This window comes from Acinetobacter sp. YH1901134, from assembly GCF_013416965.1.
Lineage (GTDB): Bacteria > Pseudomonadota > Gammaproteobacteria > Pseudomonadales > Moraxellaceae > Acinetobacter > Acinetobacter amyesii.
This window is the reverse complement of the sequence record NZ_VPEW01000003.1, coordinates 1-57671: the sequence shown is the minus strand read 5'-3', so window position 1 is coordinate 57671 and position 57671 is coordinate 1. Positions and strand designations below refer to the sequence as shown.

Annotated in this window: 50 protein-coding genes, 2 tRNA genes and 2 pseudogenes; 25 read left to right on the top strand and 29 right to left on the bottom strand. The window is 38.8% G+C overall.

Annotation, left to right across the window (positions count from 1 at the left end):
* The first annotated feature begins 27 nt into the window (after positions 1–27).
* The 3 genes from FTV50_RS01860 to FTV50_RS01850 are packed head-to-tail and all read left to right on the top strand — an operon-like array spanning position 28 to position 3376.
* Complete coding sequence (locus FTV50_RS01860; RefSeq protein WP_373683668.1) at positions 28–1131, top strand: HlyD family secretion protein; 1104 nt, start codon at positions 28–30, stop codon at positions 1129–1131.
* Positions 1131–2261: an ABC transporter permease gene (locus FTV50_RS01855; RefSeq protein ID WP_180023314.1), complete on the top strand. Its 1131-nt coding sequence runs from the start codon at positions 1131–1133 to the stop codon at positions 2259–2261. The genes FTV50_RS01860 and FTV50_RS01855 overlap by 1 nt, the downstream gene beginning before the upstream one ends.
* Positions 2258–3376, top strand: a complete 1119-nt coding sequence (locus FTV50_RS01850; protein WP_180023313.1) for an ABC transporter permease — start codon at positions 2258–2260, stop codon at positions 3374–3376. The genes FTV50_RS01855 and FTV50_RS01850 overlap by 4 nt, the downstream gene beginning before the upstream one ends.
* A gap of 118 nt (positions 3377–3494) precedes the next feature.
* Here the strand turns inward: FTV50_RS01850 and FTV50_RS01845 are convergent, their stop codons facing one another.
* Entirely contained in the window at positions 3495–4043 is a 549-nt protein-coding gene (locus FTV50_RS01845) for a hypothetical protein (RefSeq protein ID WP_180023312.1), read from the bottom strand.
* Positions 4044–4502: 459 nt separating this feature from the next.
* Between FTV50_RS01845 and gltP the strand changes: the two genes are divergently transcribed.
* The gene (gltP, locus tag FTV50_RS01840; RefSeq protein ID WP_180023311.1) at positions 4503–5798 is read left to right on the top strand and encodes a glutamate/aspartate:proton symporter GltP; all 1296 of its coding nucleotides are present in this window, start codon (positions 4503–4505) and stop codon (positions 5796–5798) included.
* A gap of 67 nt (positions 5799–5865) precedes the next feature.
* Here the strand turns inward: gltP and FTV50_RS01835 are convergent, their stop codons facing one another.
* The 7 genes from FTV50_RS01835 to FTV50_RS01805 form a co-directional block, all read right to left on the bottom strand.
* Positions 5866–6309 (bottom strand): DUF3887 domain-containing protein, encoded by a 444-nt coding sequence (locus FTV50_RS01835; RefSeq protein WP_180023310.1) that lies wholly within the window; start codon positions 6307–6309, stop codon positions 5866–5868.
* Between the two features lie 196 nt (positions 6310–6505).
* A complete protein-coding gene (locus FTV50_RS01830; RefSeq protein ID WP_180023309.1) occupies positions 6506–6976 on the bottom strand; it encodes a hypothetical protein in 471 nt (156 codons plus the stop codon).
* Positions 6977–7067: 91 nt separating this feature from the next.
* Positions 7068–10052 carry a DNA gyrase subunit A gene (gene gyrA, locus FTV50_RS01825; protein WP_180023308.1) on the bottom strand — a complete coding sequence of 995 codons (2985 nt, stop codon included), beginning with the start codon at positions 10050–10052 and terminating at the stop codon, positions 7068–7070.
* Positions 10053–10342: 290 nt separating this feature from the next.
* On the bottom strand, positions 10343–10840 hold the full coding sequence (locus FTV50_RS01820) for a hypothetical protein (RefSeq protein ID WP_257223839.1): 498 nt from the start codon (positions 10838–10840) through the stop codon (positions 10343–10345).
* Between the two features lie 588 nt (positions 10841–11428).
* On the bottom strand, positions 11429–12361 hold the full coding sequence (locus tag FTV50_RS01815) for an FAD-binding protein (RefSeq protein ID WP_111883923.1): 933 nt from the start codon (positions 12359–12361) through the stop codon (positions 11429–11431).
* An 18-nt stretch (positions 12362–12379) separates the two neighbouring features.
* Complete coding sequence (locus FTV50_RS01810; protein ID WP_078192067.1) at positions 12380–13132, bottom strand: electron transfer flavoprotein subunit beta/FixA family protein; 753 nt, start codon at positions 13130–13132, stop codon at positions 12380–12382.
* Between the two features lie 526 nt (positions 13133–13658).
* Positions 13659–14264 carry a LysE family translocator gene (locus FTV50_RS01805; protein ID WP_180023307.1) on the bottom strand — a complete coding sequence of 202 codons (606 nt, stop codon included), beginning with the start codon at positions 14262–14264 and terminating at the stop codon, positions 13659–13661.
* Between the two features lie 113 nt (positions 14265–14377).
* On the opposite strand from FTV50_RS01805, the gene FTV50_RS01800 reads away from it, so the two are divergent.
* Positions 14378–14872 (top strand): Lrp/AsnC family transcriptional regulator, encoded by a 495-nt coding sequence (locus FTV50_RS01800; RefSeq protein ID WP_078190405.1) that lies wholly within the window; start codon positions 14378–14380, stop codon positions 14870–14872.
* Between the two features lie 466 nt (positions 14873–15338).
* On the opposite strand, the gene FTV50_RS01795 is transcribed toward FTV50_RS01800, so the two are convergent.
* The 8 genes from FTV50_RS01795 to FTV50_RS01760 all read right to left on the bottom strand — a co-directional run bounded on the left by FTV50_RS01795 (position 15339) and on the right by FTV50_RS01760 (position 21707).
* A complete protein-coding gene (locus FTV50_RS01795) occupies positions 15339–15710 on the bottom strand; it encodes a hypothetical protein (protein WP_218949190.1) in 372 nt (123 codons plus the stop codon).
* A 279-nt stretch (positions 15711–15989) separates the two neighbouring features.
* Positions 15990–16913 carry a tyrosine recombinase XerC gene (locus tag FTV50_RS01790; RefSeq protein ID WP_180023306.1) on the bottom strand — a complete coding sequence of 308 codons (924 nt, stop codon included), beginning with the start codon at positions 16911–16913 and terminating at the stop codon, positions 15990–15992.
* 71 nt (positions 16914–16984) lie between these two features.
* Complete coding sequence (locus tag FTV50_RS01785; RefSeq protein WP_180023305.1) at positions 16985–17320, bottom strand: enhanced serine sensitivity protein SseB C-terminal domain-containing protein; 336 nt, start codon at positions 17318–17320, stop codon at positions 16985–16987.
* A complete protein-coding gene (locus FTV50_RS01780; RefSeq protein ID WP_180023304.1) occupies positions 17313–17537 on the bottom strand; it encodes a hypothetical protein in 225 nt (74 codons plus the stop codon). Before FTV50_RS01780 ends, FTV50_RS01785 begins: the two co-directional genes overlap by 8 nt.
* 84 nt (positions 17538–17621) lie before the next feature.
* Positions 17622–18467: a diaminopimelate epimerase gene (gene dapF, locus FTV50_RS01775; protein ID WP_111883917.1), complete on the bottom strand. Its 846-nt coding sequence runs from the start codon at positions 18465–18467 to the stop codon at positions 17622–17624.
* A 13-nt stretch (positions 18468–18480) separates the two neighbouring features.
* Complete coding sequence (gene lysA / locus FTV50_RS01770) at positions 18481–19725, bottom strand: diaminopimelate decarboxylase (protein ID WP_180023303.1); 1245 nt, start codon at positions 19723–19725, stop codon at positions 18481–18483.
* A gap of 24 nt (positions 19726–19749) precedes the next feature.
* Positions 19750–19959, bottom strand: coding sequence for a lipoprotein (locus FTV50_RS01765; protein ID WP_373423566.1), 210 nt, complete (start codon positions 19957–19959; stop codon positions 19750–19752).
* 344 nt (positions 19960–20303) lie between these two features.
* Complete coding sequence (locus FTV50_RS01760) at positions 20304–21707, bottom strand: amino acid permease (RefSeq protein ID WP_078192075.1); 1404 nt, start codon at positions 21705–21707, stop codon at positions 20304–20306.
* A gap of 332 nt (positions 21708–22039) precedes the next feature.
* Here FTV50_RS01760 and FTV50_RS01755 point away from each other — a divergent pair, with 332 nt between their 5' ends.
* On the top strand, positions 22040–23401 hold the full coding sequence (locus FTV50_RS01755; protein WP_180023301.1) for a sodium:alanine symporter family protein: 1362 nt from the start codon (positions 22040–22042) through the stop codon (positions 23399–23401).
* 240 nt (positions 23402–23641) lie between these two features.
* Here FTV50_RS01755 and FTV50_RS01750 read toward each other — a convergent pair.
* Positions 23642–23998: pseudogene (locus FTV50_RS01750) on the bottom strand (hypothetical protein); the annotation flags it as partial.
* Between the two features lie 185 nt (positions 23999–24183).
* On the opposite strand from FTV50_RS01750, the gene radA reads away from it, so the two are divergent.
* The 6 genes from radA to FTV50_RS01720 all read left to right on the top strand — a co-directional run bounded on the left by radA (position 24184) and on the right by FTV50_RS01720 (position 29958).
* Positions 24184–25572, top strand: a complete 1389-nt coding sequence (gene radA, locus FTV50_RS01745; protein WP_180003350.1) for a DNA repair protein RadA — start codon at positions 24184–24186, stop codon at positions 25570–25572.
* 123 nt (positions 25573–25695) lie between these two features.
* Positions 25696–26697, top strand: a complete 1002-nt coding sequence (locus FTV50_RS01740) for a Tim44 domain-containing protein (protein ID WP_078192078.1) — start codon at positions 25696–25698, stop codon at positions 26695–26697.
* 210 nt (positions 26698–26907) lie between these two features.
* The gene (locus FTV50_RS01735; RefSeq protein WP_180023300.1) at positions 26908–27255 is read left to right on the top strand and encodes a hypothetical protein; all 348 of its coding nucleotides are present in this window, start codon (positions 26908–26910) and stop codon (positions 27253–27255) included.
* Position 27256: 1 nt separating this feature from the next.
* Positions 27257–29008 (top strand): PepSY domain-containing protein, encoded by a 1752-nt coding sequence (locus FTV50_RS01730; protein WP_180023299.1) that lies wholly within the window; start codon positions 27257–27259, stop codon positions 29006–29008.
* The gene (locus tag FTV50_RS01725) at positions 29005–29343 is read left to right on the top strand and encodes a DUF3325 domain-containing protein (RefSeq protein ID WP_180023298.1); all 339 of its coding nucleotides are present in this window, start codon (positions 29005–29007) and stop codon (positions 29341–29343) included. Before FTV50_RS01730 ends, FTV50_RS01725 begins: the two co-directional genes overlap by 4 nt.
* 102 nt (positions 29344–29445) lie before the next feature.
* A complete protein-coding gene (locus FTV50_RS01720; protein WP_180023297.1) occupies positions 29446–29958 on the top strand; it encodes a tetratricopeptide repeat protein in 513 nt (170 codons plus the stop codon).
* A 64-nt stretch (positions 29959–30022) separates the two neighbouring features.
* On the opposite strand, the gene FTV50_RS01715 is transcribed toward FTV50_RS01720, so the two are convergent.
* From FTV50_RS01715 to FTV50_RS01705, 3 genes are all read right to left on the bottom strand, one after another.
* Positions 30023–30547 (bottom strand): cysteine peptidase family C39 domain-containing protein, encoded by a 525-nt coding sequence (locus FTV50_RS01715; protein ID WP_180023296.1) that lies wholly within the window; start codon positions 30545–30547, stop codon positions 30023–30025.
* A gap of 160 nt (positions 30548–30707) precedes the next feature.
* Positions 30708–31319, bottom strand: a complete 612-nt coding sequence (locus FTV50_RS01710) for a hypothetical protein (RefSeq protein ID WP_180023295.1) — start codon at positions 31317–31319, stop codon at positions 30708–30710.
* A 172-nt stretch (positions 31320–31491) separates the two neighbouring features.
* Positions 31492–32433 (bottom strand): DUF4424 family protein, encoded by a 942-nt coding sequence (locus tag FTV50_RS01705; protein ID WP_180023294.1) that lies wholly within the window; start codon positions 32431–32433, stop codon positions 31492–31494.
* 270 nt (positions 32434–32703) lie between these two features.
* Between FTV50_RS01705 and ahcY the strand changes: the two genes are divergently transcribed.
* The 7 genes from ahcY to FTV50_RS01670 all read left to right on the top strand — a co-directional run bounded on the left by ahcY (position 32704) and on the right by FTV50_RS01670 (position 43291).
* Positions 32704–34086 (top strand): adenosylhomocysteinase, encoded by a 1383-nt coding sequence (gene ahcY, locus FTV50_RS01700; RefSeq protein WP_180023293.1) that lies wholly within the window; start codon positions 32704–32706, stop codon positions 34084–34086.
* A 184-nt stretch (positions 34087–34270) separates the two neighbouring features.
* Positions 34271–35107, top strand: coding sequence for a methylenetetrahydrofolate reductase [NAD(P)H] (gene metF / locus FTV50_RS01695; RefSeq protein WP_168378282.1), 837 nt, complete (start codon positions 34271–34273; stop codon positions 35105–35107).
* A 32-nt stretch (positions 35108–35139) separates the two neighbouring features.
* Positions 35140–35853 carry a 16S rRNA (uracil(1498)-N(3))-methyltransferase gene (locus FTV50_RS01690; RefSeq protein ID WP_180023292.1) on the top strand — a complete coding sequence of 238 codons (714 nt, stop codon included), beginning with the start codon at positions 35140–35142 and terminating at the stop codon, positions 35851–35853.
* A gap of 183 nt (positions 35854–36036) precedes the next feature.
* Positions 36037–38913: an EAL domain-containing protein gene (locus tag FTV50_RS01685; protein ID WP_180023291.1), complete on the top strand. Its 2877-nt coding sequence runs from the start codon at positions 36037–36039 to the stop codon at positions 38911–38913.
* A 140-nt stretch (positions 38914–39053) separates the two neighbouring features.
* Positions 39054–41333, top strand: coding sequence for an NADP-dependent malic enzyme (locus FTV50_RS01680; RefSeq protein WP_078192090.1), 2280 nt, complete (start codon positions 39054–39056; stop codon positions 41331–41333).
* Between the two features lie 81 nt (positions 41334–41414).
* Positions 41415–42656: a multifunctional CCA addition/repair protein gene (locus FTV50_RS01675; RefSeq protein ID WP_180023290.1), complete on the top strand. Its 1242-nt coding sequence runs from the start codon at positions 41415–41417 to the stop codon at positions 42654–42656.
* A 161-nt stretch (positions 42657–42817) separates the two neighbouring features.
* Complete coding sequence (locus FTV50_RS01670) at positions 42818–43291, top strand: hypothetical protein (protein ID WP_180023289.1); 474 nt, start codon at positions 42818–42820, stop codon at positions 43289–43291.
* Between the two features lie 135 nt (positions 43292–43426).
* On the opposite strand, the gene epmA is transcribed toward FTV50_RS01670, so the two are convergent.
* The 7 genes and pseudogenes from epmA to FTV50_RS01635 form a co-directional block, all read right to left on the bottom strand.
* Positions 43427–44395 carry an EF-P lysine aminoacylase EpmA gene (gene epmA, locus FTV50_RS01665; RefSeq protein WP_373683667.1) on the bottom strand — a complete coding sequence of 323 codons (969 nt, stop codon included), beginning with the start codon at positions 44393–44395 and terminating at the stop codon, positions 43427–43429.
* Between the two features lie 5 nt (positions 44396–44400).
* Positions 44401–45468 (bottom strand): 4-phosphoerythronate dehydrogenase, encoded by a 1068-nt coding sequence (locus tag FTV50_RS01660; RefSeq protein ID WP_180023287.1) that lies wholly within the window; start codon positions 45466–45468, stop codon positions 44401–44403.
* A 115-nt stretch (positions 45469–45583) separates the two neighbouring features.
* Entirely contained in the window at positions 45584–46336 is a 753-nt protein-coding gene (locus FTV50_RS01655) for a class II aldolase/adducin family protein (protein WP_180023286.1), read from the bottom strand.
* A 165-nt stretch (positions 46337–46501) separates the two neighbouring features.
* Positions 46502–46591: transfer RNA gene (locus tag FTV50_RS01650), tRNA-Ser, on the bottom strand.
* A 228-nt stretch (positions 46592–46819) separates the two neighbouring features.
* Positions 46820–46909, bottom strand: a tRNA-Ser gene (locus tag FTV50_RS01645).
* An 86-nt stretch (positions 46910–46995) separates the two neighbouring features.
* Positions 46996–47349, bottom strand: a pseudogene (locus tag FTV50_RS01640) (GreA/GreB family elongation factor); the annotation flags it as partial.
* 489 nt (positions 47350–47838) lie between these two features.
* On the bottom strand, positions 47839–48165 hold the full coding sequence (locus tag FTV50_RS01635) for a helix-turn-helix domain-containing protein (protein WP_180023285.1): 327 nt from the start codon (positions 48163–48165) through the stop codon (positions 47839–47841).
* A 239-nt stretch (positions 48166–48404) separates the two neighbouring features.
* Here FTV50_RS01635 and FTV50_RS01630 point away from each other — a divergent pair, with 239 nt between their 5' ends.
* The 6 genes from FTV50_RS01630 (at position 48405) to greB (ending at position 55249) form a co-directional block, all read left to right on the top strand.
* Positions 48405–49277 carry a hypothetical protein gene (locus FTV50_RS01630; RefSeq protein WP_180023284.1) on the top strand — a complete coding sequence of 291 codons (873 nt, stop codon included), beginning with the start codon at positions 48405–48407 and terminating at the stop codon, positions 49275–49277.
* Positions 49278–49416: 139 nt separating this feature from the next.
* Complete coding sequence (locus FTV50_RS01625; protein ID WP_180023283.1) at positions 49417–49899, top strand: hypothetical protein; 483 nt, start codon at positions 49417–49419, stop codon at positions 49897–49899.
* A gap of 203 nt (positions 49900–50102) precedes the next feature.
* Positions 50103–51413, top strand: a complete 1311-nt coding sequence (gene gmtY / locus FTV50_RS01620; RefSeq protein WP_180023282.1) for a gamma-mobile-trio recombinase GmtY — start codon at positions 50103–50105, stop codon at positions 51411–51413.
* Positions 51410–54178 carry a VPA1269 family protein gene (locus FTV50_RS01615; protein ID WP_180023281.1) on the top strand — a complete coding sequence of 923 codons (2769 nt, stop codon included), beginning with the start codon at positions 51410–51412 and terminating at the stop codon, positions 54176–54178. The genes gmtY and FTV50_RS01615 overlap by 4 nt, the downstream gene beginning before the upstream one ends.
* Entirely contained in the window at positions 54168–54779 is a 612-nt protein-coding gene (gene gmtX, locus FTV50_RS01610) for a gamma-mobile-trio protein GmtX (protein ID WP_180023280.1), read from the top strand. Before FTV50_RS01615 ends, gmtX begins: the two co-directional genes overlap by 11 nt.
* Positions 54776–55249 carry a transcription elongation factor GreB gene (greB, locus tag FTV50_RS01605; protein ID WP_180023279.1) on the top strand — a complete coding sequence of 158 codons (474 nt, stop codon included), beginning with the start codon at positions 54776–54778 and terminating at the stop codon, positions 55247–55249. The genes gmtX and greB overlap by 4 nt, the downstream gene beginning before the upstream one ends.
* 58 nt (positions 55250–55307) lie before the next feature.
* Here greB and FTV50_RS01600 read toward each other — a convergent pair whose 3' ends face one another.
* On the bottom strand, positions 55308–57005 hold the full coding sequence (locus tag FTV50_RS01600) for a UvrD-helicase domain-containing protein (protein ID WP_180023278.1): 1698 nt from the start codon (positions 57003–57005) through the stop codon (positions 55308–55310).
* Positions 56996–57671: hypothetical protein (locus FTV50_RS16580; RefSeq protein ID WP_218950698.1), on the bottom strand; the 676-nt coding region annotated here is incomplete at its 5' end. The genes FTV50_RS01600 and FTV50_RS16580, both read right to left, overlap by 10 nt.

Genomic DNA, 57671 nt, shown 5'->3' with positions numbered 1-57671 from the left:
AATGATACGGTTGTACCAAAGCCTGTTATGGAAAACAGTAGTACGCAAGACGAAATCGCGATGGATAAAAAGCCGACAGAATCTGTTAATTCAACGTCTCTAGAGCAAGACCACTCTTTCTCCTCATCAAAAGACCAACATAAGAAATCTATACTGATAAAAATTGCCGTTGGCATTATATTGATACTACTTTTGGCATTGATTGCATTTGGCTTATGGAAAAGTTATCAGCCCAAGCAGGTTGAATTACAAGGTCGAGTTGAGGCTGAAACCATCCACATTAGTACCAAAGTACCCAGTCGTATCGAAGAAATATATGTGCATGACGGTGAAAAAGTACAAACAGGTCAAGCACTGGTTCGTTTAACCAGCCCCGAAGTCGATGCAAAGAAACAACAGGCTTTAGCTGCACTCCAATCTGCGCAAGCACTGCAATCCACAGCTGAACGCGGCTCTCAACAAGAAAATATTGATAGTTTGTATGCCAATTGGCAAAGTCTAAAAGCACAGCAACAATTGGCGCAAACCACCTACCAACGTGGTCAAAACCTCTATAAAGAAGGTGTGATTTCACGACAACGCCGTGATGAAATGCAAGCTGCCGCAGTGTCTGCTGCACAAATGACAGAAGCGTCTTATCAACAATATGCGCGTGCAAAACGTGGCAGTACACCGCAACAACAAAGCTCGGCAGATGCCCAAGTCAAGATTGCGCAAGCCGCGTTGGCTGAAGCCAATGCACTTGAGGCTGAAACCAAATTGTTTGCACCCTCCAATGGCACCATTTCAAAAACCTATGGCAAAGTTTCAGAATTAGTTGCGATGGGTGTGCCCGTAGTGAGTCTGATTCAAGATGATAGCTTGTGGATTAGCTTAAATGTCCGTGAAGACCAGTATGCTCAAGTGTATCAACTCAAGACCATGCAAGGATTTATACCTTCGCTAAACAAATCTGCCGAGTTTAAAATTGATCACATAGAAGCCGAAGGTGAATTTGCAACGATTAAAACCACGCGACAAACGGGCGGCTATGACATTCGTAGTTTTAAAGTCCAACTGAAACCCGCTCAGCCGATTGCTGACTTAAAAGTGGGTATGAGCGTTTTGTTTAAAATTGAAGAGCGTAAATAATGTTTAGGGGCATTCTGCGTGAGTTTCGCTATTTGATGCAGCATAAATGGGACTTGTGCATGGTCACACTTGCCCCTGCCCTTGTGATTTTGCTCTTTACCAATATGTTTGCTCAAGGCAAACCAGATCATTTACCTATCGCGATCATAGACCAAGACCAAAGCAGTTTAAGTCGCAACATTACCCATTTTGCGCAGCTCAACCATACATTAAAAGTAGCCACCATTACACCCAGTATGGACGATGCTGAAAAGCTTTTAAATCAGACTAAAATTTGGGGCTATATTCATATTCCTGCTGGCGCAGAGCAACGACTGGTTCAAGCAAAAGATGCAGAAATCAGCATTGCCTATAACCAAAGCTATTTTAGTGTTGGCAATAGTATTTCATCAGCCATGTTACTGAGTACACTGCAAGCCATGGCCGATTTTAGTGGTCATCAGTATTTAGAAAATACCATTCCCTACCTCGATGCACCGACACCCAATGTCAAAATTTCACCCTTATATAATCCGGGTTTAAATTATGAGTTCTATTTAGAGCCCTACATGATTCCTGCGATTCTACATTTACTACTGTGTTGCTGTGTCGCATTTTCGGTTGGTCAAGAAATCAAATATGGCACTGTAAATCAATGGGTGAAACCGACTTCTATCTTTAAAGCTTTAATTGCTAAAAATCTCAGTTATGTTTTCATTTTTACCGCTTGGACATGGGCGTGGATGTTTTGGCTAATCGTGTTACGAGGATGGTTTGTTCAGGGGTCATTACTGCTCATTTTGCTCGGGCAATTGTTTTTTTATACAGCCTATGCCTTTATCAGCTCTACCGTAGTTTTAGCAACGCGTGATCTCACCAAGTCTTTTGGTTTTATTGCGGTATATGGTGGCTCATCACTGAGTTTTGCAGGGGTAACATTGCCGCTGAATAACGCACCGATGTTTACAAAGTTTTGGGCCAATATTATTCCCTATACGCCTTATGCCAAATTACAAACAGAACAATGGGTCATTGGTAGCCCAATCTCCATTTCAATCACACCGCTTGTCACCCTGATCATTTACTGTCTGTTCTATTTTGTTCTTGCCAGCTTCTTTCTACGTAAAGTACTAAAGGAGCAAGTCATATGAATGTAATCGTGTCATTTCTATCAAATTTGCTCAGACACTATATTCAAACCTTTAAAGATATTGTGAAGCACAGTTCGATTTTTACCACTTTAGTGCTTTCTGTTTTTCTTTACAGTTTTTTTTATCCTATTGCCTATCAAGCGGAACACGCAGAATCGCTCCCCATTATTGTGGTGGATGAGGAACAAAGCATACTCACCAATACGATTATTGGTGCCGTAGCCAATAGCCCCAATGTAGAAATTCGAGCTGTGACTGGTAATTTTGCTGAGGCTGAAAATATGCTCAGTAGTCAGCAAGCTGACGGGATTTTACTGTTGCCGAGTAATCTTTCAAATAGCATTCGCCGTGGTGAAACCGGTGGAATTGGTTTATATCTCAGTGCTGCAAACTTTCTAAAGACACAAAAAATTGGCTTAGGTTTAGCCAGTTCTATGGAAAATGCCCTCGTCGAATATGCAGAAAAATTCCAGAACATATCAGATTTTAGCCCGGCTTTGTCTATCCATAAGATTCCATTATTTAATCCACTTTCAGGCTATGGCAGCTATATTTTCCCAGCGGTTGCTCCCTTAATTATTCATCAGACGATTTTATTGGGTCTATCCATGCTGATTGCGACCTATCGACAAAACACCACTTGGCGTCCGAGCTATTCACAATTAGCTGGCATCTTCTTGTGTATTTTGACTATCGGGACTTTAGGGTGCTTCTATTTATTTGGTTTTACTTTTTGGCTGAATGATTATCCACGAGGTGGAAATTTTGGTGGCATGTTCATTGCTGTACCCATCTTCCTCAGTTGTATTATTGCAATGACCCTCTATCTCGCCACTTTTCTTGACCTGCCAGAACGTGCAGGACATGTCATCGTTTTTAGTTCTATTCCGCTATTTCTACTTTCGGGAACGGCATGGCCACATGCAGCTATGCCTGAATGGATGCAAATACTCGCTCAAGCATTACCTTCGACCCAAGGCATTCAAATGTTCCTTCAACTCAATCAGATGGGTGTGCCAACAGCAATCGTCATTCCTAAACTGCTTTACCTCACAAGTATTGGACTGATTTTTTTATGTCTTGCTGTCTGGCGTTTAAAGCTTTCCAAACGATAATGCTGTTTGCGCTGTTAAACATGTCTAGATCAAGCGAAATGCGTTCAAACCTATTCATCATGGACTCGAACGCTTTGCTTCTAATCATGTCTCAAATTTAAATTCTTGCTGTCATCTATTAGCTGTATGCATTTGGCGTGACAGTCGATGCTTCATCCACTTGAATATCAAAATCATCTACATCTGAGGTGATCTCAGTAACCAAATCATCTGACTCTTTTTCTGCAGCGTTTTCAAGCCAGAATCCTTTCACTTTATCGTCCCCATCATGACCTGCAAAGACCACACTCATATATAGTTTTTTTTGCGGATAATCATATTTATACACAATTGTTGTGGTCTTACCTTCTCCCAGCCGAGTATTTGCCATTCGCTGAATCACTTCCGCTTCAGCGCTAGGTTGACCTACAGGAATCAACTTTTTCATACGTGAAAACAGCTCTGGATCTGCTAGCATCGCATCACGAACATTTTCTTCAACCAATGCCAAAAAGCTATCTTGATGGGGTTGGTGTAGTGCTGCGAATAATTTTTCTGACTTGATACGCTGTGAGCTTGTCTCACTTGGTAGGCTTGATTCGAATTTTGCAATCAAGAAATCGCCGATTTTTTCACAAGCCGTTATAGGTAAGATTAAAGCAATGATGACGACTAATTTTTTCAACACCGTACAAGCCCTCTGGTTATTATTAAAATATATAAAGTTAAAATTTAGTTCGGATAATCTGTGTGATTTATAGAATTTTCACTGATTTATCTGCCTCACAAGTATAAAGCAAACTTCTATATAAAAATGAAAAATACAGGCTCACATTTAGTTTTTCGATCTTTCTAGGTAAATCAGAGATTTCGTGAAGCGTTTATTAATAACTCAATTTTATTCGTTTTATAAATTAAAATTAATAATCGAATCGCTTATACAACTAAAAATGATAATTTATCGATCAAACAGTTTGGTTTTGATCAAAATCGTTGGCTGTATTCTCATATAAACTGCAAAATATTGTCGTATTTATCTCCCAAATTATTCAGAACTTTTTGTCATGGCGGATTCAGTCTGTCTGCAACATTTGTTCGTGGATGACTGTGGGCTTTTTTCTCCCAAATCTGACAAAAGAGCTGATGTATGAAAAAGATTAAGGTGAGCCTTGCCTGGCAAATCGTGATTGCTCTCATTCTAGGTATACTTGTTGGTGCTTTCCTACACTATTCTCCTGAATATCGTGATGCTTTAGTTAATAACTTTTTGACGCCTTTGGGCTCAATTTTTATTAACCTTATTAAGATGATCGTTATTCCGCTTGTTGTGTCGATGCTTATTTTAGGTATTGCCAATACAAGTCACGGTAGCAACTTAGGTAAACTTGGTTTCAAAACAATTATTTATTTTGAAATCATTACCACCGTTGCTATTTTAGTCGGTTTAGTTGCAGCCAACGTATTCCAACCTGGTGCCGGCATTGATATGTCTGCATTGACGCAAGTCGATATTTCAAAGTATCAAGAAACAACACATGAAGTCAGTGAACATTCTCATGGTTTGATTCAAACAATACTTTCACTTATTCCATCTAACTTTTTTGCAGCTTTGACGAGTGGTCAAATGCTCCCAATCATCTTTTTCTCTGTGATGTTTGGTGTAGGTTTAGGTGCACTTGATCAGGAAGTAAAACAACCTTTAATTAAAGTGTTGACCGCTGTTTCTGAAACGATGTTTAAAGTTACGCACATGATCATGATGTTTGCACCTATTGGTGTATTCGGCTTGATTGCTGCAACTGTTGCGAATTTCGGCTTCAGCTCTCTTGTGCCACTGCTTAAACTCGCAGTTTTAGTTTATGGTGCAATTTTCTTCTTTATTTTCATTGTATTAGGTGCAGTTGCTAAATTCTGTGGCTTCAGTGTTTGGGCCATTATCAAGATCTTAAAAGATGAATTGATTCTCGCGTATTCAACTGCAAGTTCTGAAACTGTCCTACCCCGTATTATGGAAAAAATGGAAGCTTACGGTGCTCCGAAACCGATTACCAGTTTCGTGATTCCAATTGGCTATTCATTTAACCTCGATGGTTCGACCCTATATCAAAGTATTGCGGCTATCTTTATTGCTCAGCTTTACGGGATTGATCTGACAATCACCCAACAAGTGATTCTGGTCCTGACCTTGATGATTACCTCTAAAGGGATTGCAGGTGTACCTGGCGTTTCTTTCGTGGTCTTACTGGCGACTCTCGGCAGTGTCGGTATTCCACTTGAAGGTCTGGCATTCATTGCGGGTATTGACCGTATTTTAGATATGGCACGTACTGTACTGAATGTGATTGGTAACGCGCTTGCGGTACTGGTGATCAGTAAATGGGAAGGCCAATTTGATACTGAAAAACAAAAAAATTATGCCTCTAATCTAAAAGATGCCGCTTAATTTTATGCCATAAAAAAGGACGCTTCGGCGTCCTTTTTTACAGCTTTGTTTTATTTTTTACCAAACTTTATTTATTTTTTTCACCAAATACTGAAATATTAAAATCTCGAATTTTGTTACTTCCTGCAGGTTTATCAAAACTTACATCATACTGTACAAGGTTTTTATTGGTATAACCGTACTCATAAGTGACCGTATATAAAGACGGCTTTTCAGTCGATTTTTCAATGTGCTTAGCCACAATATTTTTGCGTGAGTAATCTTGTTTCGGAATACCTCGTGCAAATTTACGCAGCTCTTTTTCATTCTGTTCAAACTTCGCTTTGAGTTCTGGTTCAAAGTAAGTGTACAGCTTTTCAAAATTGCCTTCACGTAATTGATCATAGGCAGCTTGGGCAACTTCAGTCTGTTCAGTACTTGGGTCTGGTATTGCATTTAATGCTTTTTGGCCAATTTGGTCACAACCTGACAACGCTATGACACAACCTAGTAACAAAAAATTTGCCTTCATAACCACACTTATTCCTAATTTAAGCTTTTGAGTATATATAAAACTTCAAAGTTGATATTAAAATTAAGATATCTCTTTAACTTTTCTCTTTCCAACTTGTTGACAGTACATTAAATTAAACTCTGTTCACTTACGCAAGGTAAATGAGCTTCACTTTTAATGTATTTAATAAAGTACCACTGAAAATTCTAAGGGTTTATTTAAGTACCAACTTTAGATGACTACCGATAATTTTAGCCAAAGGATCATCTTGTTTAAATAATACGGTGTAAAATACAGTTTGCTGCTCGTATTCATACTTAAGGCTTACTTCAATTAGTTCACCATGCACACTATTTTTAATACTTTTATATTCCAACATTTTATAATCTAAAACTTTTTCAAAATATGGAATATATGAAGATATTTCTGGTAATAATGTTGGATCTTCTAACAAAGCTTGATAAAACTTCTCATCTGTTATTTTCTGGATTTGATCTAAATCTTTATCACGTATAGCAACATACAATTGCTCAATGTGTTTAAGTTGCAAAGGTGTCAGCTTATAAGGAATAGATGATTCTTTTTTTATACCTTCATTAAACTCTACAGACGTCGGCTCACTACATCCCATTAATGCAAAACAAATGACTATTCCTTTGGTTCTAATTAATTTTTTGAAATACATTTAAGTCACTATTCTTGTTTATATAAATTTTTGTTAATACTATTCATCTATCAAAAAGGACGCCGTAGCGCCCTCTTTTTTAAATCTTCAATTAGTCTTCTTCAGGCTCATTGAAATCTGATTCATTGTCATTTTGATCAATAATCGTTGAGTCATCTACAAGTTGCTCAGTTTCGATTGCTTCCACTTCTTCAAAAGTTTCGTCTTCTTCAACTGCTTCGATCGCCACAACACCGACTAAGATTTCGCTTTCACCTAAACGGATCAAACGAACACCTTGAGCATTACGACCTGTTTGTGCCACTTCAGACGCACGTGTACGAACCAACGTACCGCCATCTGAAATTAACATTAGCTCTTTAGACGCATCAATCGCTACCGCACCAACAAGTTCACCGTTACGTTCAGATGTTTTAATTGCAATAACACCTTTACCGCCACGTTTCTTGGTTGGGAAGTCATCTACTGGTGTACGTTTACCATAACCATTGGCTGAAGCACAAAGTACTTCACCAGTTTCCGGAACAACCACCAATGACACTATACGGCTAATGAGAGCTGAATCAGAGGTATCGTCATCATCAGACTCTACATCCGCATCCTCAGCGTCTTCAGCTTGAGCTGCCGCACCAATGGTCACGCGCATACCACGGACACCTTTGGCAGAACGGCCCATTGAACGCACGTCAGTTTCTGCAAAACGAATGGCTTTACCTTCGTTTGAGAACAACATGATTTGTTGTTCGCCATCAGTAATAGCAACACCAATTAAGGTGTCATCACCATTGAGTTCAATCGCACGTAGACCGTTAGAACGAACATTCGAGAATTGTTCTAACTCAACACGTTTAATCGTACCGTATTCTGTTGCCATAAATACGTAGAAGTTTTTACGAACGGCTTCTGCTTGCTGTGCAAAGTCATTGATGATTTCATCATCAAGATCAGTCGTAGATAACTCTAGACCCAATTGTTTCAATTGAACACGTAATGCATCAGACAAGTCATCTGCACCGTCTTCAGTCTCAGCAAGTGCAGCTTCTAAACCAGCAAAATGACTATTAATCACTTCATTAGTTTGTAACTGTGCACTATTGGCTTTTACAAATGCTTTAAAGTCAGCCAAACGTTCTTTAAATTTCTTCGGCGCATCGACCACTGGTAAAATAGCGGTGATGGTCTCGTTTTCATCTAATGGCAATAAGTTCACCATTGGACGACCTTTCGCACCACGAGATGCTTGAGGTACTTCATATACTTTCAGACGATAAACTTTACCTACATTGGTAAAGCAAAGCACTGTTGCGTGGTTTGAAGTCACGATCAAATGTTGGATGTAATCGTCTTCTTTCATTGAAGTTGCAGACTTACCACGTCCGCCACGACGCTGTGCAGCATAGTCTGACAATGGTTGAGTTTTTGCATAGCCTGATTTAGAAACAGTTAGTACCATTTGCTCTTCAGGGATTAAATCTTCACGAGAGAAGTCGATACGTGATTCCACGATATCGGTACGACGTGCATCGCCATATTGTTGAAGGATTAAAGCCAATTCTTCTTTAATCACGTTCATCAACAAGTTGAAATCGTTCAAAATTGCAGTGTATTCAGCAATTTGACCTAGAATTTCTGTATATTCAGCTTGTAACTTGTCTTGTTCTAGACCAGTTAAGCGATGTAAACGAAGTTCTAAGATCGCACCTACTTGGGTTGGAGACAGACGATAAATATCACCTGTTAAACCAAATGGACGTGCTGGATCTTCGCCTTCAATTTCATCTGGTCGGACAGATACCGCACCCGCTTTTTCAAGCAATGCAACAACACCACCGCCTGCCCACTCGCCCGCTTGTAAACGTTCGCGTGCTTCGCTTGGGTTTGCAGACGTTTTGATGGTTTCAATGATCGCATCGATGTTTGCAAGTGCAACCGTCAAACCTTCTAAGATATGTCCACGTTCACGTGCTTTACGCAATTCGAACATGGTACGGCGTGTAACCACTTCCTGACGGTGACGGATAAACGCTGCAATAATATCTTTCAAGTTCATTAACTTAGGCTGACCATTATCGAGGCAGACCATGTTAATGCTGAATGAATTTTCTAATTGGGTATTTTGGAATAGGTTATTTACAATCACTTCGGCGTTTTCACCACGCTTCAAGTCAATTGCAATACGCATCCCTTCTTTATCTGATTCATCACGAAGTTCAGAAATACCTTCAAGTTTTTTCTCTTTAACCAACTCAGCAATACGTTCAATGGTTTTTGCTTTGTTAACTTGATAAGGAATTTCAGTGAAGACAATCGTGCTACGGCCCGATTTTTGGTCTTCTTCAATGTGATATTTACCACGGATATGCAAACGGCCTTTACCAGTACGGTACGCATCGACAATGCCAGATTTACCGTAAATGATACCGCCTGTAGGGAAGTCTGGACCAGAAATGTGTTCCATTAACCCTTCAATGCTGATGTGCGGATCGTTGGCATAAGCAAGACATGCATTAATGACTTCTGTCATATTATGCGGAGCCATGTTCGTTGCCATACCTACAGCAATACCAGCTACACCGTTAATCAACAAGTTAGGCACACGTGTTGGCATGACTTGTGGAATACGTTCAGAACCGTCGTAGTTGTCTTCCCACTCTACGGTATCTTTCTCAAGATCCGCTAAAAGTTCGTGGGTCAATTTACGCATACGAACTTCGGTATAACGCATTGCTGCTGCACTGTCACCATCGACAGAACCGAAGTTACCCTGACCATCAACCAATTGATAGCGTAAGCTGAAATCTTGAGCCATACGAACAATAGTTTCGTATACAGCTAAGTCACCATGTGGGTGATATTTACCGATGACGTCACCGACTACACGGGCAGACTTTTTGTAAGCTTTGTTGTAGTCATTGCCCAATTCGTGCATTGCAAAAAGCACACGACGGTGAACAGGTTTGAGACCATCTCGGACATCTGGCAACGCACGTGACACAATCACGCTCATTGCATAATCGAGATATGAGCTCTTCAGTTCATCCTCAATGGCAATCGGTCTAATTTCCGATACGCTCATGCATACTCCTTGTTATACAAGCAGAATTCTGCCCGCATTTATATATCGTAAATCTGTAAAAATTAGTTCAAAAAACACTGAACCAATATCAAAAATCAAGTCGGACAGTATAGCATAAAAACCCTGATTTTTGTGCCAATCATCTTGCACTAGAACCATGATTTTTTGTATTTATTTTAAGCATTTTGATTTTATTTGCTGTGAAAAAAACCTCTACGAATAGAGGTTGTTTAATGTTCAAAAAATTTCTTTTCGAAGCTTCAAATTTAGACGCATAAATCAGATAAAAATCACTCTTTATGATATTGCATAATCTCTAGTTCTTGAGGTACATGATCCTGCTGCATCCATGAGTATGCTGTTAAATACAAACCTAAAATAAGCGGAAATTCATAGACTTCTTCGATGAAATCTTTATAAGCCAAATCGTACAAAAATAAAAAACTAAGACTACGACTATGCTCAACTGCATCAGAAATAAGTAAGCCCAATATCACCAAGCCGAATGGCCAAATTGGTAAAGCCAAGGTTTTTAGCTTACGTACAATTTCTTGGCGTAAATACGGCGAAAACAGCATAAAGACCACAGGAGCAATCATGAATACCGAAATTAAACGAAAATACGGTTTAGGCACATCAGGAAAATAGTCACGCCCCCAACTAATACTACGACCAAATAGCAACAACCACCATGCAACAGCCCACAACCAAAATTGTTTCTTTCCATCTTGCATTTCAAGTGGTCGAATATAGAAAAAAGTATAAATCGCAAAAAACAGCAATAACAATGCTTGGACCTATTCAACTGCTGTAACAGTCATTCCATCAAATAAAGGAAAAGAGATACTTTGTAAAACAGGAAAAAGTAAACAGCAGATCATCAGCACCAATACACTGATTGGTAACTGAAAATCAAATTTCAAAGGGAGACTCCGCCTAAAGGGCAAGTTCAATAAAAAAGCAATGTTAACACAAAATATACAATCCTTTAAGCTTGCTTTAAGTTTAAGATTCAAACTTGAAGGATAAATTTTTATTATTTTATTTTAAATCTTTGTATTTTTTTATAATTTATTAATCTCCATCCTATTACCAAGCGATTGCGCCTGCTTACTTACCATTTAAGTTTTAACATACAAATACCTTACGCTAAAGTAGTGTCTAATACCAATAATAAGAAACACCATATGAATTTTGAACTACTAAACTAAGAATCCACTACCCTCATAAGCATGAAACATCTAAGTGCAATTTATATATGTACATTTACGTATAATTAATCGATTAAACATTGCCAAGAAGACCTACTAATTCTTCAAACAATAAAAACGCCCCTAAACCATAAGCTTAGGAGCGTTTTGAACTGCGTTCAGAAATTAGATTTTAGATACTAATTCTGGAACAACAGTATTCAAATCACCCACTAACCAGTAGTCAGCTACTGAGTTAATTGGCGCTTCTTCATCTTTGTTGATCGCAACGATCACTTTAGATTCTTTCATACCTGCCAAGTGCTGAATCGCACCAGAGATACCTACAGCGATGTACAAGTCAGGAGCAACGATTTTACCTGTTTGACCCACTTGCATATCGTTTGGTACGAAACCAGCATCAACTGCTGCACGAGATGCGCCTTGCGCAGCACCAAGCTTGTCCGCTAATGGATCAAGAACAGTGTGATAGTTTTCACCTGAACCAACACCACGACCGCCTGAAACAACAATACGCGCAGCTGTTAATTCTGGACGTTCAGATTTCACGATTTCTTCAGAAACGAACTTAGAAATACCAGCATCACCAGTAGATGCAACAGCTTCAACTGCAGCAGAGCCGCCTTCGCTTGCAACAGCATCAAATGCAGTACCACGAACAGTCGCAACTACAACAGACTCGCCAGACTCTACAGTTGCAATCGCGTTGCCTGCATAGATTGGACGTTTGAAAGTTTTAGGACCTTCAACAGCAATGATGTCAGTGATCATGCTTACGTCAAGTAGCGCAGCAGCACGTGGAAGTACGTTTTTGCCCGTTGTCGTAGAAGCAGCAAGGATGTGAGTGTAACCCGCACCGATAGAAGCAACTAATTTAGCAACGTTTTCAGCCAATTGATTAGCATAAGCAGCGTCGTCAGCAAGTAATACTTTGCTTACACCCGCAACTTTAGCTGCTTGGTCTGCAACTGCTTGAGCGCCTGAACCAGCTACTAATACAGTGATATCACCACCGATTTTTTGCGCTGCAGCAACAACGTTAAGAGTTGCACCATTTAGTGCTTTGTTGTCGTGCTCAGCGATAACTAAAATACTCATGATTTTTATCCTTCTGTATTAGATCACTTTCGCTTCGTTTTTCAATTTATCTACAAGCTCGTCTACAGACTTCACTTGTACGCCCGCTTTACGTTCTGCAGGAGCTTCAACTTTAACAGTTTTAAGCTTAGTTGCAGGTGAAACGCCATAATCAGCAGGTGACTTAGTATCAAGCGGCTTTTTACGCGCTTTCATAATGTTTGGAAGAGCAGCATAACGTGGCTCATTCAAACGTAAGTCAGTTGTAATAATTGCTGGAAGTGCAAGTTCAACAGTTTGTAAACCACCATCGATTTCACGAGTCACTTGTACTTTATCGCCTTCAACTTTCACTTCAGAAGCGAAAGTACCTTGGCCAGCACCTAAAAGCGCGCCAAGCATCTGACCAACTTGGTTAGAGTCATCATCAATTGCTTGTTTACCAAGAAGGATCAATTGAGGTTGTTCAGCGTCTACAACACCTTTTAGGATTTTTGCAACTTCAAGTGCACCTAACTGGCTGTCGTCAGCTTCAACAAGGATACCGCGGTCTGCACCAAGCGCCATAGAAGAACGGATTTGTTCTTGAGCTTCTTTAGGACCAATAGAAACAACAACGATTTCTGAAACAGTTCCTTTTTCTTTTAAACGAACCGCTTCTTCCACTGCGATTTCACAGAATGGGTTAATTGACATTTTAACGTTCGTTAAGTCAACACCACTGTTGTCCGGCTTAACGCGAACTTTAACGTTGGCATCAACCACACGTTTTACAGCAACAAGAGCCTTCATGTAATCCTCGGCTGTTTTAGCAAATGTAAATGTTGAGAAAAGTTATATTAACTCTTCACTTTAAATTTTTTAGGTGCCCTATCTTGCAATGTGTACGGCATTTCGGTCAAGTCACAATTATCGAAAGACCTGTAAAAAAGCGTAATTTCCTTGAACTTATCGTTCACATTTTTTAAAGAATGGTTTAGTTATCCAAAAAAACGCATTATTCAGTTATTTTTTAAGCATTGATTTTTATTATTTTTTTACTTGATTTAGCTCATCAAAAGATCTGATTTAATATCAATTTTCGATCAATCTTTCTGAAATAGAGCTTTTCCTCTACACATTCGGCAACATATCTAAACTTGTCATTTAAGATAGAAGTATAATGAATTTAGCGCTGATTTCACTTTTCCGAAGCTAATTGGCGTGTTTTTCTCCCTTTCTTATTCTTAATCTCTGTCGATATTCAGCACATATAAAAAAACCTCCGCTTTCACGAAGGTTTTAGTTAAGGCATTTATCTCAATTTACATTTGCTGTTTTAATTGGCAATTAACCACGTCGCAGCAAGAGCCAATAAACCACCTGATGTACCATCGATCCACTTTTGTTTGCGCTCATCAATTTGAGTTTTTTGTGTAATACGTGCAAAGACCACACTTAAACTACAATACACCACAAAAATCAGCCCAATAAAAATGAAGGACAAAATCAAACCTTGACTCACGGTATTCGCTGATTTATCGATAAATTGCGGCAAAATTGCAAAATATATCAACATTCCTTTCGGGTTCAGTAAAGCCGTAAAAAAGCCTTTTTTAATCGGGTTGGACGCTGACTTTTTCTCAATACTTAATTTTTTACTGCTAAATACTGAACGCAGCAAATGCGTTGCCAAATATAAAAGATAAGCAATCCCCAACCAGCGGATTGTTTCAAACAGTAGTGGAAATGACACGATAATCGCAGCAATACCCAATGCCACCAAAATCGAGTGAACCAAATAACCTGAGCACACCCCCACTGTTGCCATCATGCCTGCTTTTGCATCCTTACCCATCACTTGTGACAGGATAAAAAGCATATCGGGTCCTGGTGTGAAAATAAGGGGAATTACCGTTAAGGCAAACAAAGCAAATACAGACATTTTAATTTTCCCTTTCTATGTCCTGAAAGTGAAATTAGTATGTTTGAATCGCTTTAAAATAGGATATCAAATATTCTATAATAGATATTATTTTTAGAATTATATTCTATTTTATGAAGACATCTTCTAAGTCAATTCTAGTTAAACTAGATCGTATTGATAAAAATATCATTCGCGCACTTCAAAATAATGGCCGCATGCAAAATAATGACTTAGCCAAGGAAATTGGACTCTCGCCTTCTTCTTGTTTACGTCGGGTCAAATTACTCGAAGAAGCAGGTGTGATTCAGAATTACACCACCGTGGTCGATCCACAAAAGATTGGCTTTCAATTGATTTTATTCTCTCGTATTTGGTTGACTGGGCAAGATGCTGAAACCATCGATACTTTTATCGAAGCGATGAAAGAACTTCCTCAAGTCATGGAGTGCTACATTATTTTGGGTGAGTGCGATGCAATGCTCAAAGTTGTAGTTCCTGACCTAGAAAGTTACCGTAAATTTCAGTCTACTCACTTAACCAAGAAAAATGGCATCACTAGTGTAAAGACTGATTTACCTAGCCAAATCATCAAACAAAGCTTCCAGTTACCGTTAGAAGATTTATAACCACACAATTAATCTGCCAAGGAACAACTCAAGCATCTGAAACGACGAGGCTGATACTACAAGCTTGGCAATGTAGTGACAGATTACCTTCACAGCCTCGAATGCAAATACCTAGCAATGCGGTATTTACTTATATTTTAAGCAAAGAAAAATAATAATTTGGGGCACATTTGCAGCAATTAAATGGGAAATATCTAGGAGGTCTTTGAGCTCAATTGCTCAAGTAGGAAAACCATTGATTGGATTGACAGGCTCTCGCTATCAAAATTAAACGAATTGAATTACTAAGCAGCAAAACGGATTGGCATTTAGAAATTTTTGTTTAAACAACTAAGCTATGCAAAGAAGATTAACACTCTAACGCTCTGCTCACAAGCATCTCAACATGTCATGGAGCGAGTGATATAAGGGCTAAACATCCAAAACCAATGAAGATAGCCCTTGAGTTGTTTATTTGACCAATGGTTTAGGCTGGCTGATTTTCCAAAAAGTCACGATGGATGTGGCTTAGGTCAATAAGTTCATATTGTGCCAAATCAAAAATACGCCAAATGGTGAGGGCATCTTCTTTACTGTCAAATTTAGCAGTTGCTTTATTGGTAAGCTGCCATTGTTTATCCGAAATCCAAATAAAGTATTGGCCCGTCGCCGCATTAAACGCCTGAACTTTTCCATCGGCATTAATCCCTTGTAGCTGCGCACCTTCAGGCAATACAGCTTCTACTTCAGGCAAACTGATTTCAACAAAGTGTTTGATCTGGCGTAAGCCGTATCCTGCAAAAATTTCTTTTTGCTGACCATTTAACTGGTCATATTTTTCTTGAATATCTGAAATCATGGTATGGCCTATATATTTTTAACGGTACAGCAATTTAGTAAATGGCGAATTTCACTTCAGCATTTACGTCAATTCAATAATGGACAATTTTTATACCCGATAATTTGAATTTTTATAATGCGACAATAGTTCAAAATGTCGGTCAATTTTACCAATATTTTTTCACATCCTTATTTAATTTTCATGAAGTAGACCACTTTAGGATACAAAATGTGAAATCTAGCCTGTGTATTTAAGCAAAATTTAGACCACTGAGTACCAAAGTCGTTTTTGCAATTGTTACGAATCTTTATGCTGTGCCCTTGGATGGGCCTGATCATACACTTGTGCCAATCGATCAAAATCCACATGAGTATAAATTTGTGTAGTGGTTAAATTACTATGCCCCAACATTTCTTGTACAGCACGCAAGTCACCGCTATTGGACAACATATGGCTAGCGAAGCAATGTCGTAATAAATGCGGATGTAAATCGACATTTACACCTGCACGTCGAGCTTGAAATTTAACTCGATTTTCTATTTGTCTTACCCCCAGTGGATTACCTTTTTGAGTGATAAAAACTTGGGCTTCTGGGACAAAATCACCATGCCATGCAGGATATAATTGCAACCAATGCATCACAGCCTCTTTGGCTTTAGAACCAAAAGGTACAATGCGCGTTTTATTCCCTTTACCCGTAATACGTAACAGTTGGCGATTAAAATCAATATCTCGAATGGTTAAGCCCTGCACTTCAGCCAAACGTAAACCACTTGAATATAGCAGCTCCAAAATCGCTTTATCACGTATCCAAAGCTGCCGTTGAGTTTCACTTTCTGGCTCAGGCTGTTCCATGATTTGTTTAATGGTTTCAATATCGACCAATCCAGGTAAAGGACGTGATTGGCGTTTGAGCTGAAAATCATCTGCAGGATTAAAATTGAGATAATTTCCTTGTTCTGCCCATTTCATAAATTGGCGAATCGAAGATAACATGCGCTGCAAACTACTTGGACTGAGCTGAAACTGTTCCACTTTATGAGCAACAAATTCACGCAGATCTGACTTTTCAACATCATGCAGTGGCAAGTTGCGTATTGTACAAAATTGGAGAAAATCACTGACATCACGCTCATACGCTTGCAAGGTATGTTTAGACTGATTTTGAATTTCACGTTCCTTCAACCACATAGCCAGTAGTTGACTCTGATCCATCGTCATCTGTCTTCTCCCATTTCAACATGTGCTTTAGCGTTTCAGTACATTCTCTAAAGCGATCTTACATATCTGTTTTATGAAAAGAGTCTAGCAAAGAACCCCTTAGGCTTACCATCAACACGTTGGTAAAAAGCTTGCGTTTCATTAAGCAAATACCCTTCTACACCATCCACACTGTGCGGATTGACATGGATTAAATCCACTGGGCATTGCTCTTTTAAAATATCCTGTGTGATACGACCAATTTTACTGTGCAAATCTTGAATTTGTTGTTCAGATAATCCTGCTTCTAAATCTAGTCCGATCAGCAAAGTTGGTGAATCATCTCGAGCTTGATTCAGCATTTGCGCCAAATAAGCTGCTTTTACCACACGCTCTGTGCCGAAAAAAATGCTTAATTGATCAATCATAAGTTTCATCTTCCCATGATTTCAATTGAACACTGTCGCCTTCATCCAAAATCAAATCTTCGGCAATGCGTGAATCCGCTCCTGTTGTTCCCACACAATACACATTGGCTGCTAATAACTGAGCTAAAAATTCGGGTCGATACGCGGGTTCATGTAAGGCTTTATGAAAAAGTTGTTCTAAGATTTCTTCTTTTATTTCTTCGTTTATTTGTTCCATGTTGATTCCAATCCCATTGAATTATAATTTTTATTCACTTTTTATTTTATGAAAAAAAGCCCCGAATGAATCAGGGCTTGGAGTTTAACCTTGGAAGTAACTTAAATCTAAGCGTCCTTCGTAAACTGTTGCGGTTGGTCCAGTCATCCAGACCACACCACCTTCTTGCCACTCAATTTGCAGCTTACCACCTGCCAACTCTATTTCGACCGAATTGGCTAATAAGCCACGACGCATACCTGATACTGCCGCTGCACAAGCACCTGTACCACAGGCCATCGTTTCACCGACACCACGTTCAAATACACGTAAGCGTGCATGTTTCTCATCCACAATTTGCATAAAACCAGCATTTACACGCTGTGGGAAACGCTCATGCGATTCGACTTGTGGACCAATTTTAGCAACGTCTGCGGTAATGACATCAGGAACGATCGTCACTGCATGCGGATTACCCATACTCACTACATCAATGGTGAGCTGTTCATTATTCGCCAATGCTATGTCGTATAAGTTTTCAGGCTCTTCCGCAATAAATGGTATTTCATGCGGCAAAAAGCGTGGATAACCCATATTAACGCGCACCCAACCATTCGCACCTAATTCAGGCTCTACGATACCTGACTTGGTTTGTACTTTGATTTTGGTTTTGCTGGTCAACTTACGTTCATGCACAAAGCGCGCAAAACAACGTACGCCATTACCGCATTGTTCAACTTCCGAACCATCTGCATTAAAAATACGGTATTTAAAATCGACGTTGGGTAAATCAGGCGGTTCTACAATCAAAAGCTGATCAAAACCAATACCAAAATGACGGTCGGCCAAACGCTGAATCGTCACTGTATCTAAATAAGCCCGTTGGCTAATTAGATCGACCACCATAAAATCATTGCCAAGGCCATGCATTTTGGTAAATTCTAATAACATCTCGAATTTCTCCTTAAGGCAATAAACGTTCACGTTCCCATAATGATTCGATGGTTTCACGCTCACGAATCAAATGAGACTGATCACCGTCAACCATCACTTCAGCAGCACGTCCGCGGCTGTTGTAGTTTGAACTCATGACAAAACCATAAGCACCCGCACCCAATACTGCAAGCACGTCATTTTCTTGAATCGCCAACTGACGTTGCTTACCGAGGAAATCACCGGTTTCGCAAATCGCACCAACAACATCCCAGTCTTTCTTTTCTGTATCAGTACGAGGCGTTACTTCCTGAATATCCATCCATGCTTCATATAAAGCAGGACGGATTAAGTCGTTCATAGCAGCATCAATAATGGCAAAATTACGATGATTGGTCGGTTTGAGTAAATCAACTTTAGTTAACAACACACCTGCATTTGCAGAAATACTACGACCCGGTTCCATATACACCTTAAGGCCTAATTTTTCTAAAGCCGGACGCATTGCCTGAGCATATTCTTCAACGGTAGGCGGAACTTCGTCTTTGTACGTTACGCCTAAACCACCACCAATATCAATGTGTTTTAGATGAATACCCATCTCTTTCAGTTGATTGATCATCACAATGACACGATCAAGTGCATCAACAAAAGGCTGAGTTTCAGTCAACTGTGAGCCGATATGACAATCAATCCCGACAATCTCAAGATTTGGCAATGACGCCGCATACGCATAGGTGTCAAAAACGCTGTCTGAAGGAATACCGAATTTATTTTCTTTTAAACCCGTAGAGATATAAGGATGGGTTTTGGCATCCACATCTGGATTTACACGCAATGAAATCGGTGCTTTCTTACCCATTGCCGCAGCAACTTTTTGGATTCGATCTAACTCTGCATGAGATTCAACGTTAAAGCATGCAATACCCACGTCCAACGCTTTTTGAATATCAGCTTCAGTTTTACCCAAACCTGAGAATACAATTTTAGAAGCTTCACCACCGGCTTTTAACACACGTGCGAGTTCACCACCCGTCACGATATCAAAACCAGCGCCCTGCTTTGCAAGTACGTTTAACACCGCAAGATTAGAGTTTGACTTTACCGCAAAACAAATTTGATGGTCGATAAAGCTAAATGCACGATCCATATCTGAATAATGCTTTTCAAAAGTAGCTTTTGAATAAACATAAAGCGGTGTGCCATATTGCTGTGCAAGCTGTTGTAAAGAACATTGCTCTGCATGCAATACCCCATTCGTACGGGTGAAACTCATGAAAGTATCCTTTCTATAAAAGCATTAAGGTGTAGGGTTAGAATTTGAAGATTCCGATTCAGTTGGAACAGAATCCGCTTGTTTTTCCTGCTTTTGCTGTGCAGGCGTATCTGGATAAATCAGATATTTTGCGCGCTTATCTGCATTTGCATCTGAAGGTAAATGCAATGCACCAGACTGACCACAAGCGGTCAGCAGCACAGCACTTGCTAATACAATAATTTTATAATTCATAAAACGATACATAAACGTACCTAATGAAAAGATTTTTCCGAGTATAACGTGATCAACCCGCGGATAAAAGAAAAGCCCTGTAATTCCAAGTGAGCTTTTTGCCATTCTGCACTAAATTTAAGCAAAATTTGATGGTGCTGTTTTCAATCCTTATTTGTCTTTATTTCTAGCTCGATCAGGCTATTGATTTCACTGAAATAGCTTATCAATTTGAATGCTGTTTAATACAAATCGAAACGCTAATAAACAGTCTGTTTTAACTTAAAATAAGTCCATATCCAAATAAAAAAGCTGCCCCCTCAGGAGCAACTTTTTATGTTTTTAGATCAGATCAAAAATGTAAATTAATGGTGCTTTTTCTTATAAAAACCAAAATAACCAATAATCAAAATGATGAACCAAATTGGGCTCACCATGAGCGCTTTCATGGTATCTGCTTCTAGCGACAAGACATAAATCATGCCGATGAAGAAGATAATCACAAGCCAGCAAGTATATAAGCCACCTGGTAATTTAAAGGTTGATTTCGCATGCAGCTCAGGACGAGTTTTATAGTAAACGATATAACTCCAGATAATCATGAGCCATACGCAGATAAATAAAATCGTCGAAAGTGTGGTTGCTAAAGTGAAGGCTTCAACCGTGTTCGGTACGAAATACTGTAATGCAGCACCCAACAGTAAACAAACTGCCGAGAAATATAACGCATTTGCAGGAACTGCACGTGAGTTTAAACGACCGAACGCTTTTGGACCTTGCTCTTCACGAGATAAACCAAACAACATACGTGAAGTCGAGAACACACCACTATTCATCGATGACATAACTGATGACAACACAACCAAGTTCATAATAATCGCAGCAGCAGCAATACCAGCTTGGCTAAACAAGTTCACGAATGGTGAAATGCTTGGGTCAATGGCATTCCATGGCGTAACGGACATCACAATCACAAGTGCAAGCACATAGAAAATAATGATACGAATCGGAATCGAGTTCACAGCTTTAGGCAAGTTGTGTTCTGGATCTTTGGTTTCTGCTGCCGTAGTACCAACGAGTTCTACGCCGACAAAGGCAAAAATGGCGATTTGGAAACCTGCCAAGAAGCCAGTTACTCCTGTTGGGAATAGACCACCATGTGACCATAAATGTGTGAATGATGCGATTTCACCTGTCGATGAGGTAAAACCGGTAAAGATCATCCAAAGACCGACACCAATAAGCACCACGATTGCAATAATCTTAATCAGTGCAAACCAGAACTCTAATTCACCAAAAAGTTTAACCGTAACAAGGTTTAAACCCATGATAAAAACAATGGCGGCAACACTGATCATCACCCCTTCTTCGGGCGAGAACGGGTTACCTCCATTAAAGAATTGCAGGTAATAAATGATGGCCGATAAATCAGCAATCCCTATAGTGATCCAGCACAGCCAATAGGTCCAACCCACAAAATAACCTGCCCACGGGCCGATTAAGTCGGTTGCAAAATCGATAAAAGATTTATATTCAAGATTTGATAGTAATAACTCGCCTAATGCACGCATGACGAGGAAAACCATAAAACCAATAATCATATAGATAATAAGGATGGACGGACCAGCTAAACTGATGGTCTTTCCTGACCCCATAAATAAACCTGTACCAATCGCACCACCAATCGCAATCAATTGCAGGTGTCGGTTGGACAAGCTTCGTTTCAAATCGCCGCTATCAGCGTGCGATCCATGAATTTCATTTGACATTATTTAATTCAACTTCGCGTTCCAATTGCGACAAATTAACGTAAAAATTTCAGAAAATACAAAATTATTTCTCATCATCTATATTTTCGGATTAAGTGACAAAGTTAATTTATTTTTCTTATATATAAAAATCTTAGCGCCAGTTCACATTTTAAAGCGACCAATAAAACAACAATTTACTTGTAATAACTTAAATTTTATGCAAAAAATATTTTACCAACGATAAAAATTTATGCCAAAAATCATGGAAGTTTCTAACAATGGCATATCAATTGCTACAGATATCAAAAATGTAGCATTCACTCACTCAGGGCCGATAAGAAGAAGATACTATGCAAGAAATTCAAAATATCATGGAAACACTCAGTGGATGGGTCTGGGGCCCGTACATGTTGGTCCTCATTGTCGGAACAGGTGTATTCCTCACCTTCCGACTACTTTTCTGGCAATTTCGCATGTTGCCTTTCGCATTCAAACAAGTCTTTGGCCAGCATCCTAAAGCCAATCAACATGATGGCGATATTTCTCATTTCGCCTCACTTATGACCGCACTTTCTGCCACCATTGGTACAGGTAATATTGCCGGTGTAGCCACCGCTTGTGTGCTCGGTGGTCCGGGCGCAGTGTTTTGGATGTGGATAACCGCGCTCTTTGGTATGGCAACCAAATATGGTGAAGGTGTACTCGCTGTGAAGTTTCGTCATAAAAATGAAAATGGCGAAATGAACGGTGGTCCAATGTATTACATCGAACGTGGACTTGGACCTAAGTGGAAATGGTTGGCAGTGGTATTTGCCCTATTTGGTACTTTGGCATCCTTTGGTATTGGTAGCTCAGTACAGTCCAACACTGTCGCGCTTGCTGTGGAAAACAGCTTAGGGATCAGCACACTCACCACTGCAATCGTCATCACCATATTCTCTGCCCTCGTTATTTTAGGCGGCATCAAATCCATTTCAAAAGCCTCTTCATTTATTGTTCCAATTATGGCGGTAGGTTATGTATTGGGTGGCTTAATCATTATTTTCAACAACCTTGAATTGGTGATTCCTGCACTAAAAATGATCTTTAGCTATGCATTTACGGGCGAAGCTGCTGCGGGTGGTGCGATTGGTGCCGCGATTCGTTATGGTGTGGCACGTGGTGTATTCTCTAATGAAGCAGGTATGGGCTCAGCACCCATTGCCGCTGCGGCTGCAAAAACTGACCATCCAGCACGTCAAGGTCTTGTCTCTATGACAGGTACGTTCTTAGACACCATCATTGTTTGCTCAATTACAGGTATCGTACTGGTGATGGGCTTCATCATGGCGGGACAAAGCTTTGGTGATCAAACGGGTGCCGTACTGACGATTAGTGTTTTTGACAAACTACTGCCAGGCTTCGGTGGTTGGGTCGTGACTTTCGGTATTATTTTCTTCGCTTATTCAACCATTCTGGGTTGGAGCTATTATGGTGAAAAATGCTGTACTTACCTGTTAGGTGAAAAATCAGTAATGATTTATCGCTTAATTTACATCGCATCAGTATTTGTCGGCTGTGTCGTAACACTTGATCTCGTTTGGCTATTTGCCGATACCTTTAACGGTTTAATGGCTGCACCAAACTGTATTGCACTGTTATTGCTCTCAGGCATCATTGTAAAAGAATCGAAAGATTTTATTGAACGTCGTAAATCAGGTGAATTGTACTAATCCCCTGCTAAACAAAAAGCCACGTGAATTCACGTGGCTTTTTTATTCGGACTGAAAATCGATATTTACTTATTGAATTGTGCCAATTTGACCATCATCAAATTTGTCGTTTTTCGTCTTGCTTTCATTGGCTGCTTCATCTTTTGGATCTGATTCAGCATCTTCAATAAAGCCTTCACCAAATTGGTCACCAAACTCATTTTCAGCATATTCAGAATCTACAGCACTGGCTTCCATCAGATCAGCTTCGATTTCTAGGGCAATTTCCAAAGATAAAGAAAAGAACAATACCCCCTGAATTTTCATGTTCCCTTGTTCATCTTCAAGGTATTCACTGAGGGTTTTATATGCAGGGCTGCTTTCATCAAAAGGCACGTCGAGGTATAAGTCACCCGTGTAGCTATCAATTAAAGACTCACCTTCTAGCCCCATACAAGGGAAATAGTCTATATTTTGCAGGTCAAACCAGTGCATAACATCATTACGCACCGTATTTTTTTCAGGATGTTGATGATCATATTCTTCAAAATGCACAAATAACACATCACGATTTTTTTCACGTGCGATGGCATCGATATGTCGTAATAGTTCAGTCATGTGGTGACCCATTTCAAAAAATATAATGCGCTATTATAAAGTGCTTACTATGTAAAAGTGCAGCTATTGAAAATAAAACGACATCAATTGACCTTCATCAGTCATTTCATGCGATAAAAACTTGGTTTTTCGATGTATTCACCGCTATGCTGTGACTCAATTTGAGTTTGTGCACAGTAAATATTATGGCGAAAGCAAAAAGTGTCTATCGATGTGAACAATGTGGTGCTGATCATCCCAAATGGGCCGGTCAATGTACCGAATGTGGTGAATGGAATTCATTAGTCGAAGTCAATATTGCACCCGCCGTTACACACCGTGCACAGCCTAAAATGGGCGGTGGCTATGCAGGTCAAGCTGCTGCTGTGACCACCTTAAATCAAGTTTCAGTTTCGCATGAAACTCGAATGGCAACAGGCATTGGTGAATTTGACCGTGTGCTCGGCGGTGGACTGGTCACAGGTTCAGTAGTGCTGATTGGTGGTGACCCCGGCATTGGTAAATCCACTATTTTGCTACAAACTGCAACCTATATGGCGGCGAGTAAAAGTTCTGCCTTATATGTCACTGGTGAAGAATCATTGTCTCAAGTGGCTCTACGTGCCCAGCGCCTAGACTTGCCGACCGATCAACTCAAAGTCATGGCCGAAACCTGTGTCGAGCGTATTTGTGAAGTTTTGGCACATGAACGCCCTGCCGTTGCCATTTTAGATTCGATCCAAACCCTATACACCGAGACACTCCAGTCTGCGCCGGGCGGTGTTTCCCAAATTCGTGAATCGGCTGCACTCCTGACTCGCTTTGCCAAAAATAGTGGCACTGCGCTGTTTATTGTCGGTCACGTAACGAAAGAAGGTTCTTTGGCAGGCCCTCGCGTGCTTGAGCACATGGTCGATTGTGTTTTGTATTTTGAAGGTCAGTCTGACTCGCGCTTCCGTATGATTCGGGCGGTGAAAAACCGTTTTGGTGCTGTCAACGAGCTTGGTGTATTTGGCATGACTGATAAAGGTCTGCGCGAGGTATCAAACCCTTCCGCCATTTTCCTGAGTCGTTATGATGAAGCCATTCCGGGTTCCATTGTCATGATTAGCCGTGAAGGTACACGTCCACTTTTGGTTGAAGTTCAGGCTTTGGTAGATGATGCGCACGGACAACCTCGACGCGTGGCCTTAGGTTTAGAACAAAACCGTTTAAACATGCTTTTAGCCGTTATGCACCGTCATGGTGGCGTACAAACTGCAGGACAAGATGTCTATGTCAATGTCGTGGGTGGTTTAAAAATCACAGAAACCGGTTCTGACCTTGCGGTACTTTTAGCCTGCGCCTCTAGCTTAAGAGCTAAAGCCCTACCACAGCATTTGGCAGTATTTGGTGAAGTCGGCCTTTCAGGCGAAATCCGCCCTGTACCCAATGGACAGGAACGACTCAAAGAAGCCATTAAGCATGGGTTTAAAACCATTATTTTGCCGCGTGGTAATGCACCGCAAAAACCCATTTCAGGTGTAGAAATTATTTCTGTCGCACGTTTACATGAAGCGTTGAGTCAGGCAATTACGCTGACCGATGAGTCTTAGTTACGTGGAATCGTTTATTTTGAATGAATTTTCAATTTTTTACCGATGTTCTATTGAAATTCAGTACAAATGGCGGCATAACTAGATGGCTATTTTAACTTTATATAGATATAGGAAAATTTGATGGAAGTTCGACAGCGTGGTTTGATGACTGCTCTTTTAACAGCAGCCCTTTTGGTAGCGCCGATTGCAGAAGCGAAACGTGCCGGTGGTGGTAAAAGCCATGGTATGAGCCGTCAAGCTGCTCCAACTCAGTCTTATCAGCAACCTCGTCAATCTGCTCCTGTTCAACAGCCTGCAACTGCTGGCGCTCCAGCAAAATCTGGCTCGAATGTGGGCGGAATGGTTGCTGCTGGTGTGGCTGGTGCTGCAATTGGTGCTGTCGCTGCAAATGCGATGGCCGATGACAATAACGGTCAAGCAGCTTCTGAAGCGCAAGCTCAACAACAGGAAGAGAAAGGTGGTATTCCAGGCTGGATCTGGATTTTACTTGCCGCTGCTGTTGCCTTCTTCATTTTCCGTAAGATGGGCGCAAAAAAAAAACTAGCCGCTAACAATCCTTATGCGCCAAACAGCGGTGCAAACAATGCACCGTTTGGCCAACAAAATGCTGCACCTCGTGCAGGTAATGACAATACGAATATTTTTGGTAATTCTGTAGGCGGTAATTCAGCAGCTTCAAATGCTCCATTTGGTGCAGCTGCAGCAACGAACGCGCCTTTTGGTGCTGCCTATACCAACAGCGGCAATCAATTGCCGGATGGTACAGAGCCAGCAACATTCTTACGTGTTGCACGTCAGCGTTTTAATCACATTCAATCGATGAATACTGCAAGCAACATTTCTGAAATTCAGCGTTACTTAACGCCTGATCTTTACCAGTCGATGTATAACGACATTATGGCGAATAAAGATGAAGACGTTGCTGAGTTTTCTAACCTAAATGCTATGGTTGTCGATTCTGCTAACGAAAATGGTCAATACGTTGTAAGTGTGCGTTTTACAGGTACTGTAAGTGAAGACTTAAATAGCCTGCCACAGCCATTTGCTGAAGTATGGCATTTTGTTAAGCCTGCGGGTTCTGATCAAGACTGGTTAGTTGCAGGCATTCAACAAGAGCAATAATGTAGACAATCAAGCATTCATGCATTCATGCATTCTAAAATAGCGACTTCAGTCGCTATTTTTTTGCCTTCAATTCCCCTCTTTTTAAATCCATTTCTACTCAGCATGCTGAAAAATCAATAATTTTGTGAATACATTATTCTAATTATTAATAATAATTGTTACCATTTAGATTAACTTTAATACAATTTCCAAGCGCTTAAGTATTTTATGAATAGCTCACCACCTGAGGCACTCGTGACACCCCTCACATCTGCGCTGCCTAAAACGCGTAAAGACATCCCCTCTCTATTGACCTATCGATTGATGATTTTCTATCGATTTACCCTCGCTTTAGTGGGCGGATATGTTGTCGCAATGCTATCTGCCATCGTAATCGCAGATGTGTTTAGCGAAGACCGCGGAAGTGCAGCCATGAGTGCAACTTTAATTGCATTTATCCTGTGGAGCTGTGCATTTATTTGGGTCTTTATGGTGAATAAAACCCTCAAAGCAACTTTAGGCATTGTGATCCCTGCGGTGTGTTTGTATGCCATTTACATGATGATGGGAAGCTAAAATGCGTGTTGATGCAAAAGTAGAGGGACCGCGCCAGTCCATGTCATGGCTACATACATGGGCTAGCCTTATCTTAGGTTGGTTGCTGTATGCTATTTTCCTGACCGGAACCCTGAGCTTCTTTAAAAATGAAATCAATGTTTGGATGACACCTGAGCTGCATCAATCTGTTCCAGCCAGTTCACAAGTCCAACAAACTGAAGTCGCACTGAATTATTTACAGCAAAATCATCCGAATGCAGGTGCTTGGAATATTTTGCTGCCGAATACGCGTCAAAATGCCACATTAATTACCGTTCGTGAACAAGGTGAAGACCCTCGCGCACGCCGTGGTGGTAAACAAATCTACATTGATAGTGCTACAGGTGAAGTGCTTGAGCCGCGCGATACGCGTGGTGGTAATTTTCTCTATCGTTTCCATTTCGAACTATATGGCATGCCACGTATGTGGACACGATGGTTTGTCGGGATAGCGACACTGTTTATGTTAGTTGCCATCATTAGTGGTGTAATTACTCATAAAAAAATCTTTAAAGATTTCTTTACCTTCCGTTCAGGTAAAGGACAACGTTCTTGGCTCGATGCACATAATGCAACCGCAGTATTTGCGCTCCCCTTCCACATCATGATCACCTTTAGTGGCCTATTGCTGCTGTTATTTACGATCATGCCTTGGGGGATTGAGCGTATTTATGAAAACCGGGGACAATTTTTACAAGAACAAAATCGTGCTTTGGTTCAAGAAAATAAACCTGAAGGACGTGAATCTGCTCAAGGACGCGAAGAACGTGGCGAACGCCCACAGCAAGCCCGTGCCAATTCTGCACAAAACCCAGGTGAAAATCGCGCTGAGGGCCGTGGTGAAGGTCGAGGAGATCGTCGCTCTAAACGTGAAGAGCAACCTGTTGTTGCTGCGCCGTTGACCAACTTAGCACCAATCGTGACTGCGGTTCAGGCTGAATGGAAAACTAATCCTATTAGTACCGTTAGCATCATTGCACCGAATACAGACCAAGCTAAAATTGAGCTACGCGCCTTACATGGTGAAAGTGTTGCATATCGAAATGTCTATGCAAGTAAACAATTTGATGGCGTAACAGGCAAAGACTTAACTGACGAAAGTGCCAAGTTAAAGCACCCTTCTGTACCGATGGGTATTTACAATGTAGTCACCACGCTACATGAAGCACGTGGTGTAGACTTAGCTCTACGTTGGCTGCTGTTTATTTCAGGGATTGTAGGCACCTTGATGGTCGCTACAGGTCTCATTCTGTGGTGTGTAAAACGTGCGCCGCAACAGCAAAAACAAGGTTTTAAATCATTTGGCTACCGCACGGTTGAAGTGACCAATATTGCAGCGATTATTGGTTTACCCATTGCCTGTGCAGCATTTTTCTATGCCAACCGTTTTATTCCCGCACAGCTTGAAAACCGTTCGGAATTAGAAATTCGTAGTTTCTTTATTGTTTGGCTACTGACGCTCGTTTATGCGATTTTCCGTACGCACCGTCAAGCGTGGCTAGAACTTTTAGCTTTTGCCACAGCAATTTTTGCCTTACTGCCGATTGTAAATTTCATGACTGGAGGTCAACCGCTTTGGAATACCATGGCAAATGGCCAATGGATGATTGCATCCTTTGATCTTGCAATGTGGCTTTTGGCTATCTTGTTTGCCTACTCATTTTACAAAGTGAAAAAACATAAAGGGCTGCCTGTTAAAAAAGCACGTGGCACAAAGGAGGTAGAAGCATGATGTTCTTTCTCCTGATTTGGGCACTGAGTAGCTTAGGTTTTTTTGCCTTGGCATGCAGCATGTCTAAACATCAAAAGCAGTTTTACAGCAAAGAGTTAAGTGTGGGCCAAACACGATTAGCCACGCTAGTCGGCTGGGCGCTATTGATCATCGCCTTACTACTTTGCCTCTCACTTGGCACGCCGAGCAATAACATCAGTTATTGGTTTGGCGCGCTGACCATTGCGGCTTTATTTGTCGGGCTATGTATTAGTTATATCGCTGAATACTTTTGGAAAATTATTGGTGCATTGGTTGTCGTATTTGTATTGTCAGCAGTGTTATTGAAATTTTAATTCTTTAGACAACGATCTCTAAACATTGAAAGCCAATCTTCGGATTGGCTTTTTTCATGCCAACCGATTAGGCTATGCCTATTCTGCTCTTTTGGATTACACATGTCTGAACTTTCGATCTCTCCTGCTTTATATAACCGCGCCATGGCAGGCAATAAAGATGCTCAATTTGAACTGGCTGAAATTTATATGCAAAGTGAAAATGATGAGCATGTTGAACTTGCTGAAGAATGGGCACTCAAAGCAGCTCAGTTAGGTCATGTAGAAGCGATGTATTGGCTGGGTGAAGGCTATGCAGTCTATGCCAAAGATATGCTCGAAGAAGATCCTGAAGAATCTAAAACCTATTTTGAGCATGCGCACCGCTGGTTAGAACAAGCGTCAAAACATGACCATCCTGCTGCAATTTTAGAATTGGCCACTTTTTACCGTCGCGGCGATGTGGTGGAAAAAGATGTCGCTAAATCCATTGAACTGGTTGAACAATCTGCAAAATTAGGTGAAGTTCAAGCCATGCGTGATTTGGCTTTTATTTATGCTAATGGATTAGGCATCGACGCTGATGAAGAAAAAGCAGATTTTTGGAATGAAAAAGCCAATGTGGCTGAGCAATAATCCAATTATTTTCTAAAAAATAAAGCCCATCTCATGATGGGCTTTTTGCTTTTAACAAAATGGCTCAGCTCGCCACATAGTTATTTACATCTACAGTAATCACTTGTCGGCAAATGCCTTCTGCTCCACGCTGCTGTTCAAATACATCTGCTGGCATGGCATCAAAGCTGTCAAAGAAACTAATTTCAGTTTCATCAATGTCATACACCAAAGAATGGTTCCCCACGCCCTCTAGAGTATCGTAATACACAATCACAAACTGATTTTGTTCAAAAGCCTGCTGAATTTGTGCATAGCCAATTGCAGGCAATATAGGTAGTTCCAATTGGTCTGCTTCTGCATAACTGCGTTTTTCACTGTCCTGTAGCTCAGGATCATGCTCTGTGTAAAACTTTACTTGGAAGCCAAACTTTTTTAACCCAACGGCTAAACCAATGGTTGTTGTGCCATGCTCTGCCTCATAGCCGCAGACTTCGACCAACTGTTGAACATCCGCATCAATGCCTAAATGCTGCAACAGCATCCATACTGCAAAAATGCCGCCATTGGCTTCAAGATTGGCTAATTCTTCAGGCATTTCCATAGACATAATAAGAACTCACAACTTAAATCTGCAGTGATAATAAACAAATCAGCGCGATTTGTACGGCAATTTTTATAAACATAGTTATGCCGCATCAAAAAAAATTTATCCCTAGTGCAGAAGTTTTTTAGGACGAAGATGTTTACTCCATATCAGGTTTAGCTTTTTACACCTTTGCCTTAGGCTTAGTCTTACTTTTTTTAGCGGTCTTAGATTCTTTCGAATCAGAAAAGGCATCCCACAGCAAAATGACAACGATAAGAACTAAAACCAAGGACAGCATTTGAAGGCCGTAAATCAGCCATGCAAACCCTGAATTACGAAGTTCAAAATAGTCTTGGTTAAGAAAAAATCGTGATTGATTCGGATTTTGAGTATTTACATACACTGAATACTGCTGCTGATGTATTGCATGCTCAGTTTTGAGTGCTGCTCTGACTTTTAAATCCTGCGACGTTTCAAGAAACCAAAGCATATATTGCGGGTCAAGTTTATCTGCAACACCTGTACTTATTTGCTCATTCAGCATGTATTGGTATTGCACTCGCGTATACGTATATTGCAGTGAACGCCTTTGCCTATAATCATCAATTTCAACTTGATTAATCTGAACCTGATCTGCCAAAATCCAGTTGGGATGAGTCAGTTGAAATTCTTTAATTTGTAAAAAACTTGAACTAAAAAATATGGCTAAAACAGTGCTATACAAAACAATAAAACTGAGGCCTTGACACAACCAGCTCCATGATTTTTTTGCTGATAAATCTAAATACTGCATACAGCAAGCCGTACAACATTATTGAAAACAGCAACAAATGCCATTTGTCATTTTTCATAGAAAAAAGTATAACAACCATATAAACAGGCACACATTCCCAAGAAATATGCAGCATATGATTTAAATTTTTCTAGGCTCATTACTTTGGTTATATCTCTTGCTGGATTGTGTCTTATGACGGACGTTTACTCACAAAAATAATGTCCAAATCTTGTTTGGGTACAAAATTCTTTTCAGTCATTTGAAATTGCGTATCGCTAAGTTTTTTGACTTTACCTGCCCAGCAAAATGAAACCAGTTCGTTAGCATCCCGCTCAATAGTCAGCTTAAAATCTTGAATAGGTTTTGCCCAATTGGCACCTGTTTTTAAGATATAACCCAAAGCTTGAAATGGTCCATGCTGTGATTTGGCCTTTCTGAGTCCTGCCTTAAAGTTTTTATCCATACAAAATTGTTGATTATACTCATCTGGATATAACGCCACAGAGCCACCCACCAGCGGTGCATATTGATGCTGTACGCGAGTAAATGCTTTGGCTTTAAAGGTTTGCTTCCAGCTGTAAATTACCTGAGATGACCATGAAATGACTTCACTCGGATCTTTGGGCAATACTTTTTGCAGCGCTGCATTTTTACAGTTTCTGAGCTTTGTCTCGAATGTTTCATATTCATCATCTTGCCTGCTCCACGGATTCAGCATGTCTTTTTCCGTAAACCCGCATTGCTTAAAACTCTCCGTCATATCAATCGGGGCTGTTTTTTCATCTTTTTGAATAAAAGTGCGCACATGCATTTCTGGCTGAATCGTTTTTCCATTCACCTGAACTTTAAAACTTTTTAGCAATTTTTCAGTATTGGCAAAATCAGATTCAAAGAAGTTTTCAACTTTTGGCAGCGGAAATAAGACCGTTTCAGTCACATCTTTATTGCTTAAATTTTTGAACTGGTAATCGACCTTGATGATTTTTTTACTAATAAACAGGTCTTCACTGAACATTTGAATATCTTTATTTTTCAGGTATTGCACACCGCCTGTTGCCACATAGCCTGTTGAATCGTTGGATATGGTCAGAACAGGCCAAAACATCAATAAAGCCATTAAGGGTTTAATCATTCTTCTTATACTCACAACCGATTTATTAAATTTAACACTCACAGCGTAATTTTAATGATCAAGAAATCTATAAGTCAGATATTAACCAATTTCAGATTGGAACAAAACGTAATTCCAAGTACAATACTCCGCTAGTCGAGGGATGCTGCGACTTTCTTATAGGCACTAAATATAAGATCGCTAGGCTCGACGATTCGGTTGGACACTCGTTCCAATCAACAACGGCATCCGCGAACATAATGATCAATTGTTTTTATTAAGGAGATCGTGATGAACGCGGTTAATGCTTCATTTACAGATTATAAAGTTGCCGACATTTCACTAGCTGACTACGGCCGTAAAGAAATCAAACTCGCAGAAGCAGAAATGCCAGCCCTAATGGGTCTTCGCAAACGCTATGCAGTGGCTAAACCGCTTGCTGGCGCGAAAATCCTAGGCTGTATCCACATGACTATTCAAACTGCAGTTTTAATTGAAACTCTAGTTGAATTGGGCGCAGAAGTACGCTGGACTTCATGCAACATCTTCTCTACTCAAGACCACGCTGCTGCTGCAATCGCTGCTGCAGGTATTCCTGTATTTGCTTGGAAAGGCGAAACTGAAGAAGAATACATGTGGTGTCTTGAACAGCAAATCAATGTGAACGGTACACCTTGGGATGCCAACATGATTCTGGACGATGGCGGTGACTTAACTGCGCTTGTTCACGAAAAATATCCTGAAGTGATTGCTAAAATCCACGGTATTACAGAAGAAACCACTACAGGTGTTCAACGTCTTTACGAAATGCACCGCGACGGTACTTTAAAAGTTCCAGCGATTAACGTAAATGACTCTGTCACTAAGTCTAAAAACGACAACAAATACGGCTGCCGTCACTCACTAAACGATGCCATCAAACGTGGTACAGATATGCTTTTATCTGGCCGCCGTGCACTTGTAATCGGTTATGGTGACGTAGGTAAAGGTTCTGCTCAATCACTTCGTCAAGAAGGTATGATTGTACGTGTCACTGAAGTTGACCCTATCTGTGCAATGCAAGCATGCATGGACGGTTTCGAAGTTGTTGCTCCGTATAAAAATGGCATTCAAACGGGTAAGAAAGAAGACATCAACCTTGATCTTCTTCAAAATACTGACTTGATCGTAACAACAACTGGTAACTACCACGTATGTGACGCTGCAATGCTTGATTCATTAAAAGCGGGCGCTGTAGTTTGTAACATCGGTCATTTCGATACTGAAATCGACACAAATTACTTACGTGGTTATAAGTGGGTTGAAGTTAAGCCACAAGTTCACCAAGTGTATCGTTCAGAAAATGAAAATGATTACCTTATTCTTCTTTCAGAAGGCCGTTTGGTGAACCTTGGTAATGCAACCGGTCACCCTTCACGTATTATGGATGGTTCTTTTGCCAACCAAGTATTGGGTCAAATGCACCTATTCGCTGAAAAATTTGCTGATCTTCCTGAAGATCAAAAACAAGCTGCGATCCGCGTAGAACTTATTCCTAAGAAATTAGACGAAGAAGTTGCTGCTGCAATGGTTGCAGGTTTCGGTGGCGTATTAACGACTTTGACTCAAGAACAAGCGGATTACCTCGGTGTTCAAGTTGAAGGTCCGTTCAAAGCTGAGGCTTATAAATACTAAGTTTTATAAATACCTCTCCCTAACCCTCTCCTAAAAGGAGAGGGAGCTCTTCATTGTGAAAGCAAATTTGATGTTAACTCCAAATCACTATTACTTTCATAATGGAAGTCCCTTCTCCCTTTGGGAGAAGGTTAGGATGAGGGGATTTTTTTAAATAAAAGTATTTATAAAAAAGGATTTGAACATGTCAAAACAGATTCCTATTTCCTTTGAGTTTTTCCCGACCAAAACTGATGCGGGCGCGGAAAAACTTAAAGTTGTACACCAAGAACTTCAATTATTAAATCCTGAATTTTTCTCTGTAACATATGGTGCAGGCGGTTCTACCCGTGAACGCACTTTGTCTACATTGAATGATTTCAACGGTAAAGGCACACCGGTTGCCCCTCACCTGTCTTGTATTGGTGATAGCAAAGAACGTATTGCTGAATTGCTGGATTTGTATAAATCGCAAGGCATTGACCGTATTGTTGCGCTGCGCGGCGACTTGCCGTCTGGTCAAGTGGGCTTAGGCGAATTGCCTTATGCAACGGACTTGGTACGTTTCATTCGTGAGCACACTGGTGATCATTTCAAAATTGAAGTTGCAGCATACCCAGAAATGCACCCGCAAGCAGACAGCTTTGATCTCGACATCAAACGTTTCTGCGACAAAGCCAATGCAGGCGCAAACGCAGCTTTGACACAGTTCTTCTTTAACCCAGATGCATACTTCTACTTTGTAGAGCGCATTCAAAAAGAAGGCGTGAACATTCCTGTCGCTCCAGGCATCATGCCTATTACCAATGCAAGTAATTTAATTCGCTTTGCTGATGGTACAGGTGCAGAAATTCCACGTTGGATTCGCAAACAGCTTGCGACTTATGGCGACGATACAGCGTCAATCAAAGCCTTTGGTCATGAAGTGATTGTAAAACTTTGCGAACGCCTGATTGCTGGTGGTGCGCCAAGCCTGCACTTCTACACCATGAACACCACTGACCCTACACGTCAACTTGTGAAAGACCTCGGTCTTGCATAAGACATTTCGACCTTTTTGAGAGTAAAACTTTAATGCCACGTTTTTATATTGAAGCTGATTTAACTGTTGATACGACTGTTGAATTAACGGAAACAGTGTTTCATCACTGGGTAAAAGTTTTACGTGCTCAAGTGGGCGAAACAGCCACTTTGTTCAATGGGCAAGGTGGCGAATACCATGTTGAATTGGTTGAAATCGCTAAAAAGTCGGCTGCCGTCCAAGTTTTGCAATTCAATCCAAGCAATCGCACACCACATTTTACGGCACTATTGGGTCAAGTGATGAGCAAAGGCGACCGCATGGATTATGCGATTCAAAAAGCGGTGGAACTCGGTGTTTCTGAAATTCAACTACTCACATCCGAACGTTGTGAAATGCGTTTGAAGTACGATCGTGATCAAAAGAAACTTGACCATTGGCAAGGCATCGCTATTGCTGCTTGCGAACAGTGTGGACTCAACATTGTTCCTAAAGTACTTCCGCCTCTTTCCCTTGAAAAATGGTTGGAAAATGACCTACCGACAACAAAATTGGTGCTCGCACCCAATAAAGATGAAGTTGATGTATTAGCTGATGCTGACCCGCACGTTGCCTTACTGATTGGCCCTGAAGGTGGCTTGAGCGAAGTAGAGATCAGCGCAGCAAATGAGAAAGGTTTCGTGAACTGGTGTATCGGTGAACGTGTCCTTCGCACAGAAACTGCACCTGTAGTTGCACTTTCAATTTTAAATTATAAATTTATTTAATTTTTACTCGATAGTTCATCTGAAAGCATCAATGATGGCATCCTTGATATTGCTTTTTATTTGTAACGCAATTACCCTAGAGTCAATAAAAACAAATGATTTGTTACCAAGAATAAACAAATACTCTCAGGAACAATACAAATACAACGATCTAGATTTAGTTAAGGCAGGGTTTTTATATTCATGACGTATAAACAAGATGAATATATCAAGCAGTACAATCATACTGCTCAAATTGCGAACACGATTCGCCATAGCCGCTATTTTTTAGTCAGTATCCTGATTATTTGCTTATATATTTTTTCGATATATCAAATTTTTTATAAATCGCCATCTTTGTATTTCAATATTTGGTTTATTTTTACAGAAGTTTTTGTCAGTTTATGCTGGCTGATGAGCACCGTTTATTTTAAACCCGAACAATATTCACTGATGATTGCGCATCGTTGGCTACAATTTCAGTGTTTTTCTGTCGGCACACTGATTGCGAGCGGTATTTTTTTAATTTTTTATTATTTACCTGCGACCAATCAAAGCTTTGAACCAATTCAAGCCCTGACACTCTCTGCCCTACTCTTGATCGTGACGCAAACCTTTGGTTTGACCTATTTGACGCAAAAACTTAATTATTTCTGTTTAGCCTTTATCCCGTCTATCGTGCCCTATCTGATTGCACAGTTCTTTTTCTTAGATGGTTCAAATCACTTATTTAGCCTGAGTATTAATTTTGGGCTCATTGTGATTCTAATGTGCGCCATGACGTCATATCGAATTCATCGTCGTGTATCGACTTTACATGCTAAAAATAACCTACTGGTCGATAGTGCCAAGCAACAAGTCAAATGGACTGATGAACTGTGTCAGCAGCTCCAAGATGAAGTCAACAAATCACGAGACATCGAATTACAGCTACAACTGGGTAACCAAATCCTTGAACAGAAAGTTAAAGAGCGGACCTTCGACATTGAGCAAATGAACAAGGATTTAGAAAACCAACAAGCCAATTTAGTCCTTGCGCATGAAATCGCCGGTTTACGTCCTTGGGATTGGAATATCAAAGACCGTAAAATCGTTGTCACCAACTATAAGCAAGAAAAAACCCTCAGACATTCGAAAGAGCATCAGCAACAGTTACAACATGTGATCCATCCTGATGATATCCCTCATTTTAAATCAGCGATGATTCAACATCTACGTGGATTTAAAGACCGTTATGAGGCCACCTATCGGATTCAAAACAGTCAAGGAAAATGGAGTTGGGTACATGATATTGGACGGGTCATTCAACGCGATCCAGATAATCGTAAGCCATTGCGCATGGTCGGTATTCGACGTGATATCCATCAAGAACGGACATCTCAGGAACGTTTAAAACTTGCAGCCAGTGTACTCGAACAAGCTGCTGAAGGGATTTTCATTTTAAATGAAGAGCTGTGCTATATCGAAGTCAATCCGTTTTACGAACAATTAACCGGCTTTAACTACGACCAAATTATTGGTAAACATCTTTTTGATATCACTGCAAATTACAAATCAATTCAACGTAGTATGCACTATTCGATCATTAAGCAAGTGCTGAAAATTGGTGAGTATGATGGTGAATTGCACGAAAAATTTCTTTCAGGTAAAGAACTGACACTATGGATGCATATTAATGCGATTACGGATGATCAAAATCGCGTCACCCATTACATTGGAATTGTCTCAGATTTAACAGAACGTAAATTGCAAGAACAACGCTTATCATATTTAGAAAACTATGACACCTTAACGGATTTACCGAACCGTTTTTATTACAACTATCAACTGCATCAATATTTAGTTTCACAGCAAGATTCGATTAAACAGTTGGCTGTCATTCGTTTAAACATCGACCGTTTCCGTCCATTAAATGAATATCTCAGCAACAATGGTGGTGACGAGCTGTTACGCCAAGTCGCACAGCGTTTACGTCTAACCAATGCCGAAGCTCTGTTTGTCGCACACTTAAATGGCGATGATTTTGCGATTGTGTATGAAATTTCACACATCCGCCCTTCTGTGCAAGAGCATTGTGAACGCATCAATAAAGCCTTTAGCATTCCATTTAATATTTTTGGCCAAGATCATGTCATCACTTTATCGATGGGCGTCGCGTTCTACCCTGAGCATGGCCGTCAGCTAGATTATCTAAATAACTGTGCGGAACAAGCACTGAGCGAAGCCAAAAATTTGGGAGGCAATACTACACGTTATTATTCCAATGAAAATACCGCATTATTAGAGCAAGGGATCTTCTTGGAGCGAGACTTACGTAAAGCCATTCAAAATAATGAGCTGGTTGTGTATTACCAACCGAAGATCAATTTCCGTGATAAAAATATTTACGGTTTTGAAGCCTTGGTGCGTTGGAATCATCCTGAAAAAGGCTTAATACCACCAGGCTTATTTATTCCTTTAGCAGAACAAACCAGTTTAATTTCCGATATCGGGCGTTTTGTCCTGCAAAAAACCGCGCAGCAAATTTGTTTTTGGAATAATTTGGGTTATCAAAATATTTGTGTATCCGTCAATATTGTTGCGCAGCAACTGCGCCGTGGACAATTATTAAATGATCTAGATGAAGCGATAGATGCCAATCAAATTGATGGTGCCAGTCTGGAACTGGAAATTACCGAATCTTCTTTGGTCGAAAATCTAGATTCAGTACGTGAACTGTTAAATGAAATAAAAAAACGTAAGATCAATATTTCACTTGATGACTTTGGTACGGGCTATTCTTCTCTATCCTATCTAGCTGATTTTCCAATTGATATCTTAAAAATAGACCGCAGTTTTATCTCTAAAATTGGTGAAAATAAACAATTGGCCATCGTTAGTGCCATGATTGCCATGGGTAAAGCGATGGGCATGACGGTAGTCGCTGAAGGGATTGAAACTGAACAGCAGTTACAGTATCTACAAGACTTAGAATGTGACATTGCTCAAGGCTATTTTTTCTCTAAGCCACTGCCACAAGAAGAGGCAACCGTGTTCCTTGAAAATAATATCTCTTCGCCTGCTTATACTTACTTAATATAAGTCACTATGCCTGAGCTATAAGATTGTCTGAAAAAGACGCGACTTCGACTGTCCCAACTGTGCAACTAATGTTATATTCAAGCGGATAAAGCAAGCATTGCAGCTTTATATTGGATAAACAAAACACAATCGAGATACAGATGGACGATCAATCTTTAAAACAGCAGGCTTTGTATTATCACGAATTTCCAACTCCGGGGAAAATCAGCGTTACACCAAGCAAACAATTGGTCAACCAACACGATTTAGCCCTCGCATACTCGCCAGGTGTCGCTGCACCTTGTTTAGAAATTGAACGCGACCCATCTACTGCTGCACTTTACACAGCGCGCGGTAATCTTGTTGCTGTAGTCAGTAACGGTACAGCCGTACTGGGCTTAGGTAACATTGGTCCTTTAGCGTCAAAACCTGTTATGGAAGGTAAAGGCGTTCTATTCAAAAAATTCGCTGGTGTTGATGTTTTTGACATTGAAATTGCTGAAAACGATCCAGACAAAATCGTAGATATCGTTGCAGCATTAGAACCAACTTTCGGTGGTATCAACCTTGAAGACATCAAGGCCCCAGAGTGTTTCTACATCGAGCAAAAACTTCGTGAACGCATGAATATTCCTGTGTTCCATGATGACCAACACGGTACATCGATCATTGTGGGTTCTGCATTACTGAATGCACTTCAACTCAATGGCAAAAAAATTGAAGAAATCAAAATTGTCGCTTCTGGCGCAGGTGCTGCTGCCCTTTCATGTTTGAACTTACTTTGCGCACTTGGCGTGAAAAAAGAAAACATCGTTGTGGCAGATTCACGCGGTTTATTGACGACTAAACGTGAAGGCTTGGATGAGTCGAAAAAGGCATACGTTCAAGACATCGAAGGCTCTCAGCTTGCTGATGTAATGGAAGGTGCGGACATGTTCCTCGGTCTTTCAGCAGCAGGTATTTTGACCAAAGAAATGGTTAAAGTCATGGCGAAAGATCCGATTATCTTTGCCCTTGCTAACCCAGACCCTGAAATTCTTCCTGAACATGCACATGAAGCACGTCCAGACGTGATTATGGCAACTGGTCGTTCAGACTATCCAAACCAAGTGAACAATGCGCTTTGCTTCCCTTATATCTTCCGTGGCGCACTCGATGTTGGTGCAACCACAATTAATGAAGAGATGAAGATTGCTTGTGTACATGCGATTGCTCGCATGGCACATGTTGAAGCAGACGCTGCATCGTATGGTGAAAAATCTGCTTCATTTGGTCGTGATTACCTCATTCCGCGCCCATTAGATCAACGTTTAATTCTTGAAATTGCACCTGCAATTGCGCAAGCAGCGATGGATTCTGGTGTAGCAACTCGTCCGATTCAAGATTTCTCTGCATATCGTCAACGTTTATCTGAATTCGTCTACAACTCTGCGTTTATGATGAAACCAATTTTTGCGCAAGCGAAAACTGATCCAAAACGCATTGCATATGCTGAAGGTGAAGATTTACGTGTACTTCGCGCAGTACAAATTGCAGTTGATGAAGGTTTAGCAAAACCAATTCTTGTAGGCCGTCCCGCAGTCATTGAAGCAAACATCAAAAAATTAGGTCTACGTCTTGAAGATGGCGTGAACATCACTATCGTCGATCAAGAGAAAAACCCTGATTACGATAAGTTTGCTGACGATTACTACAGCATCATGCAACGTAAAGGTGTAACGCCTGAATACGCTCAGCGTGAAGCACGTCGTCGTTCAACACTTATCGCGGCAATGTTGGTTCGTCATGGTGTAGCTGACGGTATGTTATGTGGTACTTATTCTAGCTATGACATTCACTTAGACTTTGTCAGCAATGTGATTGGACTAAAAGAAGGCCGCAATAACTTCTTTACGCTGAATGCATTGATGCTTGAAGACCGTAACTTGTTTATTGCTGATACTTACATTAACCGTAATCCAACAGCTGAACAGTTGGCTGAAATGACTATTTTAGCGGCTGAAGAAGTACGCCGTTTTGGTATTACACCGCGTGTAGCATTGCTTTCTCACTCAAGTTTTGGTTCTGACCAAAATGATCCTAGCGCACAAAAAATGCGTAAGGTTTATGATATTTTGTCAGAAATTGCACCTGAACTTGAAGTTGAAGGTGAAATGCATGGTGATGCCGCACTGGATGAAAATATTCGTCATTTCGCATACCCGAACTCACGTTTTAAAGGTTCTGCGAACTTGCTGATTATGCCTAATCTGGATGCAGCGAACATTTCGTTCAACTTGTTGAAATCAACATCGGGTAGTAACGTGACGATTGGCCCAATTCTTTTGGGTGCTGCAAAACCTGTTCATATTTTAACACCAACAGCGACAACTCGCCGTTTAGTGAATATGACTGCATTGACTGTTGCAGAGATTCAAGAAAACGAAAAACTAGCACTCTAATTTAGTTGACCTGAACACACTTTGTGACTTGAGAAAACCTCTGTTCTGTAGCATGATTGCTCTAAGAATAGAGGTTTTTTCATGCAAGTTTATTTAGTAGGCGGTGCAGTTCGAGATCACTTGCTCGGGCACCCCTATCACGAAAAAGATTATGTCGTTGTCGGTGCAACGCCGGAACAATTACTTGCTCAAGGTTATCAACCTGTGGGTAAAGATTTCCCTGTTTTTCTTCATCCAGAGACCAAAGACGAATATGCCTTAGCCCGTACAGAACGTAAGTCTGGACATGGGTATCATGGCTTTGAATTTTATACCGACGTCAATGTCACACTCGAGCAAGATCTCATTCGACGCGACCTCACGATCAATGCGATAGCGATGGATGATGCAGGTAATGTCTATGACCCCTATGGCGGTCAACGTGATCTAGAACAGCGTGTCCTTCGCCACGTGTCTGATGCCTTCGTCGAAGATCCATTAAGGGTTTTGCGTATTGCACGTTTTGCGGCACGTTATAAAGCTTTAGGTTTTAAAGTGGCTGATGAAACATTGGAACTGATGCAAGAGCTTGCCAAATCTGGTGAGCTTGAAGCCCTTACACCTGAACGTGTATGGAAGGAAACGTCTCGTGCATTAATGGAAGACCACGCAGATGAATATTTTGAGGTATTAAGAGCCTGTGGCGCTTTAAAAGTCTTGTTCCCTGAAATTGATGCGTTATACGGTATTCCACAGCGTCCTGAATATCATCCTGAAATAGACTGTGGCATTCATACCATGATGTCGCTACAACAAGCGTGTCGTGCAAATTATTCTTTGGATGTTCGTTTTGCTGTACTGGTACACGACTTAGGCAAAGCACTTACTCCAGTTGATGAGTTACCGCGCCATATCATGCATGAAGAACGTGGTGTAAAACCTGTTACCGAAATCTGTGACCGTATGCGAGTTCCCACCAATACCAAACAATTGGCCATCTCAGTGTGTAAAGAGCATTTAAAATGCCATCAAGCTCTGAGTTTAAAACCGGGTACCTTGTGGCGCCTGTTACAACGTATGGATGTGCTACGCCGTCCTGAACGCGTAGAGGCCTTTGTACAAGCCTGTGAATGTGATTCACGTGGTCGCTTAGGTTTAGAGGATCGTGCCTATCCGCAAGCTAAATACGTTTTAGATGCCATGCAGGTGGTTCGTAATATTAAGGCTTCTGACTTACCTTCAGATGTGAAAGGCCCTGATATTGGTGAAATGTTGATTCAGAAACGAATTGAAGCTATCGGACAATTCAAGCATGAACTCGGCCATAACACGCCTACAGCTTAAAATAAATCCTCTCAGAAATGAGAGGATTGACTTTCATCATTGCTGTTAAACCTGCCGAAGTATTTTGAAATAAATGAAAAATTGAAATAATCTAGTGTCATCTCTGAAAATTAAATACTGATACTCAACACAATTTAAGACTGGTAAAAAGAATAAAAATAATGAAGAAACAACTTTCCAATATATTGATTGCTATTGTCTTTTGCGGACTCCTATTAGGGATGGGCTTTACCCAAACCCTTTTAAAAAGTTTGCCACAGCTCATCATGATATTTTTTGGAATGTTAGCCTTAGGCTCCTTAATAATTAAGCGTTCATTTATAAGCTCTATTCCTTTTTATATAGTTTTGGGAATTATGTTTTATATTAATATTTTTCTATTGGCGAGCGCTGGTGTGGATTTTATTCATCCACATCAAGACTGGACTACACAGAATGACGGGAGTATTGATAGAAGCCCAAATTTAAACTGGCTGTGGGCGATAATTGTCTCCTTTTTTCTTTCCCCACTCAGCATTGTTTTCTATCATAAAAAAATTCAAAGAAATAAAGGTCTTGAAATAACCTTTATTACTCTTTTTATTATTGTGACATTGATAATTTATATAAAATTTGAGCTACTCTGCTGTAATTAAATTGCATCTTTTATAAATATTTAGACATATTATCGCTAAATCACAATCTATACGTTGATAGGCCTTTTTAAATTTGAAAGCTATGCTGCTGTCTAAAATGTATAAGCATTTATAGACAGCAGCTATTCAGTTCACTTATGACACAGCTGCTGGAAAACTAATGACTTTTTCAAGCTTTAGCTGATTCATAGCCACCATTAGCAATCGATCAATACCTAAGGCTATACCTGCACACTCGCTCATATGCGGTAATGCAGCAAGCAAATATTCATCAATCGGCATCACATGCAACCCAAGTTTAGCGCGCTCTGCATTATCTGCCTCAAAACGACTGCGTAAAACATCTGCATCAATCAGTTCATCATAAGCATTCGCTAACTCTAAACCTTCGATATACAGCTCAAATCGTGCTGCAACCAACTCCCCATCTTCGTCCACACGGGTTTTCGCCAAAGAAGCCATTTCAGGTGGAAAATCTGTAAGGAACACTGGCGTATCAAAACCGAGGCTCGGCTCAACATAATGCGAAAACAATAAATCGATATAGCCTAAACGGTCTTCACCCAAATCTAAGCTTAGCCCCACACGACGACAGCAATCTTTTAGATCTTGTAAAGAAGCTTGTAACGGATTTAAATCCAAACGATCCATAAAGGCATGCTTATAGCTCAAAATAGTCGGACGAACTTCACCAAAGCGTTGTTTCAAAGTTTCATTCAATAGGTCAGTCACTTCGAACATCAAGTCTTTTAAGCTAAAACCCGGACGGTACCATTCCAACATGGTGAATTCACTGTTGTGTTTACGTCCATGTTCATCATCACGGAAAACTTTACAGATTTGGTAAATAGATCCACTGCCACTTGCCAACAGACGTTTCATGGCAAATTCAGGTGAAGTTTGCAAATAATGCGTTTGCTTTTGACCATTCACATGGCGCTGAGCCTGTACCGATGCTAAATGCACATCGGTGACACCCGCTTGAGAAAGCACAGGTGTTTCCACTTCTAGTACATCACGTGCCGCAAAAAACTGGCGAATTTGAGCATACATCGTGGCACGTGCACGAAGTGCAGTGAGTTCACAACTCGGTTGAAAGTTCATTTGACTCATGCTGCTGGGCCTCCATGTGCAGCCCATTCACGGCGTAAAGGATAGGTTTTACGTAAATAATCAAAGGCTTTTTGATCCACCTTGCCGTCTTTTAGGCAAGCACGTAAGTTGGCATCATCACGAGCGATGTCATAAATATCTTTTAAATAACGCTGTAATACCGTCTTAAAGTCAGCACCCGTAAAATACTGCTCACAGACGGGCAACTGACTTTCAAAAGCTTTATTTATCGGTTGCTTGAAAGTTTGACAAAATGCTTCATAGATCATCTGTGTGCCACGTGCTTTACCTTCCAAGCTATAGCCGGCAATATGCGGTGTCACCACGTAAATTAAATCCAACAACGCTGCTGAAATCTCTGGCTCATGTTCAAAAACATCTAAGACCACTTTACGCTGAGTTTGTTGAATATCGGCAATTAAGGCAGCTTCTTCGACCACTGGCCCACGCGCGGAATTAATTAAGATCGCTGTAGGCTTCATAGCAGAAAGCGTAGCTGCGTTGATTAAATGATAGGTTGGATGTTCACCCACTTTAGTTAGTGGCACATGGATACTAATCGCATCTGCTTTTTTTAACAGTTCTGCAAATTCAACTTGTTTCACATGATCAGATTGCACAAATGGATCATAGCCAATGACATTCCAACCGAATAATTCTGCCATGACGGCCAAACGTGAACCAACATTACCTAAACCAACGATACCCAAGGTAAATTGTTCATTTGCATTCAACAGTTGAGGTTTAATGTAGAGCAATGCTGTAATCACATATTCGGCAACCGCTTGTGCATTACAACCTGCGGCATTTGACCAAGCAATGCCCTGCTTTTCTAGAGCGGTAATATCTAAATGATCTGTTCCAATCGTAGCACTACCGACAAATTTGAGTGCGGTCTGTTGAATTAATTCTGCATTTACCTGAGTCACTGATCGTACCAATAATGCATCGGCTTCTTTGACATCCTCATGGGTCAATGTTCGACCTGCCGCTTGCTTTATTTCACCAAATTCGGCAAAAAAATACTCAGTAAATGCCAGATTTTCATCTGCAACGATTTTCATAGTTCATCTCATAGTTCCACTATGAACATGATAACGCGTTGCTCAAGCCATGACTATTCTTCTGCACATAAGGCATAGCGCCTATACTCTATGAGCTAGATGATTGAAAATTATATTATCTGCAATAATCTGACTGCTGATCGTCAATTAAGGACAAGGCCGCCTGCCAAGCCGCTTGAATAATGGGCTCGGCCATCGGATTTTCAAACTGCTGCAACGTATGTTCACAAACCTTCGGACTTGGATAATGCAATGTAGCACTCGACAATGCTTTTACTTGAATTTGACAAGCTCGTTCTAAAAAGTAAATTTCATGAAATGCCCGTGCCACACTATCACCAGTCGCAAGCAAACCGTGATTACGTAAAATCATACAGCGATAATGCCTCATATCCTGTACCAATCTTTCACGCTCTTCAGTTGAAAAGGCTATGCCCTCATATTCATGATAAGCAATGTTCTGATAGAACTTTAACGCATGTTGTGAGATTGGCAATAATCCATGTTCCTGTGCAGAAACTGCCACGCCATCCGCAGTATGCGTATGAATAACGCAATTAATATTTGCACGCGCATGATGTAAGGCCGAATGAATCACAAAGCCCGCAACATTCACTATCTTCCCTGCATCATAAGTTTCAATAATTTTTCCTTCATGATCAATTTTGACCAAATCAGAAGCTGTCATTTTGTCAAAGGTCACACCATAACGATTAATCAAAAAATGCTCCGGTTCATGACTTAAACGCAGGCTGATATGAGTATCAATTAAGTCGGTCATTTTATAATAAGCCACTAAGCGATACAGTGCCGCCAATTGACAACGCGCTTGCCATTCCAGTTCATGAATAAGCTCTGGTTTTTGCATGGATGAATTCCTTTTCTAAATCGATTAATTATGTTTTCTGTTTATTGTGAATAATTAATAGCATGTCATATTCATGCTGTATATCAACTTCGCCTGTAGAAAAAAACTATTCAAAAATTTAGGCAATAAAAAAACCCCAATGTAAAACATTGGGGTTTTTGAATATGGCGGAAGCGGTGAGATTCGAACTCACGGAGGACTCGCGCCCTCGTCGGTTTTCAAGACCGGTGCATTAAACCGCTCTGCCACGCTTCCATGGCCGCTATCATATAAATAAAAATTCAGCTTGGCAAATTATTTTGCCTTATTTTGAACACTTGGCGAATCGTTCATACAAAATTTAGGCGATTGTAAAATTTTGGCTTCGAGCTGAAAAATAGAAGCTCAATCAAAATTTATTGAATTAAGGTCAAGGCTAATTGCATTACCTCAATTTACGCACATAAAAAAACCCTGATGTTAAAACATCAGGGTTTTTGAATTTGGCGGAAGCGGTGAGATTCGAACTCACGGAGGACTCGCGCCCTCGTCGGTTTTCAAGACCGGTGCATTAAACCGCTCTGCCACGCTTCCATGGCCGCCATCATATAAATAAATTTCAGCAATGGCAAATTATTTTGTAAAAAACACGTCCAATTGAACAAAATAAGAGCAGTTTGTTATTTTTCAGTACTTTCGCCCATTTCATAACGAATTGAATTGATATACCAACATTTTTTTCCTAGTGGGGTCAGGACTTCGACCTCATCATCCACTTGCTTGGACAGGAGTGCTCGAGCCATAGGTGAATCAATTGAGATATGCTGTGGATGATGATCATAAATTTCATCTACCCCCACGATCCTTAACGTTTTTTGTTCGCCTTCATCATTTTCAATATCAACCCATGCCCCAAAATAAACTTTCCCTTTTTGTTCGGGTGAGTAATCGATAATACGAAGCTCTTCCAAACGTTTTCCCAAGTAGCGTACACGTCGATCAATTTTGCGTAACAATTGCTTATTATATTGATATTATAACCCCACTATAAAACATACTATTTCAAAGAGTTTCTATGGATAATTGATCAAATTCTGGTATTTCTAATTGGTAAACACCACATACTATGTACTAAATAGTATATGGCTTAATTGAATGGTTTTATCGTAAAAGAACTACATAAAATTTGATGTAACCATATAACTCTTTAATGAATGAGTAGATGATTAAAAACTCACAATTGATAGTCCCCGGTAATTTCAGTACAAATCAATTCATTAAAATTATCCTTTGTATATATTTTCGATTAAAGGTATGAATAAAGATGTTATCTTCATTATATTTTCGATGAAGAATATGAAATGAAATAACTTTCTAATTTTAAAAATATAGAACAGACATATCGTACAATTATTGAGATTCTACCTATGGTATTTAACAACAACTAAGTGACTAAGTTTATCTAATTTTTTACTTATAATAATGACCATAAAAAATTATGATTCTTTTATAATATTTCCTGATCAATCTATGTACTGATCTGACTTATCAATAAATTTTAAAACTTCCAATTTCTGCGGATATGACATTAAATGAATTTTTAAAATCATTTCAGCCATTAAATTATCATCAGTATAAAAATAAGCGACAGGAACATCTAAAACATCTGCAATTTTTGTCGCCATCAGGAAATCAGGCACATGCTTTCCGGTCTCATACTGATTCATCCGTGCACTTGCTGAGGATTCATCAATACCTGCCAATATTCCTAAGCGTTCTTGCGATAAGTTCTTTGCTTTTCGAGCAAGCCTTAAACGTTTGGAGAAAATATTTGAAGTATGTCGAGCCATTAGTTCAGAGATAAACCATAAAACTAAGATGTTCTTAGTTTTGAATTGATTTATTACTAAGGATTCCTTAGTATTTGCATTGCTAAGAAATCCTTAGTTTTTCTATGATCGGTAAATGGAAAGTAGTACTTCCTTTCCTTTTCAATTTTTTATACGTGATAATCTTTGCGGAGAACTTTTAGTGACAAGATTTATCGCAGATTCAAGTAAAAATAAGCAGAACTTTAAAGAGATATATAATGAAGATAATTAAATCTATTATTGGGCTTTCGCTTGTGACGAGTATGATCAGCTGTGTAACTGTAGACCATATAAAAGCTTCTGATGTTTCAAAATTTACAAGCCCTAGTGAAGTCATTGCATCAAAGCAACTGAATGGGAAAAATAATACAGGAAAAGAGTATATTACTGATGCAACATTACTCGACCATCAAATCCCATATACTTATTTAAAAAAATACTGTGAATCTCAAAAAGGACATTTTTCACAGACATATCAATCAAAATATTCAAGATTAACTAAACCAATTCAGGGCTATACAAATATTGCACTTCCTTATATTGGTGGTTTCACTTGTACAGCTTCCCAATCATGGGGTGTAAGTATTGAGCCTGTTTCAAATAGATATAATCGTACTCAGCAACTTACGTTTATGACATTAAAAACCGAAATAGCAAATCCACTTGACCTTCTAAATACATCAAGTGATTATTTTATGATTGATATGAAGAAGCAAAAAGAAGCTAATGCTCAAATAGAGCAATATAGACAAGAAATTAGAAATCAACAGCAAAATTATCAACGTATGGTCATTGCTAATGCGCCCAAAGCAAATGATATTGGTCGTACTATATGTAAAGACACTTCAGTTTCTGAATATACAGGTCTAGTTGTACTTGGCCAGCCACAATTTAGAACCGTCACTGGTGCTAAAGTTATTGCTAGCTTAGAGGCGATTAGCAACAACAATATCAAAATTAACATCAAAGGTTGGTTGAGTCGTAATAATCAAGTTGCCTCAGGTAATAACGTTCAGTATAAACAAACGCCATTGGAGTCTGGGCGCGTAATTTGGGACAGCAAAGAAAATTGGTACACATGTATGTATTAAAAAAATAAATGCTAATAGCTGACTTGTTATAAGAGAAGTCAGCTATTTATTTAGACATATCATATTGTTTTATGACATACCACTCATTCCCAATTTTATGCTGAAAAATTAGCAATTATTATTTCTAAGATTAAGATATATGAAAGAAATCAAAAGTGTAGTTAAAGAGCAGTTCTTACATGTTATTGAGCGACAAACAATTCTAGTAATGTTTACTCCAAAAGACATATGGACACAATTTAATACAATCTCAGATCAAGTGAAAAAACAGACTTATATCCTCATCCAAGATCTAGTGAAACACGGTTATTTAAAAAAAACTACTGATCACGATGGGAAAAAATATTATTCGGAAACTTCAAAATTAGAAGAGTTCAGATTTGACCATTGCAAATTAAAAGCAACCGAAATACTAACTAAAAAGCTAATTGAAATTAAGCAACAGGAATCAGAAAGAAACCATCAAATTCAATTAACTAATGAGTTGATTAAAGAAATTCCTGAACTAGATTTTTGCTTAGAAAAGTATATAAACAATATTAACCTTGACGTAAAAAATATTATAAAGAAAAAAAATAACATATCTAACATTATTAAAAATATTGAATCTTGTATTTACTAAGTTTATCTAAAAAAACACCCAAAAATTAAATAATAAAAAATTCATGTATATTTATAAAAATAATATTTTATTTTAAAACATATACCACATTAATTATAAATAATTTATTGATAATTAACACTAAAAACCAATAATTCAAAAAAAGCATTGACAAAACAATGCTTTATATCAATCATACTGTAATAAATAACTGTGATTTCAATATGTCATATGTAATAAAAATTTATGTAAATTATAAAGATTGTACTTCACATACAACAGTAGCCTTACCCTGCATTCTTACTGAAAATGGAATTATTATCTCCCATTTACGTTATTTGGCTTGGTTTAATTCTAAAAGCGAATCTTGGAAAGAAAGATCATGCTATGCACTTAAACTGTTACTTGAGTATATAAATACTGTGCCGCAAATTGAGAATGCTACTAAATTACTCAAAGCTTTCACTGAGGCATTAATCACAGGCACAATTGATTCAACAACCCACACTGATTCTCTTGATCTTTATTGGCGGCCACGCACGATCAGAGATACCAACAACCTATTATTTCATATTACTCATTACACAGATTTTCTGACATTACAGGATGAACATTCAACAATTCGTGTAAATCCATTTCGCAAAGCGACAAGTTATGAAGAACGTTTAAATTGGTGTGCATATTATCATAAGCAAGCAAATGTCTTTCTAAATCATTTAACTAAAAAAGATCTATCACAACAACAAGTTCGGTTGGTTGGTTCGTTCAATGAGGAGCTGATTGATTTTGAATATGCAGTTCGTTTTCCTGAAGATCAAATAGAAAGACTTTTATATTTAGGATTTTATAAAAATGGAGTTTACGACTATAAATCACAAGCAATTACTATGTTAATGAATTATGGGGGGCTTCGGAAAAGTGAAATTTTTCATATTTATATATCAGACATTACATTAAACCCAAACCACCCCAAAGAGGCACTTGTTCGTGTTTATCATCCTGAACTAGGTGTTGCTCCAGATCCCTATTTCAAAAATAGACGTGAATTTCTCTTATCTAAAACATCCTACAAACCTAGAAATAATTATTTATTCACTGAAAGACTTTATGCAGGCTGGAAATCCCCTTTATTGATTTCTAAATTAGGCTATTTTGAAGTTGCTTTTAACCCTCCTGAAAAAGCCAAAGATTTCTTATTAATTTGGGCTAATTATCTTAAATATCAACGTGTAGAACCCTCAAAAAATAATCCGCACCCTTTTGCATTTACTAATACTTTGGGTGAACCTGAAACAATAAAAAATTTTCAAAGACTGCATAAAAATGCTGTAGAAGCCATTGGATTATCTTGTAAAAAAGCTCTTGGAACAACTGAACACGGCCATCGACATGCTTACGGATTTCGAGCACGTCAAGCTGGTTTGAATCAAGTAGAAATCCAAAAAGCTATGCATCACAAAAGTCCTACTTCGTGCCTCGTTTATATAAAACCAACAATTGAAGAAGTCAAAGAGAAGTTGAGAGCCATTAAATGATTAAACCTCAAGCAATTAGACAAATTGAAAGTAAGCAATTTAATAAAAAATTTTCAAATTTTCCAAACTTGGAGTCTTTGAAACAGTTCTGTAAAAAACTAGGTATAACCAATTCAGTATTATATAAAAAAAATTATAAAGAAAATGGATTGCCAGCACATCCAGAAAGAATTTATGAGGAATGGATAAGTTATAAAGATTTTTTTGATATTGTTGATTTCATACCTTATAAAGAATTAAAAAGTTTAGTTAGAGATAAAAATATCAAAACTTCCGCAGGGTACAAAACTTTTATTTCGAAATTAAATGATCCGTCACTTCCACTTGATCCTCAAGGTGTTTATAAAGAAGAGTGGGAAAACTGGTTCAAATTTTTAGGGAAAACTGAACCATTTAAACCTGATTTTATTTCACCAGACTATATAATTTGGGCTATTAAAATCAGAGAATTCATGACTAAAGCCCGTGGTGGGAGCACTAAGGAAACTCAGCTTTGTCGTTTCGTACGACTATATATCGAACAATTTGATAAAAGCAAGACACCACACGCTTTTCTCATACAAGAAAAATTCGATGTAAAATCCTTTCGGGATATACTTGAAAATATTGAATCTGAGCCTAAGAAACGCTCACTAGTTGTTTATGTTAATGAATTTTTAGATTACATTATTGATAATGATTTAACGATTGAAGATGAAGAAACAGGTGAAATTGCACTGATTGATAATGCTCGTAATCCATTTTCTCTTTTATTAAATCAACAAAATATATCATCTAGCTCAATTCATTCTGAAACAACAAAGCCATGCCTACAATACCATTTTGTCAAAAAAGCCCAAGAATGGATTCTCCCATTCGATGCAAAAAGCTTTCAAGATTTAGAACATCTTCATAAATTTGATGCTGATTGGGTAAAAGTAAGCTTTGATCTATTAGATTTACATGATTTAGATTGTGTTTACCGTGTAATAGGTAATCAAGCATATTTATGGTGTCCAACAGAATGGATTCATACCTACGCGCTCACTAAAGTTCCCTTAAGAGGACGACAAATCGGTTATAATGATTCAGGTGAAGCCGATGAGTATATTGCAGATTTAGATCAACAAAACAAAATAATTTGGCAAAAAAATAACTCCCCTTTTTCTGGCTTAACTAAAGAACAATCATTCATAAAAAAAATGCCTGATGGTCAAATAGGCATCTTTACAACTACAAATAAATCGAAAGACAATGGGCAGGGCTATACAATTCCATGGATACCTGAAGACTTAGCATATTGGTTAATTAGGCTAAGAAAATGGCAACAAAAATATAATCCTATCGCATATCCTAGTGCTTGGATTGATTGCCAAAGAACATATTTCAATGAGGTGCAAAGAAAAGCTAAAGGATTAAATTGTTTTCTTTTCAGGCGTTTCAATGATTTTGAACCCGCAAATATCTCAAATGCTTTAACCCATAGGTTAGCAGCAGCTCTTTATAATATACAGCATTCAAATCTTTGCTTAACTACACTTGAAGGAAATCCAGCAACATTAAGCAATTATATATCTAAATATACCCCACATAGTATGCGCGTAAGTCTAATTACGGCTTATGTTTGTGAAATGGGTATGCCCGTCGAAATCGTTATGAAAATCGTTGGTCATAGTTCAATCATTATGTCTATTTTTTACTGTAAGATTTCAAACCAAGATATTAGACGTAGATTAGAAGAAGGTGAAAAAATAGCTTTAAAAGCTGAAGCTGAATCAATTCAGCGAATCATAGAGCAAAATAAAATTGAAAGTGTTAAAAACCAATTAATTGGTAACAATTCAGAATTACTGCAAAGCTTGTCTAACGAAGTACCTGCTGGTAATTATATTTTTAGAGACTATGGAATTTGTCCTTTTGCTGCAACTAGATGTGATGATGGTGGAGAAATAATTAAAAGCAGCTCTTTCTACACTCCAACACCTCAAGGTTATTTAGGTATCCAGAATTGTTTTAGATGTAGGCACTTCATTACAGGACCTGCTTTCATCGGTGGATTATTAGCAGTTACGAATGAAATTCTACTCCAATGCAATGATCAAGCAAAAATATGTTCAAAATTACAATTTGAAATTGATCAAATTAATCAGGAAATTTATAGTCTTGAAAAAGAAGAATATATAGCTAATGTGAAAAAGAAAAATTTTGACGGCTCATCAAAAAGATCAAAACTCGAAACTGTACTTCGTAACTTTGAATCTGAATACGAAACAGCTGCAAAAAAATTAGACATGCTCTTATGTGATATACAAGCAGCTTATAGCCATATTATGAAGTGCAATAAACTCATTAATAGTAATGCTCAATTAGAAAATAAAGATAAATTTGCTTTAGTTACTACCGCTGACGCTGAATTAGTATTAGAGTTGGAAGAAGTAAGTCATTTTCATCAATTACAAGAAGTTTGCGAAAATGCTGTTATTTATAAATCTTGTAATGCTGACAATGCAATTTATCCAAGAACACAACTTATCGATAAAATGGCTATGTTTAATGAAATTATGCCTGCTTTATTCACATTATCAAAAGAACAACAACTTTCTGCTGGCAATCAAATTTTTAAATTATTGATGAGTCGCCTCAAATCATGGAATAAAGTGCAAAGTGTGATGGATGGCGAGCTTAAACTGGTCGACCTTTCTGAGACTGAACAAATTTCAAAATCAGAAATTGAACTTATTCTTCATAATTCACTAACATTAATCGAGCCGAATCATGAGTCCTGAAGAACTATTAAGCAAATTAAAACATAATTCATCTTTGAAAGTTCAACAGTCGCTTGATGCAATCTATGCAATATGTGTAGAGCAACGAGAGCGAGGAATTCCTGATTTTTCTGCAAGTACAATCGCTAAATTAGGGTTTAAGCGCGGTGTACCCAAAGCGCAAAGTATTCGAAATAAAACTGGAGAAAAATATAGAGCACTTATTCAATGTTTTGAAGATTCTCCTTCTCAAAAATCTAATTTAAAAAAAACATCGCAAAAAGACAATGATTGGATTAAAGAGATTAAAAATCCAAAACATCAACTTTTAGTGCGTATTATGGCATCTGATTTAAAAGCAGCTCATCAAACGATTCGAGAGATAATTCCCCCAAAACAAAGAATTGATATTTATGATCATAAGCATATGATGTCTGATCAGGCTTTTAAACTGTCAGAGCAAGAAGTTAGAGCTTTGGAATATTTATTATCTACTGAGTTTCAAAAAAAGTGGAATTTTAGACCTACCGAGTATGGTGAACTTGTGGATGAATCAAATAAACCAGTTTTTAAAGTTTCAACATTAAATGCAATACGCAAGGCTTTGGAGTATTTAACTTGAATCGTAAATTGCTAACTGCTGAAGGCTATCAGCGCTTACAAGATGAGTTAAATGATTTAGTTCGTAAAGAACGCCCTGAAATTACAAAAATTGTGTCGTGGGCAGCCAGTCTCGGCGATAGATCGGAGAACGCAGACTACCACTATAACAAAAGAAAATTGCGTGAGATTGACCGTAGAATTCGATATTTAACTAAGCTTTTTGAGGTTGCACATAAAGTAGAATATAGTTCTGAACAAGATGGAAAAGCTTATTTTGGCGCTTGGGTCGAACTAGAAAATGATGAAGGTGAAACCATAAAATTCCGCATTGTTGGGGATGAAGAAATTTATGGACGTAAAGACTATATTTCCTTGCAAGCTCCTATAGCAAAGGCTTGTTTAGGTAAATCGGTAAATGATGAGATCCAAGTACATACACCTAACGGCAAAAAAAATTGGTATATTAGCCAAATTAACTATAACCAATAAACGGTTATAGTTAACAAGAGCTATTAATTTATGTAAAGCAATTACGCACTCTCTTTTTTTAGCATCTCACAATCTCAAAGTGCTCACTAAATTTAGGCTCGTCCGTAATGTCTAATGATGGCACTGAAATAAACAGTCGTTCCTTAGCACGGCTAACAGCAACGTATCGAATGCGATGCTCTTCATCATCGACTAATTTAGGAGATAGAATAAAATCTAGTTCCTTATATGACTCTAAAACCAGTAAAACATTATTAAATTCATCGCCTTTTGATTTGTGTATCGTCTTATTTTTACTCATATCATCAGGAATATTTATACAAGCACTCATTTGATTATAAAATGTACTTTCATAAAACTCTTTAACATTGCCTCTACTTACTCTCGTAAGAGGTGAATCTAATAGTCTCTGTATAACTTCAATAAAATTTATTAAGTTTTTATTTTGATATGATTCATATCCCTCAATAAGAGCCAGAATATATTCAATTGTTTTAGAAATTGAATATTTGCTTTTAGGAAATATTTTTTCTAACTCTTTAAAAGCTTCTTTAAATTTTTTTTCTCTTGCTAATTCAATAGCTTTAATACTACTACAAACAGCTTGTCTTCTATCTTTATTTGTATCTGCAACTAGTATCTTTTCAAATAAATTCTCCATATTAAACGACTCATCAAGTTCATTTTTAAGAGCTTTTACAATTAAATTATCTCTAGATAAAGTATGGAAATCTTTATCAATACATCTTTCCCGAACTATTTGAATAGCGTGTTTAGTAGGTCCCACAATTAAGCAATGATTTTCCCCTTCTATTTCTCTAGTAGGCTCTTGAATTAAATCTGACCTTATAAGATTAAGAATTTTAACGATTTTAATCGTACTACGATTATTTTTTAATATTTTATAATGATACATTCTATCTAAATTAAAATCTAAAAATTGCGCTACATCAGCCCCCTGAAACTCATAAATAGATTGCGCTGGATCACCTATACATCCAACTATAGTTTCAAATTCAGATATTTTTTTAATAATAGTCATCTGAATAGGATTGCAATCCTGAAATTCATCAATAAAAAAATAAGGGAACTTTGATCTAATTACTTCCAATATAAAAGGATATCGAGTAATCAATTGATAACTAAAGAATAAAACATCATCATGGTGAATATATCCAGATTTCCAATGTTCTTGACGATACGAGATATAACTATCTTTCTTGATAGATGCTTTAGGATTAATTGTTCCCAAATATTTTTTATTTTTAGGAAGCCTTAAATACAAAATACCATCAGATTCCAGTTGCCATTGAATAGTATTTAAAGCCTTCTTTACCTTATTTTCTTCACCATATAAATAAAATTGCCGAGTTGATTTTATCCAACTTTCCATTTTAGAAAATGAGTGATTAAGTTCATCATGACCGTCAAGTTTAGAATAATTAAGGCTATATTCATCAGCTATTAAGAAAACATATGGTTTAACAATATGACGATAAAGAAAACTATGTATTGTCGAAACATCCACCTGTGTTACAGAAGTACCTAATCTAGTCAAAATTGTTTCAACTGCTATATTCGTATAAGTTATACAGGCAATTTTCCGTATTTTACTAAGTCGATTTGAGTGATGAAGCACATTTCTTATATGCTCAACTAACCAATGTGTCTTACCTGCTCCAGGACCAGCACTAACTTTAAAATGATGTTCAATATCATCAAGTCTTTTATTAGAATCTATCTGTATTATTGACATAAAAATTCAATTGCCTCCTTAATATAAGTAGGGACAACAAAATCTTTAAAATCATCAGTGCCTTTTTTTTCCAAATTTTCTTCTAATATTCTTGCAAGTTCTAAAGCATTCTCACCTTTTCCTACTGAATTTAGATAACGTGAAGCTATAAGAGCTTTAATTTTATTATCAATAGTCCAATCAGGTTTTGTATTAGCTTTAATACTTTTAACAATTCGAGTATTTTCCTTACTTTTCTTTTTCAAAAGGCCAACAATATCTTCAAAGCTTTTTTCATCTTTGTAAGCTTGCATTAATTTTTTAATTTCACCTTGATTTGACATATAGTCAGTTATTAAAAAATCTGCTTTAGCATTAACTCTTAATATTTCATACTCTAAAGTTTTCCCGAAATTTTTATCTGGACTAAAAAATCTAATATTTGGATGTGTATCATAAGTAGGATAAATATTTTGTTTATATTCATATCCATCAGGATCAATCCCAAATTCAAATGGATAACATTTCTTGTAATTTAAAGTTTCATCTACAGCAGGATCAGCAGGATCAGCAGGATCAGCAGGATCAGCAGGATCAGCAGGATCAGCAGGATCAGCAGGATCAGCAGGATCAGCAGGATCAGCAGGATCAGCAGGATCAGCAGGATCAGCAGGATCAGCAGGATCA

Excerpts from the sequence above, each read along its gene's own strand:
- FTV50_RS01860 (WP_373683668.1), top strand. The coding sequence starts at position 28 with ATGGAAAACAGTAGTACGCAAGACGAAATCGCGATGGATAAAAAGCCG.
- FTV50_RS01855 (WP_180023314.1), top strand. The coding sequence starts at position 1,131 with ATGTTTAGGGGCATTCTGCGTGAGTTTCGCTATTTGATGCAGCATAAA.
- FTV50_RS01850 (WP_180023313.1), top strand. The coding sequence starts at position 2,258 with ATGAATGTAATCGTGTCATTTCTATCAAATTTGCTCAGACACTATATT.
- gltP (WP_180023311.1), top strand. The coding sequence starts at position 4,503 with ATGAAAAAGATTAAGGTGAGCCTTGCCTGGCAAATCGTGATTGCTCTC.
- FTV50_RS01835 (WP_180023310.1), bottom strand. The coding sequence starts at position 6,309 with ATGAAGGCAAATTTTTTGTTACTAGGTTGTGTCATAGCGTTGTCAGGT.
- FTV50_RS01830 (WP_180023309.1), bottom strand. The coding sequence starts at position 6,976 with ATGTATTTCAAAAAATTAATTAGAACCAAAGGAATAGTCATTTGTTTT.
- gyrA (WP_180023308.1), bottom strand. The coding sequence starts at position 10,052 with ATGAGCGTATCGGAAATTAGACCGATTGCCATTGAGGATGAACTGAAG.
- FTV50_RS01815 (WP_111883923.1), bottom strand. The coding sequence starts at position 12,361 with ATGAGTATTTTAGTTATCGCTGAGCACGACAACAAAGCACTAAATGGT.
- FTV50_RS01810 (WP_078192067.1), bottom strand. The coding sequence starts at position 13,132 with ATGAAGGCTCTTGTTGCTGTAAAACGTGTGGTTGATGCCAACGTTAAA.
- FTV50_RS01805 (WP_180023307.1), bottom strand. The coding sequence starts at position 14,264 with ATGTCTGTATTTGCTTTGTTTGCCTTAACGGTAATTCCCCTTATTTTC.
- FTV50_RS01800 (WP_078190405.1), top strand. The coding sequence starts at position 14,378 with ATGAAGACATCTTCTAAGTCAATTCTAGTTAAACTAGATCGTATTGAT.
- FTV50_RS01795 (WP_218949190.1), bottom strand. The coding sequence starts at position 15,710 with ATGATTTCAGATATTCAAGAAAAATATGACCAGTTAAATGGTCAGCAA.
- FTV50_RS01790 (WP_180023306.1), bottom strand. The coding sequence starts at position 16,913 with ATGACGATGGATCAGAGTCAACTACTGGCTATGTGGTTGAAGGAACGT.
- FTV50_RS01785 (WP_180023305.1), bottom strand. The coding sequence starts at position 17,320 with ATGATTGATCAATTAAGCATTTTTTTCGGCACAGAGCGTGTGGTAAAA.
- FTV50_RS01780 (WP_180023304.1), bottom strand. The coding sequence starts at position 17,537 with ATGGAACAAATAAACGAAGAAATAAAAGAAGAAATCTTAGAACAACTT.
- dapF (WP_111883917.1), bottom strand. The coding sequence starts at position 18,467 with ATGTTATTAGAATTTACCAAAATGCATGGCCTTGGCAATGATTTTATG.
- lysA (WP_180023303.1), bottom strand. The coding sequence starts at position 19,725 with ATGAGTTTCACCCGTACGAATGGGGTATTGCATGCAGAGCAATGTTCT.
- FTV50_RS01765 (WP_373423566.1), bottom strand. The coding sequence starts at position 19,959 with ATGAATTATAAAATTATTGTATTAGCAAGTGCTGTGCTGCTGACCGCT.
- FTV50_RS01760 (WP_078192075.1), bottom strand. The coding sequence starts at position 21,707 with ATGTCAAATGAAATTCATGGATCGCACGCTGATAGCGGCGATTTGAAA.
- FTV50_RS01755 (WP_180023301.1), top strand. The coding sequence starts at position 22,040 with ATGCAAGAAATTCAAAATATCATGGAAACACTCAGTGGATGGGTCTGG.
- radA (WP_180003350.1), top strand. The coding sequence starts at position 24,184 with ATGGCGAAAGCAAAAAGTGTCTATCGATGTGAACAATGTGGTGCTGAT.
- FTV50_RS01740 (WP_078192078.1), top strand. The coding sequence starts at position 25,696 with ATGGAAGTTCGACAGCGTGGTTTGATGACTGCTCTTTTAACAGCAGCC.
- FTV50_RS01735 (WP_180023300.1), top strand. The coding sequence starts at position 26,908 with ATGAATAGCTCACCACCTGAGGCACTCGTGACACCCCTCACATCTGCG.
- FTV50_RS01730 (WP_180023299.1), top strand. The coding sequence starts at position 27,257 with ATGCGTGTTGATGCAAAAGTAGAGGGACCGCGCCAGTCCATGTCATGG.
- FTV50_RS01725 (WP_180023298.1), top strand. The coding sequence starts at position 29,005 with ATGATGTTCTTTCTCCTGATTTGGGCACTGAGTAGCTTAGGTTTTTTT.
- FTV50_RS01720 (WP_180023297.1), top strand. The coding sequence starts at position 29,446 with ATGTCTGAACTTTCGATCTCTCCTGCTTTATATAACCGCGCCATGGCA.
- FTV50_RS01715 (WP_180023296.1), bottom strand. The coding sequence starts at position 30,547 with ATGTCTATGGAAATGCCTGAAGAATTAGCCAATCTTGAAGCCAATGGC.
- FTV50_RS01710 (WP_180023295.1), bottom strand. The coding sequence starts at position 31,319 with ATGCAGTATTTAGATTTATCAGCAAAAAAATCATGGAGCTGGTTGTGT.
- FTV50_RS01705 (WP_180023294.1), bottom strand. The coding sequence starts at position 32,433 with ATGATTAAACCCTTAATGGCTTTATTGATGTTTTGGCCTGTTCTGACC.
- ahcY (WP_180023293.1), top strand. The coding sequence starts at position 32,704 with ATGAACGCGGTTAATGCTTCATTTACAGATTATAAAGTTGCCGACATT.
- metF (WP_168378282.1), top strand. The coding sequence starts at position 34,271 with ATGTCAAAACAGATTCCTATTTCCTTTGAGTTTTTCCCGACCAAAACT.
- FTV50_RS01690 (WP_180023292.1), top strand. The coding sequence starts at position 35,140 with ATGCCACGTTTTTATATTGAAGCTGATTTAACTGTTGATACGACTGTT.
- FTV50_RS01685 (WP_180023291.1), top strand. The coding sequence starts at position 36,037 with ATGACGTATAAACAAGATGAATATATCAAGCAGTACAATCATACTGCT.
- FTV50_RS01680 (WP_078192090.1), top strand. The coding sequence starts at position 39,054 with ATGGACGATCAATCTTTAAAACAGCAGGCTTTGTATTATCACGAATTT.
- FTV50_RS01675 (WP_180023290.1), top strand. The coding sequence starts at position 41,415 with ATGCAAGTTTATTTAGTAGGCGGTGCAGTTCGAGATCACTTGCTCGGG.
- FTV50_RS01670 (WP_180023289.1), top strand. The coding sequence starts at position 42,818 with ATGAAGAAACAACTTTCCAATATATTGATTGCTATTGTCTTTTGCGGA.
- epmA (WP_373683667.1), bottom strand. The coding sequence starts at position 44,395 with ATGAACTTTCAACCGAGTTGTGAACTCACTGCACTTCGTGCACGTGCC.
- FTV50_RS01660 (WP_180023287.1), bottom strand. The coding sequence starts at position 45,468 with ATGAAAATCGTTGCAGATGAAAATCTGGCATTTACTGAGTATTTTTTT.
- FTV50_RS01655 (WP_180023286.1), bottom strand. The coding sequence starts at position 46,336 with ATGCAAAAACCAGAGCTTATTCATGAACTGGAATGGCAAGCGCGTTGT.
- FTV50_RS01635 (WP_180023285.1), bottom strand. The coding sequence starts at position 48,165 with ATGGCTCGACATACTTCAAATATTTTCTCCAAACGTTTAAGGCTTGCT.
- FTV50_RS01630 (WP_180023284.1), top strand. The coding sequence starts at position 48,405 with ATGAAGATAATTAAATCTATTATTGGGCTTTCGCTTGTGACGAGTATG.
- FTV50_RS01625 (WP_180023283.1), top strand. The coding sequence starts at position 49,417 with ATGAAAGAAATCAAAAGTGTAGTTAAAGAGCAGTTCTTACATGTTATT.
- gmtY (WP_180023282.1), top strand. The coding sequence starts at position 50,103 with ATGTCATATGTAATAAAAATTTATGTAAATTATAAAGATTGTACTTCA.
- FTV50_RS01615 (WP_180023281.1), top strand. The coding sequence starts at position 51,410 with ATGATTAAACCTCAAGCAATTAGACAAATTGAAAGTAAGCAATTTAAT.
- gmtX (WP_180023280.1), top strand. The coding sequence starts at position 54,168 with ATGAGTCCTGAAGAACTATTAAGCAAATTAAAACATAATTCATCTTTG.
- FTV50_RS01600 (WP_180023278.1), bottom strand. The coding sequence starts at position 57,005 with ATGTCAATAATACAGATAGATTCTAATAAAAGACTTGATGATATTGAA.